At 41.8% G+C, this 40,534-nt stretch carries 29 protein-coding genes, 7 tRNA genes and 1 other RNA gene; 14 read left to right on the top strand and 23 right to left on the bottom strand.

Going from position 1 to position 40,534, the window contains the following annotated elements; genetic code table 11:
- Positions 1 to 34: 34 nt before the first annotated feature.
- Both L1D51_RS06900 and L1D51_RS06905 read left to right on the top strand, forming a co-directional pair.
- Positions 35 to 880: a LysR family transcriptional regulator gene (locus tag L1D51_RS06900; RefSeq protein ID WP_054551321.1), complete on the top strand. Its 846-nt coding sequence runs from the start codon at positions 35 to 37 to the stop codon at positions 878 to 880.
- Between the two features lie 1,000 nt (positions 881 to 1,880).
- Positions 1,881 to 4,031 (top strand): TonB-dependent receptor family protein, encoded by a 2,151-nt coding sequence (locus L1D51_RS06905; RefSeq protein ID WP_239963288.1) that lies wholly within the window; start codon positions 1,881 to 1,883, stop codon positions 4,029 to 4,031.
- Between the two features lie 452 nt (positions 4,032 to 4,483).
- On the opposite strand, the gene nagP is transcribed toward L1D51_RS06905, so the two are convergent.
- From nagP to L1D51_RS06930, 5 genes are all read right to left on the bottom strand, one after another.
- Positions 4,484 to 5,788 carry an N-acetylglucosamine MFS transporter NagP gene (gene nagP / locus L1D51_RS06910; RefSeq protein WP_055198117.1) on the bottom strand — a complete coding sequence of 435 codons (1,305 nt, stop codon included), beginning with the start codon at positions 5,786 to 5,788 and terminating at the stop codon, positions 4,484 to 4,486.
- A gap of 208 nt (positions 5,789 to 5,996) precedes the next feature.
- Positions 5,997 to 7,163: an FAD-dependent monooxygenase gene (locus tag L1D51_RS06915; protein WP_239963289.1), complete on the bottom strand. Its 1,167-nt coding sequence runs from the start codon at positions 7,161 to 7,163 to the stop codon at positions 5,997 to 5,999.
- Positions 7,160 to 8,341, bottom strand: coding sequence for a 2-octaprenyl-6-methoxyphenyl hydroxylase (gene ubiH, locus L1D51_RS06920; protein WP_239963290.1), 1,182 nt, complete (start codon positions 8,339 to 8,341; stop codon positions 7,160 to 7,162). The genes L1D51_RS06915 and ubiH overlap by 4 nt, the downstream gene beginning before the upstream one ends.
- Positions 8,342 to 8,349: 8 nt before the next feature.
- Positions 8,350 to 9,675 (bottom strand): Xaa-Pro aminopeptidase, encoded by a 1,326-nt coding sequence (gene pepP, locus L1D51_RS06925; protein WP_239963291.1) that lies wholly within the window; start codon positions 9,673 to 9,675, stop codon positions 8,350 to 8,352.
- A 20-nt stretch (positions 9,676 to 9,695) separates the two neighbouring features.
- A complete protein-coding gene (locus L1D51_RS06930) occupies positions 9,696 to 10,259 on the bottom strand; it encodes a UPF0149 family protein (protein WP_239963292.1) in 564 nt (187 codons plus the stop codon).
- 194 nt (positions 10,260 to 10,453) lie between these two features.
- Here L1D51_RS06930 and ssrS point away from each other — a divergent pair.
- A non-coding RNA gene (ssrS, locus tag L1D51_RS06935) (6S RNA) lies at positions 10,454 to 10,637 on the top strand.
- Positions 10,638 to 11,275: 638 nt separating this feature from the next.
- Here ssrS and L1D51_RS06940 read toward each other — a convergent pair.
- The 10 genes from L1D51_RS06940 to L1D51_RS06985 all read right to left on the bottom strand — a co-directional run bounded on the left by L1D51_RS06940 (position 11,276) and on the right by L1D51_RS06985 (position 18,463).
- Complete coding sequence (locus L1D51_RS06940; RefSeq protein ID WP_239963293.1) at positions 11,276 to 14,356, bottom strand: efflux RND transporter permease subunit; 3,081 nt, start codon at positions 14,354 to 14,356, stop codon at positions 11,276 to 11,278.
- Positions 14,356 to 15,594 (bottom strand): efflux RND transporter periplasmic adaptor subunit, encoded by a 1,239-nt coding sequence (locus L1D51_RS06945; protein ID WP_239963294.1) that lies wholly within the window; start codon positions 15,592 to 15,594, stop codon positions 14,356 to 14,358. The genes L1D51_RS06940 and L1D51_RS06945 overlap by 1 nt, the downstream gene beginning before the upstream one ends.
- 2 nt (positions 15,595 to 15,596) lie before the next feature.
- Positions 15,597 to 17,003, bottom strand: a complete 1,407-nt coding sequence (locus L1D51_RS06950; protein WP_054560766.1) for an efflux transporter outer membrane subunit — start codon at positions 17,001 to 17,003, stop codon at positions 15,597 to 15,599.
- Positions 17,004 to 17,535: 532 nt separating this feature from the next.
- Positions 17,536 to 17,611, bottom strand: a tRNA-Phe gene (locus L1D51_RS06955).
- Between the two features lie 87 nt (positions 17,612 to 17,698).
- Positions 17,699 to 17,774, bottom strand: a tRNA-Thr gene (locus tag L1D51_RS06960).
- A gap of 51 nt (positions 17,775 to 17,825) precedes the next feature.
- Positions 17,826 to 17,901: transfer RNA gene (locus L1D51_RS06965), tRNA-Phe, on the bottom strand.
- 26 nt (positions 17,902 to 17,927) lie between these two features.
- A tRNA-Thr gene (locus tag L1D51_RS06970) sits at positions 17,928 to 18,003 on the bottom strand.
- Between the two features lie 57 nt (positions 18,004 to 18,060).
- Positions 18,061 to 18,136, bottom strand: a tRNA-Phe gene (locus L1D51_RS06975).
- A gap of 105 nt (positions 18,137 to 18,241) precedes the next feature.
- Positions 18,242 to 18,317: transfer RNA gene (locus L1D51_RS06980), tRNA-Thr, on the bottom strand.
- A gap of 70 nt (positions 18,318 to 18,387) precedes the next feature.
- Positions 18,388 to 18,463: transfer RNA gene (locus L1D51_RS06985), tRNA-Phe, on the bottom strand.
- A gap of 313 nt (positions 18,464 to 18,776) precedes the next feature.
- Here L1D51_RS06985 and L1D51_RS06990 point away from each other — a divergent pair.
- A complete protein-coding gene (locus L1D51_RS06990; protein WP_239963295.1) occupies positions 18,777 to 21,542 on the top strand; it encodes a hybrid sensor histidine kinase/response regulator in 2,766 nt (921 codons plus the stop codon).
- Between the two features lie 40 nt (positions 21,543 to 21,582).
- Here L1D51_RS06990 and L1D51_RS06995 read toward each other — a convergent pair whose 3' ends face one another.
- Both L1D51_RS06995 and mutY read right to left on the bottom strand, forming a co-directional pair.
- Positions 21,583 to 21,855 (bottom strand): oxidative damage protection protein, encoded by a 273-nt coding sequence (locus tag L1D51_RS06995; protein WP_036970432.1) that lies wholly within the window; start codon positions 21,853 to 21,855, stop codon positions 21,583 to 21,585.
- Between the two features lie 15 nt (positions 21,856 to 21,870).
- The gene (gene mutY, locus L1D51_RS07000; protein WP_275669129.1) at positions 21,871 to 22,947 is read right to left on the bottom strand and encodes an A/G-specific adenine glycosylase; all 1,077 of its coding nucleotides are present in this window, start codon (positions 22,945 to 22,947) and stop codon (positions 21,871 to 21,873) included.
- A gap of 218 nt (positions 22,948 to 23,165) precedes the next feature.
- Here mutY and trmB point away from each other — a divergent pair, with 218 nt between their 5' ends.
- The 5 genes from trmB to arcA all read left to right on the top strand — a co-directional run bounded on the left by trmB (position 23,166) and on the right by arcA (position 28,021).
- Entirely contained in the window at positions 23,166 to 23,891 is a 726-nt protein-coding gene (gene trmB / locus L1D51_RS07005) for a tRNA (guanosine(46)-N7)-methyltransferase TrmB (RefSeq protein ID WP_054560769.1), read from the top strand.
- A gap of 17 nt (positions 23,892 to 23,908) precedes the next feature.
- Positions 23,909 to 24,937, top strand: coding sequence for a 16S rRNA (guanine(1207)-N(2))-methyltransferase RsmC (gene rsmC / locus L1D51_RS07010; RefSeq protein WP_239963296.1), 1,029 nt, complete (start codon positions 23,909 to 23,911; stop codon positions 24,935 to 24,937).
- A gap of 118 nt (positions 24,938 to 25,055) precedes the next feature.
- Entirely contained in the window at positions 25,056 to 26,678 is a 1,623-nt protein-coding gene (locus tag L1D51_RS07015; RefSeq protein ID WP_239963297.1) for an ATP-binding protein, read from the top strand.
- On the top strand, positions 26,678 to 27,199 hold the full coding sequence (locus tag L1D51_RS07020) for a YfiR family protein (protein ID WP_054560772.1): 522 nt from the start codon (positions 26,678 to 26,680) through the stop codon (positions 27,197 to 27,199). The genes L1D51_RS07015 and L1D51_RS07020 overlap by 1 nt, the downstream gene beginning before the upstream one ends.
- A 105-nt stretch (positions 27,200 to 27,304) precedes the next feature.
- Positions 27,305 to 28,021 carry a two-component system response regulator ArcA gene (gene arcA / locus L1D51_RS07025; RefSeq protein ID WP_054551295.1) on the top strand — a complete coding sequence of 239 codons (717 nt, stop codon included), beginning with the start codon at positions 27,305 to 27,307 and terminating at the stop codon, positions 28,019 to 28,021.
- Positions 28,022 to 28,027: 6 nt separating this feature from the next.
- Here the strand turns inward: arcA and arcB are convergent, their stop codons facing one another.
- Positions 28,028 to 30,355: an aerobic respiration two-component sensor histidine kinase ArcB gene (gene arcB / locus L1D51_RS07030; protein ID WP_239963298.1), complete on the bottom strand. Its 2,328-nt coding sequence runs from the start codon at positions 30,353 to 30,355 to the stop codon at positions 28,028 to 28,030.
- Positions 30,356 to 30,528: 173 nt separating this feature from the next.
- Between arcB and folE2 the strand changes: the two genes are divergently transcribed.
- The 4 genes from folE2 (at position 30,529) to L1D51_RS07050 (ending at position 33,887) form a co-directional block, all read left to right on the top strand.
- Positions 30,529 to 31,449, top strand: a complete 921-nt coding sequence (gene folE2, locus L1D51_RS07035; protein ID WP_054560774.1) for a GTP cyclohydrolase FolE2 — start codon at positions 30,529 to 30,531, stop codon at positions 31,447 to 31,449.
- A gap of 81 nt (positions 31,450 to 31,530) precedes the next feature.
- On the top strand, positions 31,531 to 32,124 hold the full coding sequence (locus L1D51_RS07040) for a DUF2726 domain-containing protein (RefSeq protein ID WP_054560775.1): 594 nt from the start codon (positions 31,531 to 31,533) through the stop codon (positions 32,122 to 32,124).
- Positions 32,125 to 32,227: 103 nt separating this feature from the next.
- Complete coding sequence (gene mtnN / locus L1D51_RS07045; RefSeq protein WP_054551291.1) at positions 32,228 to 32,935, top strand: 5'-methylthioadenosine/S-adenosylhomocysteine nucleosidase; 708 nt, start codon at positions 32,228 to 32,230, stop codon at positions 32,933 to 32,935.
- A 1-nt stretch (position 32,936) separates the two neighbouring features.
- Positions 32,937 to 33,887, top strand: a complete 951-nt coding sequence (locus L1D51_RS07050) for a cobalamin biosynthesis protein CobD/CbiB (RefSeq protein WP_239963299.1) — start codon at positions 32,937 to 32,939, stop codon at positions 33,885 to 33,887.
- A 60-nt stretch (positions 33,888 to 33,947) separates the two neighbouring features.
- On the opposite strand, the gene tyrS is transcribed toward L1D51_RS07050, so the two are convergent.
- Entirely contained in the window at positions 33,948 to 35,147 is a 1,200-nt protein-coding gene (tyrS, locus tag L1D51_RS07055; RefSeq protein ID WP_054560777.1) for a tyrosine--tRNA ligase, read from the bottom strand.
- Between the two features lie 399 nt (positions 35,148 to 35,546).
- Between tyrS and L1D51_RS07060 the strand changes: the two genes are divergently transcribed.
- The gene (locus L1D51_RS07060) at positions 35,547 to 36,863 is read left to right on the top strand and encodes a peptidoglycan DD-metalloendopeptidase family protein (RefSeq protein ID WP_054560778.1); all 1,317 of its coding nucleotides are present in this window, start codon (positions 35,547 to 35,549) and stop codon (positions 36,861 to 36,863) included.
- 123 nt (positions 36,864 to 36,986) lie between these two features.
- Here the strand turns inward: L1D51_RS07060 and L1D51_RS07065 are convergent, their stop codons facing one another.
- From L1D51_RS07065 to L1D51_RS07080, 4 genes are all read right to left on the bottom strand, one after another.
- Positions 36,987 to 37,163 (bottom strand): hypothetical protein, encoded by a 177-nt coding sequence (locus L1D51_RS07065; protein WP_200907848.1) that lies wholly within the window; start codon positions 37,161 to 37,163, stop codon positions 36,987 to 36,989.
- 127 nt (positions 37,164 to 37,290) lie between these two features.
- Positions 37,291 to 38,421, bottom strand: a complete 1,131-nt coding sequence (locus L1D51_RS07070) for a sodium ion-translocating decarboxylase subunit beta (protein WP_054560779.1) — start codon at positions 38,419 to 38,421, stop codon at positions 37,291 to 37,293.
- A gap of 10 nt (positions 38,422 to 38,431) precedes the next feature.
- Positions 38,432 to 40,204 carry a sodium-extruding oxaloacetate decarboxylase subunit alpha gene (gene oadA / locus L1D51_RS07075; RefSeq protein WP_239963300.1) on the bottom strand — a complete coding sequence of 591 codons (1,773 nt, stop codon included), beginning with the start codon at positions 40,202 to 40,204 and terminating at the stop codon, positions 38,432 to 38,434.
- A gap of 15 nt (positions 40,205 to 40,219) precedes the next feature.
- A complete protein-coding gene (locus L1D51_RS07080) occupies positions 40,220 to 40,468 on the bottom strand; it encodes an OadG family protein (RefSeq protein ID WP_054560781.1) in 249 nt (82 codons plus the stop codon).
- Positions 40,469 to 40,534: the final 66 nt, after the last annotated feature.

Genomic DNA, 40,534 nt, shown 5'->3' on the forward strand with positions numbered 1-40,534 from the left:
CTTATATACATAGCTCTATAAATAGAATTTTTTAATGAAAAACATTTCTACCGATAGTTTACGTACTTTAGTCACTGTTGTTGAAGTTGGCGGATTTGCCAAAGCAGGTGAATTATTGGGGCTATCGCAACCGGCTGTGAGCTTACAAATAAAGCGCCTTGAAGATATGCTGGGCCATAAGCTGTTTAAAAAGCAAGGCCAGCGCCAAGTGCTTAATCAATACGGCGAATTGCTTATGCCATTAGCTAAGCAAATGCTGCAACAAAACGATGCCATTTTGCAGCAGTTCACCAGCGAAAACGTGACCGGTAAAGTGCGCTTGGGGATCCCCAGTGAATTTGCCGCACGTATTTTACCTTCAATTATTGGTGACTTCGTAGCCCTCTACCCTGACGTATCGCTTGAAGTGCGCTCTCGTTTGAGTAAGCATTTGTTGTCGGTCTCGCGCCAAGATCAATTCGATTTAGTATTGGCATTAAACGAAGAGCTAGAATCTGCCAAGTTCCCTATTTTTATGCAAGACCAACTAGTATGGGTGGGTGATTTAAACCTTGCACAAAACGATGTGGTAACGCTTGTAACCGCCCCAGAGGGATGTATTTATCGCCGCCGCGCAATTGAAGCACTACAAAGTGCGGGTATTAAATACCGCATTGCTTACAGTAATGCCGACTTAACAGGCCTAACTGCGGCATTAAAAGAAGGCTTAGGCATTACAGTGCTTGCAAAAAGCACCGTACCGAATGAGCTTAACTACCAAATACAAACCAAAGATCTCCCCGAGCTTGGTCAAATAGGTATTAGTTTAATTAAACGCACCGACGACCCCGGTACCGCCGTAGACAAACTCGCCGAGTTCATCGCCCTTCGTTTAACGTAGGTTTGAGTTAGCGAGTTTCGAGTTTCGAGTTTCGAGTTTCGAGTTTCGAGTTTCGAGTTTCGAGTTTCGAGTTTCGAGTTTCGAGTTTCGAGTTTCGAGTTTTCAAAATTGTAGCAGCGATTTTATATCGCGTAGTAAATGAAATATGTAGTCGTTCTGCTTACATGACACGTTTTAAATAGATCATCGCGCGAAATAAATTTCACGCCTACGGTGCTAGGTGCTAGGTGCTAGGTGCTAGGTGCTAGGTGCTAGGTGCTAGGTGCTAGGTGCTAACAGCATAGTGTTGGTTTCGAATTGGTAAAGGGAGCTCCCTACCAAATCGACTTTTTTCGGCGTTAAAACGCCTCCTACAACTCGCATCTCGCAAACTTTCCCCTTTACTCTTTCTAACTCGCTAACTTATTTTTATCTGACTTCTGACGACTAATATCTAATATTTCCTATGTGTTAGGTTTCGCTCCGCTCTTCCCAATCTACGAGTTAATGAATCAAGCACTGTAGGTCGTCATTTATGGCGACACATAATCGCTAACATTGACGGGCTAAAGCCCGACCTACGACTCACCCGTTGATTTAAGAAATATCGCGCGAAATAAATTTCACGCCTACGGGTACGCATTTCAATTTAACTATGTGCTGACACAATCCAATCTAACTTCTAACCACTGATATCTAATATCTCCATTTTTTCGGCGTTAAAACGCCTCCTACAACTCGCATCTCGTATCTCGCAAACTTTCCCCTTTACTCTTTCTAACTCGCTAACTTTCAATCTGATAGCTGACGGCTGAAAGCTGATTGCTCCGCCTTGTTAAGTTTTACTTAACACCACTCAAAACCCCAGACTGGTGTTACAATACTACTATATTCATTATATTTGATTTATTTCATAAACTTACAGTTCAGACCTGTTTTATTACAAATAGGATTGATTCGCATTTTTTTACATGTTTTAATTGCGCCGGTTAAAAAAATCTAAACATATACAGGACACACAATGACACCTAAGTTTATTGTTTCTACGCTTTCGACTGCGGTCGCTTTATCTTTAAGCGCTAATGCTTTTGCAAAAGATGTAACTAAAGAAGAGAAAAACTTCGAGCAAATCACTGTAATTGGCTCTGCATCTGCAATTAACGATATTCCTGGCTCTGCTACCTTTATTGATGAACAAGAACTAGAAAAGTTTGAATATACTGATATCTCTCGTGTTTTAAGTGCTGTACCGGGTGTATATGTACAAGAAGAAGACGGCTACGGCCTTCGTCCTAACATCGGTATGCGTGGTACGGGTACGGGTCGTAACGACAAAATCTCAGTAATGGAAGATGGTGTACTTGTAGCACCAGCACCTTACTCAGCGCCTTCTGCTTACTACTTCCCTACTATGGGTCGTATGGAGTCAATCGAAGTACTTAAAGGTGCAGCTTCTGTTAAGTATGGCCCACGTACAACAGGCGGTGTTTTAAACTTAGTTTCTCGTAGCTTACCAACTGAAGGGTCTAAAGGTTTACTTAACGCTGAGCTTGGTAGCGACGGTTTCTACAAAGGTCATGCTTACTTCGGTAAAAAGAAAAACAATGCTGCGGGCCTTGTAGAAGTATTTACTTACGGTGCAGATGGCTTTAAAGATTTACCAGTAGGTAGCGACAACACAGGCTTTGAAAAGAACGATTTCTTATTAAAGTTTGGCTTTGACTTTGGTGATAACGAAGCACACAGCCTAGAAATGAAGTTAAAGTACTCAGACGAGCGCTCTGACGAAACGTACATGGGTTTAACTGACGCTGATTACAAAGAAAACCCTTACCGTCGTTATGCTGCATCGCAAAACGATGAAATGAACACACAACACAATGCATACCAAATCAACTATGCATACCGCTTTGGTAAAGGTTACGAGCTACTTGCTACAGCTTACCTGAACGATTTCCACCGTAACTGGTATAAAGCAAGCAAAGTAAGCAGCAGCTACCTTGAGCAATACAGCGAGTTTGAAGCAAACCCAACGAGCGAAGGTATTGAAGGTGTTGGCGTAAAAGCGAATAACCGTGATTACCAAGCGAAAGGCTTACAAACTGAATTCCATATCCCTGCGGGCAACCACTACATCACAGTTGGTGCACGTTACCACGAAGATGAAATGGATCGTTTCCAATGGGAAGACAAGTACACGCTTAACCAAGACCTATCAATGACGCTTACAGAAAAAGGCGTTCCAGGTTCAAACAGCAACCGTTTAGATAGCGCTGAAGCAACTACCCTATTCATTCAAGATGAGTGGTCACTTGATGCATTAGTTATTAGCGCAGGTCTTCGCTACGAAGACATCACAATCAAACGAGTTGAATGGGCTAAGTCTGATCCAAGTCGTGAAAATGGTTTAACAAAAGATATCAGCAACGACACTGAGATCTTAGTACCATCACTAGGTGCCACTTACACAGTAAGCGACAACCTAACGCTTCTTGCTGGTATTCAAAAAGGTTACGCTCCAGCGGCACCTGGTAATGCGGATCAAGAAGAAGAAGAGAGTGTTAACATTGAACTAGGTGGTCGTTACGATTACGCAGGCATTCAAGGTGAAGTAATTTACTTTAACTCTGACTACACAAACATGCACGGTAACTGTACTGCAGCTGTAGGCTGTAGCGATGACAATATTGGCGACCAATACAACTACGGTGAAGTATCTGTGTCTGGTTTTGAGCTAAGCGCAGGTAAAGTATTTGCTACTAACGCAGCCTCGTTCCCAGTTCGCTTAACTTACACTTACACTGATTCACAGTTCGACAATGCGTTTGAATCAGATCTTTGGGGTAGCGTAGAAAAAGGCGATGCAATGCCATACGTGCCTGAAAACCAATTAGCGCTTTCAGTGGGTGCTGAGTTCTCAAGCTTCGTATTCGATACGCAAATGCGTTATGTGTCTGATGCACACGCAGACTTAACAGACTCAGGTCGCAATGCAATCGACAGCCGCGTTGTATGGGATTTAGCAGCTAAATACCTAATCGACGACAAACAAAAAGTATACCTAACAGTAGATAACCTGTTTGACAAAACCTACGTTGCAAACCGTGCAAACGGCGGTATTCAACCAGGTAAACCACGTACCCTACAACTAGGTTACAGCTACTCGTTCTAATAAAATGACTTAGCGAAATATCAAAAGCCGTGTGATGATAATCCCACGGCTTTTTTGTGGATGAGAGTTGCGAGTTTTCAAAATTGTAGCTGCGATTTTATATCGCGTAGTAAATGAAATATGTAGTCGTTCTGCTTACATGACACGTTTTAAATAGATCATCGCGCGAAATAAATTTCACGCCTACGGTGCTAGGTGCTAGGTGCTAGGTGCTAGGTGCTAGGTGCTAGGTGCTAGGTGCTTGGCGCTAACAGCATAGTGTTGGTTTTAGATTCGTAAAGAGGGCTCCCTACCCAATCGACTTTTTTCGGCGTTAAAACGCCTCCTACAACTCGCATCTCGCAAACTTTCCCCTTTACTCTTTACCCTTGTAACTCGCTAACTTTTACCCACAAAAAAGCCGCAGTGATGGGCGTACCGCGGCTTTGCCTAACTTGAAATAATCTACTGGGTTATTTCCAGCTTCTCATCTTATGGCCTTTTAAGGCGTAAAATAAAATGAATACATAACTTGGGATCATCACAATGTAAGCGCCTTGTGCGCCTAGGCCTGCTACGTTTCCTAAACCGATTAATAATGGGCCTAGTGCACCACCAGCAATACCCATGATCAATAACCCTGATGCAGTGCCTGTTAAGCGACCTAAGCCAGCTAAAGCTAGTGGCCAAATTGCAGGCCAAACCATGGCATTAGCAAAGCCTAATAACGCAATGCATAACAATGGGTCTGGTAATTGTGGGCCACCAAATGGCACTAATAATAGGTTTGAAATAATAAACGAGTCATTGCTACCAAGTACCACTAATAACACGGTGATAATGCCGGCAATACCCGACATTAATAACGCTGTTTGTTGGCTCATAAAGCGTGGAATAGTCAAAATACCAATTGCGTAACCAATCAACATACACGCCATGGTGTAAGAGGTCATAACTGAGTAATCAGCAACGCCAATTTGTAATGCGTACGAGCCAATGGTGTCTGCTGCAATCACTTCAACAGCAACGTATAAAGCAATACCCACTACACCTAAAACTAAGTGAGGGTGTGCTAGGGTTTCTTTAATTTCGCCTTTGCCGTTTGATGTTTCGTCTTCATCAAATACTAAATCAGGTAATGGTGCAAATTTCGCAAAAGCAGCAAATAACATGATTAACGCAGCAATCAACACATAAGGCATGATAAGGCTATTTGCCATAATGTCTTTTTGCTCTTGTGATAATTTACCTGCGCCATCAACAACACCGCTTACAACTACAGCGGCAAAAATAACAGGCACAATAACACCCGCAAATTTGTTTAATAAGCCCATGATACACACGCGCACAGCGGCTGATTTTTCAGAGCCCATTTTAACCACGTATGGGTTAACAGCGGTTTGTAGCACGGTTTGTCCTACACCAATCATTAACTGTGCGAACAAGAAAATTTCGATCATTTGCAGTTTTGCAGCGGGAATATACATCAGCGCCGATAAAGCCATAATCGCACAGCCAATCGCCATACCATTCTTATAACCAACGCGTTTGATCAGCATAGCCGATGGGATACCGGCAACTGTTACCGCAATATAAAAAGAAGAGATGATAAACGAAGCTTGTAACGGCGAAAGCTCAAGCATTTGCTGCAAAAATGGTGTAATTGCACCATTAAGCCACGTTATACACCCTAAGATAAAAAACATTGAGCCGGCCAATACCATTGGCAGCCAGATGCTTTGTTTTGTGTTGTTGTCACACTCAACCGTTGCTTCCATAATTGTTCTCTTAGTTTAATTATTTTTATTTGGTTGGAATCTAGTATACAACTCAACAGAGCTGTTTAATTTCCATACCAATCACAAAAATTTAATCATACACTAACAAAAATGACAGCGCTATCATTTTGCGTTCATATAAGTGCAAAAAAGCCGCAGCTAATTGCTTAGCTGCGGCTTAAACTAAATAGTAACAACTAGTTAGGTGTTATTTACCGATTGCTTCTTTTGCGAACAAATGTTTAATTGGGCCAAGGTTGTCTACAAGGCTTAAACCAACACCACGTACAAGCTTTTTCAGTGGGTTAGCACCTGCAAATAACTCTTTTAAGCCTTGCATCATAGCTATGTGCTTTTGCGCATCAAGCTTACGAGTACGTTCATAATCACGCAGCGTGCGTGCACTTGCAAACTCGCCTTGCTCATTACTTAATAGCTCAATTAAATAAGCGGCGTCTTTTAGGCCAAGGTTCATACCTAAACCAGCTAATGGGTGAATGGTATGCGCTGCGTCGCCCATTAATACTACTTTGCCCGACACCCACTGCTGGGCATAACGCATCTTAAGTGGAAACGCCATGCGCTCACTCTGCACTTCACATAAACCACATTGGCCATCGAGGGCTGCCATAACCGCTTTATTAAAGTTGTTATCATCAAGCGCTAAAAGTGTGTCGCAATGCTCTGGGCTTGTTGACCAAACAATTGAGTGCGTATGGTTATCTGGCAAGGGTAAAAACGCCAGCGGCCCGGTTGGCAAAAACACTTGGCGTGCTGTGTTGTTATGCTCATCAGCGGTTTTAACCGTGGCAACAATAGCGTGATGGTCATAATCTTTAAAAGTAATTGGCATATTGAACTGCTTACGAATAGCCGAGTTAGCCCCATCAGCCGCTACTAATAATTTAGCAATCACAGGCTCGCCGCTTTCAAGAGTAATAAACACATCAGAGTCAGTTTGATGAATTTGCTGATAGCGGGTTTCGAACAGTAAAGTAGCATTACTTTGTTTTTCAAGTTCGCTAATTAAAGCGTAGCGAATAATATCGTTTTCGACGATATGACCCAGCTGCGGCAAATCGAGATCGTTATGATCAAAATGAATTTTACCAAAGCTGTCTTGATCACGTACATCCATCGAGGTATACGGTGTAGCACGTTGTTTAATGATCTCTGGCCATACATTTAAAGACTCGAATAAGCCCTGACTAGCTAAGCTCAATGCGCTCACGCGAAGTGCGTAATCATCACCCGGTAAGGTTTGATTTTTACTCGCATCAATCACCACAACGCTGATATCTGCTTTTGCTAAACCAAGTGCTAGCGTAAGGCCAACACAGCCACCACCGACAATACAAACTTGTGCTTGTTTCATATCCGTTTACCTTGCTTAACCTGACCCATAAGCTGTTTTGCCAGCGGGGTTTTTAACGAGGAGAATAAATCCATTGAGAAAAGGCCAATGCTGCGACCAAGCGCGAGCAATCGTGATGAGTTAGAGAACAAACGCACTAAGCTGTCTGTGAGTGTCATCACGGTAGTAATATCTTTACTGCGAGTTTGGCTGTAATAACGGGTAAAGGCGTAATCACCAAGGTCGCTTCGGTTTGCCATATCACACAATAATTGCACATCACGTAGGCCTAAATTAAAGCCCTGCCCTGCGATTGGGTGAATAGCGTGCCCTGCATTACCAATTAATACTGTACGGTGGCTGCTCAGTGATTCTGCTTTACCGTACACAAGCGGATAACTTGCACGCATACCCACTTTACTAAATGCGCCGCCGCAGTAACCAAATGCTTTTTGCAACTCAGCTAAAAAGGCATCGTCTTCAAGTGCCATATGGTGCTCAATTTGCTCAGGCTCCATGCACCACACCAGTGAATATCGGTTATTACTCATTGGCAACAGTGCCATTGGGCCGTGCTCAGTAAAACGCTCAAAGGCATGATGATGATGACCACCAGCCACTTCGATGTTAGCAATAATCGCCGCTTGCTGATAAGCGCGAGTATTAAACTCAATATTAGCCAATTTACGGCTTTGCGAATGAGCACCATCGGCAATCACCACAAGCTTTGCGCTTAACTGCTCGCCCGAGCTTAGCATGATGTTGGCAAAATCGCTTTGGTATTCAAGCTTGGCAACCGTATCAGGGCAAAACAAACTAACATCAGTACGAGTAAGTAGCTGATGAAGGCTGCGCCCAAATGGGTTCACTTCGACCACATAACCAAGGGCATCATGACCGTATTCTTGGCAATCAATATGCGTTTTACCAAAATGGCCACGGTCAGATACAGTGACTTTTTTAATCGCTGCCGCAAATGGTGCTTGGCAATCAAACGCATTGATTGATTTTAAGTACTGAACAGACTGCTGAGCCAGCGCAATGCTTCTATCATCAAAGCTTGGATGATAGTTTGCGCTCACTTCATTTGCTTCAATTACAGCGATTGATAACTGCTTATTGCTCTGTTTTAGGCCTAGGGCACAACTTGCACCTGCCATTCCACCGCCGATAATGACAACATCAAACTGCTTTGCCACGCTTGCTCCTAGCCTTTGTTTGCTTGCATCACTGCTTCAATGTCACTAATGGTTTTAGGAACCGAAATGGTCAGATTTTCATGGCCATCTTGAGTGACAAGTAAATTATCTTCGATACGAATACCGATGCCTTTATATTGCTCTGGTGCTTTTGCATCTTCGCTAATATATAAACCCGGTTCGATGGTGAGCACCATGCCCGGCTCAAATACGCGCTCTTTTTCATCAAGCTTATATTCGCCAACATCGTGTACGTCTAACCCTAACCAATGACCAAGGCCATGCATGTAAAATGCTTTGCAGGCTTGGTTTGCCATTAGCTCATCAAGCTCACCGGTTAAAATGCCTAAATCAATAAGCCCTTGCGTTAATACCGTTGAGGCCAGTTCATTCGCTTTCGATAAACTACCGCCTGGCTTTACTTGGCTGAATGCTGCTTCTTGAGCTGCTAATACAATGTTGTAAAGCGCTGCTTGAGGTTCGCTAAACTTGCCATTGATTGGGAAAGTACGTGTGATATCTGCCGCATAACCTTCAAGTTCACAGCCAGAGTCAATTAACACTAAATCGCCATCTTTTAGCTCAGCATCATTTTGTGTGTAGTGCAAAATGTTGGCGTTATCGCCACTGCCGACAATCGTGCCATAAGCAGGATGACGAGCACCATTCATTGCATAATGGTGATGAAGCTCTGCTTCTAATTGGTATTCAGTTGCGCCAGGTTTGGCAAACTGCATAGCGCGAATATGGCCTTGCGCACTAATTTCGCAAGCTGTACGCATAATGTTTAATTCTGCGTCAGATTTAAACAAACGCATTTCATGCACTAAACCACGAATATCTTTAATGGTATGTGGGGCTTTATAGCCCTTTTTAGATGCGCCGCGAAGTGTGTTTAATAAGTCCCAAACCTTTGCATCGAAATTTGCGTAAGTGCCTTGTGCATAAAATAAAATCTGCTGGCCGTTCACCAAATCTAATAATTGTTCATCTAGTTCACTAAGTGGGCAAGTTGCGTCGAATAAGTACTCAGATTTAGCTTTTTCGAAGCCAATTCTTCGGCCATGCCAAATTTCAGCTAGTTTATCTTTGTTACGGCAAGTCAGCGTACTTGGTGTATCGCTTGACGGGCACAGTACTAAAACCGCATCTGGTTCGTTAAACCCAGTTAGATAGAAAAAGTCACTGTCTTGACGAAATGCATATTCAGTATCACGGCTACGTGTTACTTCTCCAGCCGCAGGAATAATAGCCACGCTATTCTTATCCATCATCGCAAGTAAACGCTCGCGGCGGGCTTTAAATTCAGCTTTATCGATTGCAATAGACGACATGCTAAACCTCTGTAATTTGATTAGTGAAGGGTCTTCTTAGGGTTTTTATCTACAGGCTCTTTGCCTAATTCAGCAAAACATAAAAGCGCAGAAACACGTACATATTCAATCACTTCGTGGAGTGCTTGGCTGTCTTCTTCGGTCTCTTCAAACATGGTGTCTAGACGGGTAATTTCACTAAAATCGCTAATCACTTCTTTCACATCAGCAGATAACTTGCCGTAATCTTTTTGTTTTAAACCAAAACCAAGCATAAAACCCGATACCCAAGATACTAAGCCATTGGCTAAATCGATCAGTGTTTCGTCGTCGCTTGGTAAGAATAGGTCAAACTGAAATTCTTCATCGCTAAAGCTGGCAACGACCTGAGAATACACATCAGCAAAAAATGCTTTTAAATCTTTATTGAAGGCTAAGCCATCATTGAATACATCGCTTAATAAACCTAAGTATTCGTCGGCTTCGATATTGATGCCACAGGCTAATAAACCGCTGATCACACCATGGGCTTCGGCTGGTGCGACAAAAATTTCATTCTTTTCTAATAATAATTGGGCTTGTTGGTAATCAGGTAACGTGCTCATAACTTTTTCTTTGTTCGGCTAAGTAACGCCATGCTACCACTCGATAAATCGCAACTCCAATTAATTGTATGATTGAGGTCAAAAAGCAATCTGAAAAGTAAATAAGCAGTTAAAGGTGGGGAAAAACTACCCGAACGATCCGCTTTTTTTACTTCTATGGTTTAAGGATTGAAACTTGTCTTATATACTGAAGGTGTTCCCTAGGGTGCAGGAGCTTGGTTAAGTCCCTGAGCCGATAAATTTTATGTTAGGGTTTCTGTTCGTTTACTATTGTGCAAGCTCGGCATGTACCGAGAAGCCTACGGTAGACCGCAGATCCCCGCCCTGAAACCTCAAGGTTTCAGGACTGACACCGGGCACCGCATACTTGGGGAACACCATTTCTATCTAGTTTCAAGTTTCAAGTTATCAATACTTTCCCTATATTTCCCTTTTACAAGAAATTTTAGTTTTCGGCGTTGAAACGCCTCCTACATCTCGAAACTCGTTAACTTTACTCTTTCCCCTTGCTAACTCGCTAATTTATTTGTTTATCTGACTTCTGACGACTAATATCTAATATTTCCTATGTGTTGGGTTTCGCTTCGCTCTAACTAACCTACGAGCTAATGAGTCAAGCACTGTAGGTCGTCATTTATGGCGACACATAATCGCTAACATTGACGAGCTAAAGCCCGACCTACGACTTACCCGTTATTTAAGAAATATCGCGCGAAATAAATTTCACGCCTACATTACCGGGTTTAGCCATAGCAATGTGCGGGCACAATCTAATCTAACGTCTAACCACTGATATCTAATATCTCCATTTTTTTCGACGTTAAAACGCCTCCTACAACTCGTATCTCGTCCCTCGAAACTCGCACCTTTCCCCTCGCTAACTTTATTCTTTTAAAACAAAAACGCGGGATAAATCCGCCGCCACTCGTTACCTGTAGCAGCGGGTTTACCCCGCGTCCTAGAACCTAGCTCCTAGCGCCTAGTCCCAACCAAGCGCTAACTGTTAACTTCGCCCCCTACTTAAACCACCCTTGAAAACGCTCCATTAATAGATAATTAACTGGCACTAATAGCAAGGTGATAAGCGTTGCGAAGATAATCCCAAAACCAAGGCTTACTGCCATTGGAATAAGGAATTGTGCTTGCGTTGCTTTTTCAAATAACAGCGGCATTAAGCCAATAAAGGTGGTTAAACTGGTTAGCATAACAGGGCGAAAACGTGCCGCACCGGCAAGCTTAACGGTTTCAAGTAAATCACCGCCCTCTTCACGTTTCTTATTGATAAAATCAACCAGTACCAAAGAGTCATTCACTACAACACCTATCAGGGCTAACATGCCAAGTAAGCTCATAATGGTTAACTCCATGCCCATTACCCAGTGGCCCATTACCGCACCTATCATGCCAAACGGAATAACACTCATCACAATTAATGGCTGTAAGTATGATTTAAACGGTATCGCTAATAACGCATAAATAATAAAGAATACAAACACGAGGCCCCAAGCCAATGAACCAAATGACTCTCGCTGCTCTTTGGCTTCACCTTCGAGAGAGTAATCAACCCCTGGGTATTGCACCATGAGCTCATCTAAGTAGGTTTTTAAATCTGCTTGCAGTACCGTCATATTGGTATTTGATTTTTCAACATCGGCTGTCACATTCAATGTGCGATAGCGATCAATACGATAAATAGACGATGGACTTTGCCCTGGCACTAAGGTCGCCACATGCGACAATGGCACTGTGCCACCCGTTGGGGTTTTAATTAAAATATCGGTTAAATCAGCAACTGAGCGGCGCTCTTCAATTGGCAAACGCACCATTACACGCACATCATCACGACCACGTTGAATACGTTGAACTTGCGCACCAAAGAACGAATTACGCACTTGTTGCGATACATCAACACGGTTTAAACCGAGTGCCAAACCTTGCTCTGTTAGCTCAATTTGCAGCTCATCTTTACCATCTGACATGCTATCAGCAATTTCGTACACAGTTGGGTAAGTTGCTAAACGCTCTTTTACCTTTTCTGCCACAGCTTCAAGGGTGTCGATTGAGCTGCCACTTAGCTGCACATCAATAGGGTCTGAACTGCGACCAAATTCAGCACGGAAAGTCACACTCTCTGCGCCCGGTATAATACCGATAAGGTCACGCCATTCACTGGCAAGCTCTCGAGAGCCGATATCTGATTCTCGTTTTTCGGCTGGTGTGATTTCAAAGCGCACACTACCTGTATTTGACGAACCACCTCGGCCACCCGTGGTTGCCAAAATATTTAAAATTACGCTTTGGCCATCTTCATCACGATACTTGTCTTGTAGCTCTTTGGCCTTATCTGACATATCGATGATGTACTTGTTGGTCACTTCAAACGGTGTTCCAGCAGGGAATGTTAGCTCTGCGCGAACGGTTTCACTTGGTATACGCGGGAAGAATATAAACTTTGTCCAACCGCTGGTGATCAGGGTCAAAATGATGAAGAAAACCCCTACGAACAAGCTGACAGTTGCTAATTTATTCTTTAGTGCAACATTTAGTAGCGGCTGATAGTACTTCATAATGGCGTGTTCAAAGCCATCGGCAAAACGCTGCTGAAACTGCTGCAGTTTTGACGGATTACTTTTTTCACTTCGTAGTTTTAAGTACTTTAAGTGAGCCGGCAGAACAAATTTAGACTCTATTAAAGAGAACAGTAATACCGGAATAACGACAACAGGAATTTGCGCAAATAAGGCACCGCGGTTACCTTCGATAAAGGCTAATGGTAAAAATGCAGCAACCGTTGTAAGTACACCAAAGGTAACGGGTGTCGCAACTTCTTGCGTACCACGAATAGCAGCTTGCTCACCACTTTCGGCTGTTTTTAGGTGGGTGTAGACATTTTCACCGGTCACAATGGCATCATCAACAACAATACCAAGTACCAAAATAAAACCAAATAAACTCATTACATTAAGCGTAATACCAAAAATTGGCATTGCTAAAAACGCGCCCATGAATGACACAGGGATACCAATAAACACCCAAAACGCAATGGCAGGACGCAAGAACAAGGTAAGTAATGCAAGAACTAAAATACCACCTTGAATAGCATTGGTTGTCAGTGTAGCAATACGGCTTTTCACGATTTCAGAGTCGTCATCCCAAAAGCTTAACTCAAACCCTTCAGGTAGCTGGCTTTGATGCTCGGTAATGTAATTTTTTACCGCATCAGCAACTTCAATCGCACTTTGCGGACCAATACGGTACACATCAATAAACGCCGCTTGCTTACCATTGAATCGCGTGCGAACTGGGGTTTCTTCGAAGTCATCAGTAATACGAGCAATGTCACCTAGGCGAATAATGGTACCATCAGCTTGGTACTTCACCACAACTTGGGCAAACTCATCTTTACGATAGGCTTGGCCTTTTGAGCGAATGAGTACATCACCCCCTTCCGTTTTTAAGTTACCTGCAGAAACATCGGTACTTGAATTACTAATTGCTGAAGAAATGTCCGATAAGCGTAAATCATATTGGCGTAATGTATCTTGGCTTACTTCAATAGCAATTTCGTAATCACGCACCCCACTTAGCTCTACCTGAGTGATTTCTGGCAAGCGTAATAAGTCATCACGTACCTGCTCGGCGTATTCTAAAGTTTCTTTTTCGCCGTATTCACTCGACACGGTTACCGCTATTACTTCACGAGTGCGCTGTGCAAGGGCTACAACTGGTTTTTCGGCATCAACCGGAAAAGTGTTAATGGCATCAACCCGGCTTTTTATATCGGCTAATAGCTCCCGTGGGTCATAGCCGGTATCTACTTCAATTGATACCGAGGCAGAGCCTTCTGATGAGCGGCTAGTAATACGCTTGATCCCTTCGAGATCTTGCACCGCTTCTTCAATACGGATAGCGACACCCTTTTCAACATCTTCAGGTGTTGAGCCACGTAAGGTCACGCTAACACTGATACGGTCTGCTTCAAATGAAGGAAACACTTCGAGTGGTATTTGCGTCGAAACGCTAAATAGCCCCGCTAATAAAATGCTGATCAGCAATAAGTTTGCTGCAACATGATTCTTTGTAAACCAAGCGATCATTATTGCGCTCCTTGCTCTTTAGCCGGCTCTTGATTGCTTGGGCGCTGTGCTTTACCACGCGTAGCTTGATATGCTTCACTACCCATAACGGTAACTTGTGTACCTGAGCTAACTTGTCCAAGCGGAGTAATCACTAAGTGTTCTCCTGCTGATAAGCCTTCGGCAACCATAGCTTGAGTCGCGTTTTGCCAAGCCAGTGAGATGTTTTTACGACGTAATACACCTTGCTCTTCAATATAAACGTACGTGCCTTGGTAAATTGCGCTGTTTGGGATCACAATGGCATTTTCAACCGCTTTGCCGGTAATTTGCGCTTTGATGTACTGACCAATTTTAATTGGATACTGATTCGCAGAAGTGGCTTTGTAAGGGTCATTAATTTGTGCAACCACGTAAAGCTGCTGCGCGCTTTCATCAATGGCCCCTTCGGTGCGAATAACTTGACCTTGCCATTGCTGTTTACCAACAAGATCTGAGCTAAATTTAACGAGTGAACCTGCGCTATTTTTAGCACCATCACGAAATTGTTCTGGTAAGTTAATGAACGGCAGATCTTTATTTTTGATTGGTAAGCGAATTTCAACACGGTCAATCGCATAAATGCTGGCAAGTTCCATGTTATTACTCACCACTTGGCCTAAATCTACGCTGCGGCTTAAAACTCGCCCCGCGTATGGAGCAGTGATTTTTGTACGCTCTAAATCAAGTTTGGCTTTTTCAAGCGTCGCTTGGGCAGACAATACACTTGCCTCGGCTGCTGCAAGTTGTGGCTTACGCAATACCAGGCTACTTGCTTGTTCACCCTTGCCTAAGCGCTCCCAGTCAGTAATAGCTTGACGACCACGAGCTTGCTCTTCAAGTAAGCTTTGCTCAGCGGTTAATAACGTCGCTTGTGCTGATTTTACTTCGGCGCGGTGATCTCTATCATCTAGTTGCAACAACACATCGCCTTTTTCGAAAAAGCCACCTTCACGAAATTGCTCACTAATTTCGATAATTTGCCCTGAAGCCTGCGCGACTAGCATACTTTGCGTACGTGGCTTTACGGTGCCAAAACTATCAATCATCACCTGATAGGTTTCTGGTGTTAGGGTCTTAACTGCCACATTTACTTTTGCTTTTGGCGGTGAAGAAAAGCGGTTTGCTTGAGGCGGGTTGCCTTTAATAAACATGACAAGCAGTACCGTCACAACAATTACTACCAATGGAATTAAAATTTTACGTGTCTTGCTATTCATGATTATTGCTCTGCTACTTCGCTGTTTGCTTCACTAAAATCACCACCAAGGGCAATATGTAAGTTGATTCTATTAATAATTAACTGGTTTTTAATTTCGATTACCGAGCTTTGCGCATTAAACGAACGGTCTTGTGCATCGAGTACCGTGGTGTAGGTAACCAAGCCACTTTGATATTGTTCAAACGCTAATGCCTCTGCGGTAATGGCATTTTCTTGCGCTTCTATGGTTTTTTCGTAGCGTACTTTAAGCGCTTGCTCTTGGCTGATGGCTGTTTCAACATCGTTAAAGGCATCATAAAGTGTGGCAAGATACGCCTGTTCTTGGCGCTTAACGCTCAGTCTTGCTTGTTCTTCATTGGCTTTTAAGCGACCCCCTTCAAAAATTGGCATCGAAATACTACCAATCAGCGACCACGCTAAGCTTGAAGGCGAAAATAAGTCGCTCACTCTATCTGTGCTATCACTCATTGATGCAGAAAGATTTAAGCTCGGAAAACGCTGTTTGTGCGCGTAAGCAAGCCCAGCATCGGTGCTAAGTAATTGATACCAGCTTGCCATTAACTCAGGTTTGCGAGTGATAAGCTCTGAAGGTAAACCTAGTGGAATAGCACTATCGAGTAGTGGTAAATCTGCGCTAACGCTTAACGCGCCAGTTGGGTATTGGCCTGTTAAACGCTCTAAATCGCGAATCGATTTAGTTAACGTTGCTTGCTGCGCCGCAATGTTCGAGCGCTCGGTATTTAGCTCATTACGAGCAAGATAAACATCAAGTGCTTCATTTAGACCTTGGCGATAACCTGACTCAATAATATCTAAATTTTTCTCAGCGTTTTGCTCACGCTGCTTATATAGCTCAAGTAATTTGTGGTTAGTAATAACATCAAACCAACCCGCTACCACATCAGCGACTAATTGTTGCTTGCTTTGTGCAAAGGTGGCTTTTTCAGCTAGGTACTCAAGGTTTGCTTGTCGTTCTGAGGCCGACAATTTTCCCCATAAATCAACTTCGTAGCTTAATTCTAATGATGCAGAACTAGCATTGTTATAACTAACAGGGCGGTTATCTTTACTACGGCTCGCACGTGTTGATAAATCAAGGCTTGGCCATAAATCAGCCCCAGCAGCAATAAGCTGCTGCTCTTTAATCGCGACATCATAGCCCGCTTGTAAAATCGCTTGGTTATGGGCTAATGCTTGCTCAACTAAAGTAAAAACTTGAGGATCGTGTAATTGCTGCAACCAGTTATCTTCAACAGCAAGCGCCTTGTCGCCAGAAGGGAGTTGCTGCCATGCACTTGGTACAGTATCAAGCTCAGCAACTCGTTCATTGTGAGTCGGCTGGCTCGCACATGCACTTAGCAAAATTACACTTAAAGCCAATAAACTCGGCTTATATTGCCAATTCATTCTAAAAACCTGAAAAACATCTATTTATGAGTGTAATTCAAGCACCACGTTAAGTTTTGCTCAACTGACTTTACATAACATTACACTGCCTTACATTTGGGGACGATGAACGGTAGGAAAATGGAGGTAAGTTGCGAGTTGCGAGTTGCGAGTTGCGAGTTGCGAGTTGCGAGTTTTCAAAATTGTAGCAGCGATTTTATATCGCGTAGGAATGGTGCTAGGTGCTAAGTGCTAGGTGCTAGGTGCTAGGTGCTAGGTGCTAACAGCATAGTGTTGGTGTTGGATTCGTAAAGAGGTCACCCTACCAAATCGAATTTTTTGTTCGGCGTTAAAACGCCTCCTTCAACTCGTATCTCGGGCCTCGAAACTCGTACCTTTACTCTTTCCCCTCGCTAACTCGCTAACTTTTTCATCTGATAGCTGACGGCTGAAAGCTGATAGCTCTTTAAATTTCACGCCTAGGGGGATGTAAAATCGTGATTTGGAGGTGACAGAAACAAAAAAGCCTCGCGATTGCGAGGCTTTGAATCAATGGTGCCCAGAGGCGGAATCGAACCACCGACACGAGGATTTTCAATCCTCTGCTCTACCGACTGAGCTATCTGGGCAATATTTAGTTTTATGCAGAATATCAACAAGGATTTTCAATGCAATTCCCGATGGCTCTACCGACTGAGCTATCTGGGCAAAATAAATGGTGCCGACTATCCGAGTTGAACGGATGACCTACTGATTACAAGTCAGTTGCTCTACCAACTGAGCTAAGTCGGCACACTAAACCTGTGTGCGTTTTGCACTTAATCACATTGTGATTATAAATAATGGTGCCCAGAGGCGGAATCGAACCACCGACACGAGGATTTTCAATCCTCTGCTCTACCGACTGAGCTATCTGGGCATTTTAAACTTTCGTTTAAAAATAAATGGTGCCGACTATCCGAGTTGAACGGATGACCTACTGATTACAAGTCAGTTGCTCTACCAACTGAGCTAAGTCGGCACACTAAAATCGCGTGCGTTGTGCACTATAATCACTTTAAAAGAGATTATCAAATAATGGTGCCCAGAGGCGGAATCGAACCACCGACACGAGGATTTTCAATCCTCTGCTCTACCGACTGAGCTATCTGGGCAATATTTAGTTTTATGCAGAATATCAACAAGGATTTTCAATGCAAATCCCGATGGCTCTACCAACTGAGCTATCTGGGCATTTTAAACTTTCGTTTAAAAATAAATGGTGCCGACTATCCGAGTTGAACGGATGACCTACTGATTACAAGTCAGTTGCTCTACCAACTGAGCTAAGTCGGCACACTAAATCTGTGTGCTATGCACGATACTGATGTTTAAAGCATAAATTAAACACCAATATATTATATAATGGTGCCCAGAGGCGGAATCGAACCACCGACACGAGGATTTTCAATCCTCTGCTCTACCGACTGAGCTATCTGGGCAAATTTTAAACGCTTTTATGAGCAACAGATTTGGTTGTCGCTGTCTGGGCGTGCGGCGTATTAAACGGGTTTTGCCCTCTCAAGTCAACTTTTTTTTGAGGATTCTAACTGTTTGCACAGTTTTCAATCAAGATTGCTGTTTTTAATAGTTTTTAGCTTATTTAATCTACAAACTTTGTGCTTTTTGGTTGACCCTCATCATAAAAGGGTTACCTATGTTAAAAACGTGGTGAATTTTTCTTCATAGATGGTAGGATTGTCCAATAATCAAGAATATGCTTAATGATGCTGTATAATTTGTTGGACTAAAGCCATGCCAAGTAAATCAAATTCACCTGTAAAAGGCCTACTACCGCTTTTTATAATCACGAATCTTGTCATCACCCTACTTGCGGTTGTTGCTTACTCTTTTTATCCAACAAGTGAAGTAACTCAGCAAGATAGCAAACCAACTATCACAGCGCAGCAATTATCAAATCAGCTTTCAGCACCTCTAATCAGCGCATTAACTATGCCTGGCCAAGATAAAGTAAAAGAGGTTCTCGATTTAAGTCACCTGCTTAATGATGGCTTTGATTACTATTTATATCGATATGAATTCAACGGCGATGTATCGCTTGTATACGCCAGTAATAAGAAGCTAATCGAAGCCAGTAAAGTTAATCAAAAGCTAGAACAAAACACCCTTATTCATACGGTGTTAGAGTTTAATGATCAACCAGTTGGTGAACTGGTTATAAAGCAACACCCGATTGCTGAACCCATTGCGCAGGCTGCAGGTCTTGCATATGGTTTAGCCGCATTGACTTTAGTAGCACTGGCTATTTTATCTTTTGCCTTAAGTATCTTTATTAATAAGCGTTTTACTAAAAGTAGTGAGTCATTAAGCAGTGAGTTAATGGCCATCACAGACAATGCTGACTACCAAGCCCAAGTAAATGAAAACCTAGATTTTGGTTTGGATTCAGTAGCAAAAAATATCAATTTATTACTTAATAAAGTTCAATCAGCAATAACAGAAAACAAAGCTGCTCAGGCAGATTTACAGAAACTACAAAGTGGTCTAGAAAACGAAGTACAAAACCGTACTCTAGCTCTTGAGCAAGCAACTCTCAAAGCCGAACAGGCAAACGAAACCAAAACGACTTTCTTAGCAACCATGAGCCATGAAATTCGCACCCCTATGAATGGGGTTATCGGTACCATTGACTTACTTCGCCAAACTGAGCTTGATGGTGCGCAGCACAGATTAAGTACAATTATTCGTGATTCTGCATTTTCTTTATTAGGCATATTAGATGACATTCTCGATTTCTCGAAAATCGAAGCAGGTAAACTGAATATCGATAATATTCCTTTCTCAGTGTCAGACACCATTGAAGAAGTCGCTCGTGTTTTATCATCGGTGGCCAAAAAGCGTGACCTTGAATTAGAGCTGGCAATTGCGCCAGATATCCCTACAAATTTGATTGGTGATACGGTGCGTGTTCGCCAAGTACTTTATAACCTATGCAGTAATGCAATTAAGTTCACTAGTACTGATGATAAACATAAAGGCCACGTTAAAATCTCGGTAGAGGTGGCTCAAAACACCACTGATCACTACACCCTGCGTTTTAGCGTATTAGACAACGGCAAGGGTATGACGCAAGCACAGCTTCGCGAAATCTTTAACCCATTCATTCAAGCTGAAGGCTCAATCACCCGTGAATACGGTGGTACTGGTTTAGGCTTATCGATTTGTAAAAGCTTAACTGAGCTAATGCTAGGTACCATCTCTGTAACAAGTGATTTAGGTATTGGTAGTGAGTTTGTTGTCGAGTTACCTTTTAGTACACAAGGTAAAGTTGAATATGCTCACAAGCAGGTAATGAAAGACCAACGTGTTGTAGTTGTAACCAATCATGATGGCCGCAAAAAACTACTTACTCGTTATCTATCATTTATGGGGGCAACACCTGTTATTGCTGATAGCAGCGACAAAATCGAAGCTGAACAAGATAAAAAAGATATTATTTGGATCCTCGATGGTATCGAAACCATGGAAGATATTAACTATATCTTACGTCGCTTGCTATACACCTTAGAAGACAATAAACAGCAAGTCATTGTATTAAGTAAGCTAGATGAAGCCGCTGTTAATCATAAAAATATCTTCTATCTAAATGCTGCACCGCTGTGTAAGTCTAACTTTATGATGTCGCTACTAGTGGCGGCAGGTTTACATAAGCCAAAACAAATTGCTTCGGCTAAGTCATTTAACGACTATTTAAGTGTTGATAAAGCCCGCGAAGAGAACAAACTTGTATTGCTTGTTGAAGACAACGTATTAAATCAGCAAGTGTTAACTGATCAGCTCCATCTATTAGGTTATGGTGTTGAAGTAGCTGAAAATGGTGAAAAAGGCCTTGAAGTATGGCGTGAAGGTAAACACTCAATTATCTTGACCGATTTACACATGCCGAAAATGTCAGGCTACGATATGGTTGAAAAAATTCGTCATGAAGCATCGCAGCTTGAAGATATTAACGCGCAACCTTATGTGATTGCTATCACCGCCAATGCCCTTAAGGGCGAAAAAGAACGCTGTTTAAGCATAGGGATGAATGATTACATCACCAAGCCTGTTGAGCTAAATGTGCTCGAGGCCACTTTGCACAAATGTGCATACAAAACGAATCCTGAAGCCACTAAACTTGAAGTTAAAAGACCAACAGCGCCTATTGATATGGCGATGCTTGCTAACTATGTAAACAATGATGAAGCAAAGAAACTACGCTTTTTCAAAATGTATTTAGAGCAAAGTAATCAACTCAGTAAAGAAATCAACAGTGGTGTTATTGAGCAAGACTTAGAGAAAATAATTTCAGCCTGTCATCAGCTCAAGTCAATCTCAAAAACGATTGGTGCAATGAAAGTTGCAGAACTAGCAGCGGTATTTGAACAACGCTGCAAAGAAGATGAACTGTCAAGCGATGATTTAATTGAACTGCGCGATAGTTATGAAATTGAATACTCCAAAGTAGCTCAATTCTTAAAAGAGCAAATACAAAGAGCTGAGCAAGAAGCAACACATTAGAAAAGGGCCTATTGGCCCTTTTTGCTTTTAGATAATGCGCTTATTTTTCTGGTGGACGGTAGCCTTCGATTTCCACGTCTTTACCTTCAAATAAGAAACCTACCATTTGCTCTTCTAAAAAAGCACGGTGCTCTGGGTCCATCATGTTCAGATGTTTTTCGTTGATCAACATCGTTTGCTTATGTTGCCATTGGCCCCATGCTTCTTTACTGATGTTGTTGAAAATCTTTTCACCAAGCTCACCTGGGTATAGTTGGAAACCTAAGCCTTCAGCTTCTTTTTGTAACTTTTGACAAAATACTGTGCGTGCCATAATTGCTCTCTACTCTTATTGCGTGATGCTATTGTAATCTATTGCGCTTAATTGTTTAACCAGCTTTTTCGTTGGGGCTGCAAGGCCAACCTCAACTGACTCATCAAGCGGATACCAAACTAGTTGCCGCTCATTAATAAGATCTGGAATACTCGGCAAGGTTAAAACATGTGGGTTGATGGTTAGCTCAAAATGCGAAAATACATGGGTAAAGGCTTCAAGTGCCTGCGTATTGTTTGATAAACCATGCTGGGCTAAAAATGTTTCTAGCTCAGTTAATTCGCTAAACTCAAAAAAGCCAAACAAACCACCCCATATCCCTGAGCTTGGGCGCTTTTCCATAAGCACCTTATTATCGCAGGCTAGTATAAGTTGATGACATGACTTTTTCGGCACAGCTTTCTTCGGCTTTGAATGCGGGAACTCTTTAACTTTACCTTCTTTAAAAGCAAGGCATTTACTATTTAAAGGGCAAGGCTCACAGTCAAACTTACTTCGCGAACAAAGACTTGCACCTAAATCCATCATTGCCTGATTAAACTCAGTGACCGACTCTTTAGGCGTTAATTGCGATGATAATGACCAAAGGTGATTTTCGACCTTTTTCACTCCATACCAGCCTTCAACCATAAAAAAGCGTGCCAGTACTCGTTTAACATTACCATCTAAAATTGGATGATGTTGGCCAAGTGATAAAGACAAAATTGCCCCAGCAGTTGAGCGACCAATACCCGGCAAGTCCATCACCTCTTCAAGCGTGGTTGGAAATTTACCTTGGTATTTATCACGAACAATTTTTGCCGTTTTATGTAAGTTGCGCGCACGGGCGTAATAGCCAAGCCCAGTCCAATGGTGAAGCACCTGATCTTCATCCGCATTAGCAAGCGCAATGATGTCAGGAAAGCTTTGCATAAACTTTTCAAAGTAAGGAATAACAGTTACTACTTGGGTCTGCTGCAGCATGACCTCAGAGATCCATACCTTATAAGGGGTTTTATTTAGCTGCCATGGCAGAGTTTTACGACCGTGAAGGTGGTACCAGTCAACCACTTGGTTTGCAAACCAGGTTGACTCCTTATTGCTTAAATTCAAAATAACATCTTTACTTGCTGAAGCTCATTTCGGCCAAGTCTATTGCAGTTAGTTAGGCCAAGCAAGCCGAAGAGGCTCTGTTCTATCTAAATAGCTCGTACATGATCGCAATATTAATCTCGAAAGATAAACAGGCCCTGACTATTGTACTCAAGGCGCAGGTCAGGGATAATACGCAACCTTTTTCTATAGTCAGTATTTTAATCAGGCCAAAATATATGAGTGACTCAAGTAACCCAAACCTCGAGCAAGCAAAGCAAGAGGGTAAATACATCCGCACGATTCGTAGTTTCGTTAAGCGCGAAGGTCGCCTAACAAAAGGCCAAGCGGCAGCCATCGAGAAGTGTTGGCCAACTATGGGCCTTGAGCACAAAAATGGCATGCTAAACCTAGCAGAAGTGTTTGGTAACGATAACGATGTGGTACTAGAAATCGGTTTTGGTATGGGCAAATCGCTAGTTGAAATGGCTAAAAACGCACCAGAACTTAACTTCATTGGTATTGAAGTTCACCGCCCAGGTGTAGGTGCTTGTTTAATGGATGCCGATGAAGCTGGTGTAACAAACTTACGCGTATTCGAGCATGATGCGGTTGAAGTGCTTGCTGACTGTATTGCCGATGAAAGCTTATCTAAGCTGCAATTATTCTTCCCTGATCCATGGCATAAAAAACGTCATCATAAGCGTCGTATCGTACAACCAGAATTTGCACAAAAATTACGTAGCAAATTAAAAATTGGCGGTGTTTTCCATATGGCCACTGACTGGGAAAATTATGCAGAGCATATGCTTGAAGTAATGCAAGTGGCTGAAGGCTACAAAAACCAATCAGAAACTAACGATTACGTTCCTCGCCCAGATTCACGTCCACTGACAAAATTTGAGCAGCGCGGTCACCGTTTAGGTCACGGCGTATGGGATCTAATGTTCGAGCGTACTAAGTAATAAAAGGTAAAAGCAGCATGAGTAAGTTAACCAACCCAAGTTTACTATTGCTTCGTAATGAAGACGAACTTGTTGGGCAATCGATTTTAGTGGTTAACTTTGAGCAAGATGGCTTTTTACGCGAACTTAAAGCGCTAAATCCCGACGCAAAAATTACTGCTTTCAGTTATAACCATGCAAATGCTATGTATGCCAGCAAAATAGCCGGTATACATGCAGTGGTTGATCACACTATTCCAAATAATAACTACGATTTAGTTATCTACTATTATCCAAAAGCAAAGCCAGAAGCACAAATGTGCCTTGATAACATTCGTGCTGTTTGTCATCAAGATGCGCAACTATTTGTAGTAGGTGAAAATAAAAGCGGTGTTAAATCAGCAGAGAAACAACTTAAAGACCACTGTGGTTTTAGTAACAAAATCGATAGTGCCAAGCACTGTATTCTGTATTTATTCTATGAGCTTACGCTAAACGATAACTTTGCTATCAGCCGTTACCACAAACAATTCCAAGTAAAAGCCGGCGATATTGAATTTACTGCGATCAGTGTTCCAGGCGTATTTAACCACGGTGCGCTTGATGTAGGCACTGCGGTACTTCTGAATAATGCGCCAACTGTTAGCAAGGGTAAAGTACTCGACTTTGCTTGTGGCGCTGGCATTATTGCTACTTACTTAGGTTTAAAGCAGCCTGAGCTTGAATTTGTATGTAGCGATGTAAGTGCTCTTGCAACTTACGCCACTGAGCAAACACTTGCGTTAAATGACCTCAAAGGCCAAGCAATTTTGAGTGATGGCTTAACTGATATTAATGGTAAATTTGACCTAATCATCAGTAATCCACCGTTCCATACGGGGATTGCCACAGATTACACCATTGCCGAAGCATTTCTTAGCTCAGCAAAGCAACACTTGAGCAAGCAAGGTAAATTGACCATAGTTGCAAACAGCTTCTTAAAATACCCACCGATTTTAGAAGCACAATTTGGCCAATACAGCACAGATTTCAAAAATACTAAATTTGCCGTTTACTCAGCTAAATAAAAGTTGAGTAAATAGCTTATTCGTAGCAAAAATATTTTTTAAAATATTTAGTTACTTTCAAATGTCTTTGCTAGACTAAACTCTTACTAATAACAAAAATTCTGGCCTTCTATAGCGCATGCCGATATTTTCGACACAAACAAGTATTCGTAAAGCGTTGACCAATGCGGTAATGCTAGTCACTGCATTATGCTTGTCTTTGTCTATTTCTATTTCGACTTATCTAGACGTAAAAGAACAAAAAGCGCTGATTGTCGATAAAATCTCTATCCTATCGAAAATAATTGCCTACAACGCCCAAATCACCGTGTTATTTGACGATAACGAGACCGAATCTGAGCGCTTAAAGTCATTTGAATCTGTGCCGCTTATTAAAAATATCCATATTTATTCAATCGATGAGTTATCAAACGAGCCAGTATTTTTTAGTAGCTTTAATGCCAACCGAACCCCACCAGTACCCATTAAGGTTGGCAGCATAGATAGCCTGTTAGAGCCACGCTTCACAGATAAAGATATAGAGCTAATAACGCCTATCGTATACGAAGGCGACACTATAGGTTACGTGTATATTCGCGGCGGCTTAGACAGGTTAAACCAATATATCAATCGTAAAATTATCATTGATATTTTACTCACCTTGTTCGTTTTAGTTCTGGTGTACTTTGTTGCTAGACGTATTCAAAAACGCATTGCAAACCCTATTGATGAGCTAAGTAACCTACTGCAAGACGTGTCGAAAAACCATAACTATGATACTCGCGCACAAAAAACCAATATTGATGAAATAAACCAGCTAGCGGGCAGCTTAAATATCATGCTCTCGCGCACTCAAAAACAAATTGAGCGCCACGAAAAAGACAAACAAGAAATAAAACAACTTAACCAAAGCCTTGAAGAAAAAGTAAATCAACGAACAATCGCATTACGTGAGGCTAACCAAGAGCTGCTCAATACCCTTGAGCGTATGCACCAATACCAAAACCAAATCGTCGAAAATGAGAAAATGGCGTCACTGGGGCAAATGGTTGCAGGTGTTGCTCATGAGGTTAACACGCCTATTGGGTTAGGTATTACAGGCTCAACCCTGTTACGTGACAAGCTGGCAGAAATTCACGCGCAGTTTGAACAAAAAACTTTAACTTCAGCACACTTAAAACGCTTTATTAATGACGGCATTGAAAACCTCGATCTTATCTATCGCAATCTTAACCGTGCAGCAGAGCTCGTATCTAGCTTTAAAAAGGTGGCGGTTAATCAAGATGTAGAAGTCAGCACCAAAATCAATTTAAATGATTTATTAAATGATGTGGTGATGTCGATGCGCTCAGAGATTCAGTATCGTAATCCTAAAATTACGATTAACTGTAGCAATGACGTTAGTATTGAAACCAAATCGGGGCCGTTACAACAAGTACTACAACAGCTGCTAAGCAACTCTGTTATACATGCATTTAGCGATAACCAAGATAATGAAATCACCTTTAATGTTGATCGCAACGAAAGTAGCTTGAGTATTCATTACTTCGATAATGGTATTGGCGTTGAGAAATCAATTCGCAAACGTATTTTTGACCCATTTGTAACCACAAAACGTGGTGAAGGTGGCAGTGGTTTGGGCATGCACCTAGTTTATAACTTAGTGACTCAAGCACTTGGTGGTAGCATCGTATACGATGAACTATCTGACGAAGGGGCTCACTTTATTATTACTCTGCCATTGCAAGAAGGTGCAGCGTAATGAGATTAGTGAGTTGTATCTTATTAGCTTTGCTTGTTGTATGCCCTGCATTTGCCAAATCACCGGACCAAGTTAAATCAGCCTTTTTGTATCAAATTGCTAAGTTCACGAAGTTTAATGACCAAGTGAACCCTCCTCCTATTTCATTCTGTTTTTATGACTTAGATAAAGGTCCAGGGGCGTTCCTTAAAGATAGAAATGAACTGCAAATTAACAAAAAACCAATTAACGTTATATTAGTGAAAAAAACCCAGCAAATTTCTGAACTTTCTCAAGTTTGTGATATCACATACATTGATGAAACATTAGAAAATGATATACTTCCACTTTGGACCGATACAATTTCATTGGATACTTTAACAATAGGTGAAAGTATCAGCTTTTTAGAAAATGGCGGTATAGCCTCTCTGGTTCAAGAAGGAAATAAAATCCGACTGTATATCAATAAGCAGCACGTATTGCAGCATAACTTTAAAGTGCAATCTCGATTGTTAGCTATGGCTAAGTTTTATCCAAATTGATTTTACTTGTTAACAATTGGATCTAATCCTATAATCTCTAGTATTCGGTTTTGCTTGATAATACCGAATTTTTGTAAATAAAATTTCCGAAAAGGTTAATATACAATGCAAACGCCAGTCATTCTGATCGTAGAGGATGAAGACGTAACTCGACTAAACCTCGTTAGTTTATTTGAAGCTGAAGGTTACAAAGTTATTGAAGCCATTGATGGCGATGATATGCATGACAAGCTTACAAATAATGATGATGTGAACCTTGTAGTTATGGACATCAACCTACCAGGTAAAAACGGGCTAATCTTAGCGCGTGAATTACGTCAAAAACGTAACGTTGGTTTAATTTTCTTAACAGGTCGTGACAACGACGTTGATCGCATTTTAGGTCTTGAGATTGGTGCTGATGATTACATCACAAAACCATTCAACCCTCGCGAATTAACTATTCGTGCTCGTAACCTTATTTCGCGCACAGCTCTAGGTGGCGAAGAAGCGAATATCGAAACAAATGGTGTTATCACATTTAACGGTTGGGAACTTGATGAAAACAGCCGTTGTTTAACATCTCCAAGCGGCGACGCTAAACGTTTACCTAAAGGTGAATACCGCGCGCTACGCTTAATGCTTGACTCACCGGGCCGTATCTTCAGCCGTGAGCAATTAATCAAGCACATGACTGGCCGTGAGCTTCGCGCTAACGACCGTACTGTAGACGTAACAATTCGTCGTATCAGAAAACACTTTGAAAGCGATAACAGCACATCTGAGCTGATCAGCACCATCCATGGTGAAGGCTATCGCTTCATTGGTAAAATCGACAGCTAATTAGAATTAATCTTCTAACTGTTGTAAGAATAATTGGAGGGCGTCACGCCCTTCATTTATTTTCACTGCGAGTTCATCAAGCCACTGTTGTAACTCTTCACTACTTTCTTCAAGCGCGCCATGTTCCATCTTCTTAGCATGTAACTGCACATCGTTTAAACCTACAGAGCCAGCTGCACCTTTTAATTTATGTGCCACCGATTTGTACTCTTCTCTATCATCTGCCGCTAACGCATCTGCCAGCTCAGTTTGGTACTGAGGATTTAACTTATTAAATAACTCACAACTGCGATTAAAGATAACCAGCCCCATTGAGCCTACAAAGTCTTCGATGGTTTCTATATCGAGCAGCTCAACGCGAATACCCGATAAATCTTTTTCAGTCACAGCTTTGATTGGCTCAGGCTGACAGTTTTGTTGCTGCTTGATATCAAATAACTCACCGAGCATTTTATCGAGTTTAGTGGTATTGATAGGCTTAGCGAGTGCACCTTGAATATTAATACCTACAAGCTCTTCTTCGGCGCTGCGCACGTTGGCAGTTAAGGCAACGATTGGTAAGTTATCAAAGTGTTCATCGTCACGAATTTGACGAGCAACTTCATCACCATTGATATCAGGTAATTGCATATCAAGTAAAACTAGGTCTAAGTCATCTTCTGTGTAGACAAACGACAGCGCATCCTCACCAGTTTCAGCCCAAATAACTTCGTGACCACGCTGCTCAAGTAAGTTAGTAGCAATTTCAGCATTTAGCGGCACATCTTCCACTAAAAGAATGTTTAAGCTGCGTACCGCATAACTTTGCTCGGTAGGCGCAATACAAAGCTTAAGCGGTATTTCAACAACAAAAACACTGCCCTCACCTTCAGTACTGCTGACATTAATTTCACCTTTCATTGCGCTAACAAGTGCTTTTGTTACCGCAAGGCCGATACCAGAGCCAATAGCATTGGTACCGTTAATATCTGGTGCTTTGTAGTACATGTCAAAAATACGATGCAGCTGCTCTTGTGGAATACCTTGCCCCGTGTCGCTCACACGCATCACTAACCACGGACCATCGGCACGATTCTCACGACGACATTCAAGCTCTACATGGCCTTGCTGAGTAAACTTAACGGCATTATTGATAAGGTTCCAAACAACTTGGCGTAAACGGGTCGGATCAAGAGATGCGTAAACATCCAGTGTGCCTTTACGTTTAATATTGAACTCAAGGCCTTTTTGTTCAGCAATTAAGCCTGCAAAATTCACTACGTCATTAATAAAGTCGGCCACATTGACTGAGTCAGCAACAATATCGAGCTGCTCACGGTCAATTTTATCCAAGTCGATAATATCGTTAAAAATATTGCCAAGGGTCTCGGCACTTGAAAACACCGTGTTACACCAACTACGTTGCTGTTTATCGAGTTCAGTATCAAGTAGCATGCGGGTTAAACCCACAATACCGTTAAGCGGCGTTCTTAATTCATGGCTTAAAGTTGCAATGAATTTCCCTTTATCTTTATAAGCTGCTTCAAGGGCTTGTGCTGCTTCTTTACGACTGGTGATATCACGGCCAAAGGCAAGTAAACCTATGTACTCACCTTTTTCATTAATAAAAGGTAACTTACGCATTTCAAACCAGCGCTTTTCACCATCAACGGGGTATTCAACGTCAAGCGTCAGAGCTTGATGGGTTTGAGATACTTTTTTGTCGGTGCGCAGTACTTCTGGTAAATAATCACTTGGGTAGATTTCTTCGACACTTTTACCAATTAGCTCATCGCTAGTTTTACCTATCACTTGTTCAAACATTTTATTACAGCCAGCAAATACACCATTGTTATCGCGGTAATAAAATAAATCGGGAGATGAGTCGACAATAGAGCGCAATAGCATGCCTTGTTGCGCAAGCTCTTGTTGGGTTTTCTTACGCTCGGCGATTTCGCGTCTAAGTTCTTCTATTGCTCTGTGTTTGGCATGAAACGCCATTTTACGCTCATCAATCTCTTCGTTTAAGCGACTGATATTGTCTTTTAGTGTTTGGTTGAGCAGTTTTTCTTGTTTGGTTGCGCTATCTAGGTAGCTATAAGAAGCTTCTAATTGGCGAATTGAGTTGAGCAGTACAGTTATTAAAATCGGCGATACCACCGCAGTGAAGAACATCACCGCTAAAACATCAACTAAAGTTACCGTTCCAACTGCTACATAATAAAACATGCACGATAAGATCAGCGACATGACCAATAATAAGGCATAACAGGCAGCGGCAGTTTTAAACTCACCATACTTAGAAATAAAGCTTGAGAGTGTGCGAGCCCACGGACTCAAAGAAGAATCAATCATATATAAAGCTTAGGCACATAATCGAAAAAAAACAGCATAGCTAATTTTATCACTATTCCTTTAGAAATATTCATATTGTGCGATAAACATAGAATTTTTTCATCAACGCCGCTTTTTTATATTTTTTCATGTAAAATACCGCGCTTTAATAATTGCAAAGAATGAGTATTACCATGCAAACCACAATGCCAGATATTGCTGATACGGCTCCCGCCTTACAAACAGGTAAATTAGACTGGGTTGGCATGGGCGAAATTGAACTTCCTTTCATTTTTGAAACTCGCAATATTGCCCCTGTAAATGTAATTGCCAAAGCGCGAGCTTTTGTAAACTTGCATAAAGAAGACGCAAAAGGCATTCATATGTCGCGTTTATTTTTAGCTCTTGATACCTTATCAACCGAGCAGCAAGTTAATCCGCAAACTCTCAAGCAAGCACTTGATGCCTTTATTAGCAGCCATGATGATTTAAGTGACCAAGCACAAATCGAATTTAAATTTGAGCTACCTCTGCGTCGTAAATCTTTATTAAGTGGCAAAGTAGGTTGGAAAAACTACCCTGTTCATTTGATCGCTAAGATCAACCAAGGCACTGTAAGTTTTGAGTTAATGGTTGATGTTACTTACTCGTCAACATGCCCATGTTCAGCGGCTCTTGCTCGTCAATTAATTCAAAATGCCTTTAGCGAAAAGTTTGCAGAGCAAAATATTGATAAGCAAACTGTTTTAGAATGGCTAGGCACAACTGACGGCATTGTTGCTACACCACACTCACAACGTTCAATTGCAAACGTGAAAGTAAAGCTCGACAGCAAAATTGACAGTTTTGATGTAGTTGGCTTAATTGATGCTTTAGAAGCTGAGCTAAAAACGCCAGTACAAGCGGCAGTTAAGCGTGAAGATGAGCAAGAGTTTGCCCGCTTAAATGGTCAAAACCTCATGTTCTGCGAAGATGCTGCTCGTAAAATTAAAGGTTTACTTGAACAGCAAAGCTACGCAGATTATTGGCTGCAAATAAACCACTATGAATCACTTCATGCCCACGACGCAGTAGCTATCGCTGTTAAAGGGGTTGCTGGCGGATACACGGCTTAAAGATTTCGGGTGACTTCACACACTTAGGCACGCTAATTGCTAGTAATTTTCAGTGTCAATTTGTTGTTGTGGAGTTACCGTATGGAATTCGCTTTATTATCAATTTTAGTATTAGTCGTAGTAGCCTCTGTTGTTGCGTCAAAGTTTACCGATGAAGGCGGAAACCCTTATCCTTTCACTCGTAAGCAAACTGTTTTTACGCAAGTTGAGAGTGCTTTTTTACATCTTCTAGAACGTGCTGTAGGCGACCAATATAAAATCGTCAGCCGCGTTAAACTCATTGATTTAATCGACTGTAAGCAAGGCTTATCTGTCAAAGCTAAGCGCGCTGCAATGGCTAAAGCCAAAAACAAACAATTAGATTACGTGCTTATCGACAAAGACAAACTTACTATTGTTGCCGCCGTTGATTTAGTCAATAACACCAACCGCGACGGCCATAAAGCACAACGTGACTGGTTTGTTAGTGGCGCGTTAGAAGCGGCAGGCATCCCGCATATTCGCATGAAGGTAAAATCAGGTTATCAACCAAGAGAAGTGCGTGATGCAATCATGTTTAAACTTGGTAAACCTGCAGCAGCGCCTGCAAGACCTGCACGCAACCGCGTTACTAAACCTGCGGTATTATCACCATCACAAGCAAAAGCACACTCTACGGCGCTTGCAGAAATATAACCTGTCATAATATTGGCAAAAGCAGACTTTAAGGTCTGCTTTTTTGTTTGTTTCAGGCATTTTTAGGTATAATCATCCTATTCAATCTAAGGAATCAAATATTATGCACGTTGGTATTATTGGCGCGATGGAGCCAGAAGTAAAAATCTTACGCGAAGCAATGGTAAACCCAAGCATCATGACTAAAGCTGGTTTTACCTTTTACACCGGTGAACTAGCGGGTAACACAGTTACTTTAGTTCAATCTGGTATTGGTAAAGTGGCTTCTGCAGTAGCAACAACACTACTAATCGATAACTTCAGTCCAGATTGTGTGATCAACACAGGTTCTGCAGGTGGTTTTGAGCCATCGCTAAATGTAGGCGATGTGGTTATTTCTTCAGAAGTTCGTCACCATGATGTAGACGTAACTGCATTCGGTTACGAAATCGGTCAAGTACCACAAATGCCAGCTGGCTTTGCTGCGCACCCTAAACTGATTGAAGCGGCAGAGCAAAGCGTAAGTCAAATCAGCGATGTTAAAACCATGATTGGCCTAATTTGTACTGGTGATTCATTCATGTGTGACCCGGTACGAATTGAAAAAACACGTGCTGAATTCCCAACTATGCTTGCAGTAGAAATGGAAGGTGCAGCAATTGCACAAGCTTGTCATGTGCTAGAAACACCATTTGTTGTTATTCGTTCAATGTCTGACATTGCTGGCAAAGAGTCGCCGCAATCATTTGAAGAGTATATCGAAACGGCATCTATCAACTCATCTAAAATGGTTGTTGCTCTTTTAGAGAAGCTAACATCGGTGAGTTTATAAGGTGATTGCAAATATTGTTCAAAACCATTTGGACATTATTGTATTTTTTGTCGCGCTCTTAGCTGAGCGCTTCTTTCCTTTGGTTAGTTGGTATCATCCTAATACCTTTTTAACCGTTATTTTCTCTGCGCTTAGCGAGCGTTTATACAACCCAACGAACCCCAAAAGCTATCAATATTTAGCCTCAACCTTAGCTTTTACTCTCACCATTTTAGTGATAGTGACATTGGTTGTGCTGTTTTTAGAGTTTGCTTTTTACCCTGAGCTATTAAATGGCTTAATTTTATATTTGTTACTCAGTAGCCGCGCTCAAGAGAAGAAATCATTACGTATTGCCAGATTACTCAAGCTCAACCAAAAAGCGACTGCAAGAGAGCTACTAGCTAGCCTCGTTGCCCGTGATGTATCACGTTTATCAGCCCCAGGCATTTGCAAAGCAACCATGGAGTCACTGGTGCTACAAAGTGCGCGGCATTATTTTGCCGTTATATTCTTTTATCTACTTGGCGGCGCTATCCTTGCTTTGGTTTATCGTTTACTCACATTAATTCATCAAGCATGGCGAAAAAACCTAAAACCCAACAACCCGTTTTTGGCTCCCATTGCTAAGTTACTGTTTGTATTGGAGTGGTTACCCACTCGATTAGTTGCATTAACGATTGCAGCAACCAATGCCAGTAAACAATGTATTCATTATATAAAACACTATGGCAGACACTTTTATCAAACCAATACAGGATGGCTGTTAAGTGTTACATCGGCTGCTTTGCAAGTGCAATTAGGCGGCCCTGCCCTTTACCAAAGTGAGCGCTTTAATAAAATGCGTGTTGGGACCGATCGCTTACCAGATGCCGATGATATTCCTGCCTTAGTGAATCGCTTAAATCAAGCGAAAGCATTTTGGTTACTACTGATAGTCGGGATTGAAGTAATTGGCCTATTCACAAACTAATCAAAATATAAGCACAAAAAAACCAGCCGCAGCTGGTTTTTTTTATACCAATTAGCTTTATTAAGCTAAGGTGATTTTAGCAAACTTACGTTTACCTACTTGGTAAATCTGTGTTGTGCCTTTAGCAACTTCAAGCTTAGTATCCGTTACTTTCTCTTCACCATTAATCTTTACAGCACCTTGTTTAATCATACGCATTGCTTCTGACGTACTAGCTACAAGGTTAGCTTCTTTTAATAGATTAGTAATAAACACAGTATCTTCAGCAATTGTTACTGTCACTTCTGGGATCTCATCTGGTAATGCATTCTTTTGGAAACGCTTGATGAAATCTTGATGAGCACCTTCGGCTGCTTCTTCACTGTGGAAACGTGCAATCATTTCTTTTGCAAGCTCAATCTTGATGTCACGCGGGTTTGCACCATCAGCAACACGCTGTTTAAGCGCAGCAATTTCTTCGATAGATAAAGCACTTAATAAGTCATAGTAACGCCACATTAGATCATCGCTGATAGACATTACTTTACCAAACATGTCGTTTGGCTCATCAGTAATACCAATGTAATTACCTAATGACTTAGACATTTTCTGAACGCCGTCAGTACCTTCAAGCAGTGGCATCATAAGTACTGTTTGTGGCTTTTGGCCTTCGTCTTTTTGTAATTCACGACCCATTAATAGGTTAAAACGTTGGTCTGTACCGCCAAGCTCAACATCAGCTTCTAATGCAACTGAGTCCCAACCTTGTACCAGTGGATATAAAAATTCGTGGATAGCAATGGATTGACCGTTGGCATAACGCTTTTTAAAGTCATCACGTTCTAGCATACGTGCTACTGTTTGACGCGCAGCCAGTTTAATCATACCTGCTGCACCTAAGTTCTCCATCCAAGCAGAGTTGAATGCAACCGTTGTTTTAGCAGGATCAAGAATTTTAAATACTTGCTCTTTATAGGTTTCAGCATTAGCTAAAACATCTTCACGAGTTAACGGTTTACGTGTTACGTTTTTACCCGTTGGATCACCAATCATACCGGTGAAGTCACCGATTAAGAAAATCACTTCATGACCTAGGTCTTGGAAGGTTTTCATTTTGTTGATAAGAACTGTATGACCTAAATGCAGATCAGGCGCAGTTGGATCGAAACCCGCTTTGATCTTAAGTTTCTTACCAGACTTTAGCTTTTCGACTAATTCGTCTTCAATTAATATCTCTTCTGCACCGCGTTTTATCTCAGCTAGAGCGGTTTGTAAATCCACTGTGTATTACTCCAAAAATTCAGCTACCGGGGCGTGGTGGCCTATCAGGGTTATAAAATATAGAGCTAAAAACTTTAAAATTTAGCTAGTTAGCACCAAAAAGCGACACTAGAAAAAAGCCTAACTTAAATAGTTTAAGAAACAGCCCTGAAGGCAGCGCGCATGATTGTTCTTTATACCGCGTTATTGCAATTTAATGAAGGTACTTTAGTTAACTAATATAGATTTAGTTTAACCATAGGCATCTGCTGCAATTTTAACCAAAAAAGTTTAACGCGCTGAGCAATTCTAGCGTAAAATAGCGCCAGTTTAAATCTACAAAACACTGGTATTTGCTCTATTTTAGGTATATCCTGCGATATTAGTATTTAAATTTCTTGACAGCAGAAAAGGCACGATATGGTTCACGTAGTGCACAAACTTCCCAAAAAACACAAACTGCTTATTCTCGGTTTGGTTTCTGCTATTGTTGGCTTGGCATTATTGCCTTCTGAAAAAGCCACCGCTTCAAAGGATAACAGTGCAAAAGCACTTGAAATTGGCAAACGCTACGAATTACAAGTTAAAGTTGATGATAACGAAAAACTAACTGAGCTTAATTCACAGCAAGCAGCAGCAAAACTTCCAGAATACGAGCTTATCGACCATGAAGTACGAAATGGCGATAATTTAGCACTTATCTTTAAACGTGCGGGTTTCTCAGCGCAAACATTACACAAACTAGTTAACACCAACGCTGAAACTCGTAAGTTAACAAAAATTCACCCAGGCGAAATCTTAAGCTTTGCAACGGCTGAAGATGGTTCTCTAGCGCAGCTACGTTATGTGATCTCAAAAACAGATACCTTATACGTTACATTAAATGACGAAGGTAACTACGACACTTCTATCGATAGCAAAGAAATCGAAACGCTAAGTAAGTCGGCTGGCGGCGAGATCTCTAATAGTTTTTGGACGTCAGGCATTGCCGCTGGCTTGAGCGAGCGTCAAATTATGAATTTTGCTGACATCTTCGGTTGGGATGTCGACTTTGCTAATGACATTCGTAAAGGTGACCAATTTGGTCTAATTTATGAAGCTCACTATGTTGATGGTGAGTACATTGGTGATGGTAAAATTATTGCCGCAGAATTTATTAACCAAGGTGAGCGTTATACCGCTATTCGCCATACTGATGGTAACTTCTACACACCTGAAGGCCGTAGCATGAAAAAAGCCTTCTTACGTGCGCCAGTTAACTTTAAGTATATTAGCTCGAGCTTTAATCCGCGTCGTTTACACCCAGTGACCAAAACGGTAAAACCTCATAACGGTATCGATTACGCAGCGCGTACCGGTACGCCAGTTGTATCATCGGGTAATGGTAAAGTGATTAAAGCAGGCTACAGTAAATACAATGGTAATTATGTATTTATTAGCCATGGCACACAGTATGTGACTAAGTACTTACACTTAAACAAAAAGATGGTTAGAACTGGTCAGAAAGTGAAACAAGGCCAGAAGATTGGTACTGTTGGTGCGACAGGTCGTGTGACGGGCCCACACTTACACTATGAATTCTTAGTAAACGGTGTACACCGTAACCCTAAAACGGTCAAACTACCTAAATCAGAGCCTCTACCGCGCGATGAGTTAGCTAAGTTTAAACCGATTGCTGATAACTTCTTAGCGCAATTACAGCGTAACCGTGAGTTACAATTAGCGTTAAATAAGTAGTTAAGTAAACATGTAAAAGCCGCTTCAATTGAAGCGGCTTTTTTGTGCCAGAATAAATCTGGCTAAAACTATTATAGACTTTACTAAAATCAGTACTGATAGCACTGCGGGTTAATACTATTATTACCTTAAAAGAACATAGATAAGTTGAATAATCAGCGAAATCATCACCAGTGGCCAAATATACTTTGCATACTTTGTCGCGCCATCAAGCCCCATTTTAGACTGATACTTTTCAAGTAGCGGTATTAAAATAACCAAAGCAACAAAAAGGCATAATAAGATAATAAAAACATTCATGGCGGCTTCCTTACACAACTATCATTTAACTACAATTTCTTTAGGGTGACCCTAGTCTATAGGCAAAAAAAAGCGCAGTAAAATTACTGCGCCAGTCGGTTGGAAGTAAATCGACTTAATCGTGTTATTAGCCAACAATCGCTAACAAAATACCTGCTGCAACGGCACTTCCTAATACCCCTGCTACGTTTGGTCCCATGGCATGCATTAACAAGAAGTTATGCGGGTTGCTCTCAAGGCCTACCTTATTAACCACACGTGCTGCCATTGGTACCGCTGACACACCTGCTGCGCCTACTAATGGGTTGATTGGCGATTTAGAGATCTTATTAAGACCTTTTGCCATAAACACCCCTGAAGCTGTACCGATTGCAAAGGCTAAAGCACCTAACACCAAAATACCGATTGTTTCTACGGTTAAGAACTTATCGGCTGCAAGCTTTGAGCCTACCGCTAAGCCTAAGAAAATGGTGGTAATGTTGATGATTTCGTTTTGTGCACTATTGCTTAAACGATCAACCACACCTGATTCACGCATCAAGTTACCTAAGCAGAACATACCTACCAGCGGTGTTGCCGCAGGTAAAAACAAGATAGTTAAACTAAGCACCATTAATGGAAAAACAATTTTCTCTTTTTTCGATACTGTACGAAGTTGCGGCATTTGAATTTCGCGCTCTTCTTGCGTTGTTAGTGCGCGCATAATTGGCGGCTGAATAATTGGCACAAGTGCCATGTATGAATAAGCCGCTACTGCGATTGCACCAAGTAAATCAGGTGCCAACTTAGATGCTAAGAAAATAGCTGTTGGACCATCTGCCCCACCAATAATGGCGATGGCCGATGCATCCTGTAGCGAAAATTCAAAGCCAGGAATAAAGTTAAGTAGAATTGCACCAAATAAAGTAGCAAAAATACCAAACTGCGCAGCCGCGCCCAACAGCAACATACGCGGATTTGCTATCAGGGCACTAAAGTCTGTGAGTGCACCCACGCCCATAAAGATCAAAAGTGGGAATACCCCAGAGTCAATCCCGATATGGTACACGTAATATAAAAGACCACCCGGCTCAGATAACCCAGCAACTGGGATATTAGTTAAAATAGCCCCAAAGCCGATAGGTAATAACAACAGTGGCTCAAAGTTACGGGCGATTGCTAAATAGAGTAACAAGCAACCAACCGCAATCATGATCAATGCTGGAAAAGTAAAGTTAGCAATACCCGTGGCATGCCAGAGGTTTAAAACACCATCCATCCTCTGTCTCCTATGCCAGTGCGATTAGCGCATCGCCAGTGGCAACAGAGTCGCCTTCTGCTACTAATACTTCAGCTATTGTGCCTGAGTGTGCAGCGCGAACTTCTGTTTCCATTTTCATCGCTTCCATAATGATAACCACATCACCTTCATTTACTGTTTGGCCAGCTTTTACCTTCACTTTGAAAATATTGCCTGCTAACGGCGCGTTTAAGGTTTCGCTAACAGACGCTGAAGCTGACTGAGGAATTAACTCACTGTCTTTTAGGGTTACTTCTTTGAGCTCACCACCTTGCGCTACAACGACATCGTAAACTTTGCCATCAACTTTAACGCTGTATTGCTCTGCTTTTGCAGGGCTTGTAGAGGCTGGCTTAGTTTCTGACTTAGCGACTTCACCCGTTGGAATTGCTTCAAACGCATCAGGGTTGTTACGGTTTTTAATAAACTTAAGGCCGATTTGAGGGAATAATGCGTAAGTAAGCACATCATCAATCACGTCATTAGCAAGCTCTAAACCTTGCTCTTTAGCTTCACTTAATAACTCTGCTTCAAGCTTCTCCAGCTCAGGTTCAAGCTTATCAGCAGGACGGCACGTAATTGCTTCAGCCCCTTCTAGTACACGCTCTTGTAGCTCTTTATTCATTGGTGCCGGTGTTGCACCATACTCGCCTTTGAGTACACCTGCAGTTTCTTTTGTGATGGTTTTATAACGCTCGCCAGTCAACACATTAAGTACCGCTTGAGTACCAACAATTTGCGACGTTGGTGTAACTAGAGGAATATAACCTAAGTCTTCACGAACACGCGGGATCTCAAGTAACACTTGATCAAGCTTATCAGCAGCACCTTGCTCTTTAAGCTGATTCTCCATGTTAGTTAACATACCGCCAGGTACTTGGGCTAGTAAGATACGACCATCAACACCTTTAAGGCTACCTTCAAATGCAGCGTATTTCTTACGTACATCACGGAAATAAGCGGCAATTTCTTCTAACTCATTTAAATTAAGGCCGGTGTCACGCTCAGTGCCTTCTACAATTGAAACAATAGTTTCTGTGGCACTATGACCGTAGGTCATACTCATTGACGAAATCGCCGTATCAAGCATATCGATACCCGCATCGATTGCTTTTTGGTAAGTTGCAGTACTTAAACCTGTCGTCGCGTGACATTGCATTGCGATAGGAATAGATACAGTTTCTTTTAAGCCTTTGATCAACTGTTCGCAATCATATGGCTTTAATAAACCCGCCATATCTTTGATACAAATTGAATGACAACCAAGATCTTCTAGTTGTTTTGCAAGCTCAAGCCACATATCAAGCGTATGGACTGGGCTTACTGTGTACGAAATAGTACCTTGGGCATGAGCACCTACTTTAACTGCAGCTTTAATGGCAGTTTCAAGGTTACGTACATCGTTCATCGCATCGAAAATACGGAAGACATCAACACCGTTTTTGTGGGCACGCTCAACAAACTTTTCGACTACATCATCAGCATAATGACGGTAACCTAGAAGATTCTGTCCGCGTAGTAGCATTTGTTGCTTAGTGTTTGGCATTGCCGCTTTTAGCTCGCGAATGCGTTGCCAAGGATCTTCACCTAAATAACGGATACACGAGTCAAACGTCGCACCACCCCATGATTCAATTGACCAATAACCCGCATTATCGAGTTTTTCTGCCATGGGTAGCATATCGTCTAAGCGCATACGCGTTGCCAAAAGAGACTGGTGTGCGTCACGCAATACTAATTCGGTTAATTTTAATTTAGCCATGTTTAAGCTGCCCCGTTATTTTTGTTTATTTCGAAATTGAGCAATTGCAGCGCTGATTGCTGCAATATGTGCCTGTGGCACACCCTGTTGAGGTTGAATTTTTGCTGTACGCGTAGGTTCTGCAGTTGCAGGATCATCAAATCGACCCACTACCTTTGACATTAAAGTGACTGCTGAAATCAAAATAGTCAGAAAAACAAACACGCCTACCATGCCTGTCACCATCAAACTGGCCGCAGTGGTGAGTAATCCACCTATATCCATACGACTCCCCTCGCTTACTTAAAATAAAAAGTTATTTTTGTTAAATAATTATGCACCAATAATAAC

This window comes from Pseudoalteromonas shioyasakiensis (genome assembly GCF_022398475.1).
Lineage (GTDB): Bacteria > Pseudomonadota > Gammaproteobacteria > Enterobacterales > Alteromonadaceae > Pseudoalteromonas.

Bases quoted from the DNA above. Each gene is read 5' to 3' on its own strand.
- L1D51_RS06900 (WP_054551321.1), top strand. From the start codon at position 35: ATGAAAAACATTTCTACCGATAGTTTACGTACTTTAGTCACTGTTGTT.
- L1D51_RS06950 (WP_054560766.1), bottom strand. From the start codon at position 17,003: ATGAATTGGCAATATAAGCCGAGTTTATTGGCTTTAAGTGTAATTTTG.
- oadA (WP_239963300.1), bottom strand. From the start codon at position 40,204: ATGGCTAAATTAAAATTAACCGAATTAGTATTGCGTGACGCACACCAG.
- L1D51_RS07020 (WP_054560772.1), top strand. From the start codon at position 26,678: ATGAGATTAGTGAGTTGTATCTTATTAGCTTTGCTTGTTGTATGCCCT.
- L1D51_RS06995 (WP_036970432.1), bottom strand. From the start codon at position 21,855: ATGGCACGCACAGTATTTTGTCAAAAGTTACAAAAAGAAGCTGAAGGC.
- rsmC (WP_239963296.1), top strand. From the start codon at position 23,909: ATGAGTAAGTTAACCAACCCAAGTTTACTATTGCTTCGTAATGAAGAC.
- L1D51_RS06930 (WP_239963292.1), bottom strand. From the start codon at position 10,259: ATGAGCACGTTACCTGATTACCAACAAGCCCAATTATTATTAGAAAAG.
- L1D51_RS07015 (WP_239963297.1), top strand. From the start codon at position 25,056: ATGCCGATATTTTCGACACAAACAAGTATTCGTAAAGCGTTGACCAAT.
- L1D51_RS07040 (WP_054560775.1), top strand. From the start codon at position 31,531: ATGGAATTCGCTTTATTATCAATTTTAGTATTAGTCGTAGTAGCCTCT.
- L1D51_RS07065 (WP_200907848.1), bottom strand. From the start codon at position 37,163: ATGAATGTTTTTATTATCTTATTATGCCTTTTTGTTGCTTTGGTTATT.
- L1D51_RS06990 (WP_239963295.1), top strand. From the start codon at position 18,777: ATGCCAAGTAAATCAAATTCACCTGTAAAAGGCCTACTACCGCTTTTT.
- arcB (WP_239963298.1), bottom strand. From the start codon at position 30,355: ATGATTGATTCTTCTTTGAGTCCGTGGGCTCGCACACTCTCAAGCTTT.
- arcA (WP_054551295.1), top strand. From the start codon at position 27,305: ATGCAAACGCCAGTCATTCTGATCGTAGAGGATGAAGACGTAACTCGA.
- L1D51_RS06905 (WP_239963288.1), top strand. From the start codon at position 1,881: ATGACACCTAAGTTTATTGTTTCTACGCTTTCGACTGCGGTCGCTTTA.
- L1D51_RS06915 (WP_239963289.1), bottom strand. From the start codon at position 7,163: ATGAAACAAGCACAAGTTTGTATTGTCGGTGGTGGCTGTGTTGGCCTT.
- L1D51_RS06945 (WP_239963294.1), bottom strand. From the start codon at position 15,594: ATGAATAGCAAGACACGTAAAATTTTAATTCCATTGGTAGTAATTGTT.
- mtnN (WP_054551291.1), top strand. From the start codon at position 32,228: ATGCACGTTGGTATTATTGGCGCGATGGAGCCAGAAGTAAAAATCTTA.
- pepP (WP_239963291.1), bottom strand. From the start codon at position 9,675: ATGTCGTCTATTGCAATCGATAAAGCTGAATTTAAAGCCCGCCGCGAG.
- folE2 (WP_054560774.1), top strand. From the start codon at position 30,529: ATGCAAACCACAATGCCAGATATTGCTGATACGGCTCCCGCCTTACAA.
- L1D51_RS07070 (WP_054560779.1), bottom strand. From the start codon at position 38,421: ATGGATGGTGTTTTAAACCTCTGGCATGCCACGGGTATTGCTAACTTT.
- nagP (WP_055198117.1), bottom strand. From the start codon at position 5,788: ATGGAAGCAACGGTTGAGTGTGACAACAACACAAAACAAAGCATCTGG.
- L1D51_RS07060 (WP_054560778.1), top strand. From the start codon at position 35,547: ATGGTTCACGTAGTGCACAAACTTCCCAAAAAACACAAACTGCTTATT.
- L1D51_RS07080 (WP_054560781.1), bottom strand. From the start codon at position 40,468: ATGGATATAGGTGGATTACTCACCACTGCGGCCAGTTTGATGGTGACA.
- trmB (WP_054560769.1), top strand. From the start codon at position 23,166: ATGAGTGACTCAAGTAACCCAAACCTCGAGCAAGCAAAGCAAGAGGGT.
- L1D51_RS06940 (WP_239963293.1), bottom strand. From the start codon at position 14,356: ATGATCGCTTGGTTTACAAAGAATCATGTTGCAGCAAACTTATTGCTG.